Raw genomic sequence first — 56,666 nt, forward strand, 5'->3', positions numbered from 1 at the left:
GGCGCAGCTCGTCGAGCAGGCTCCCGGGGCTCTGGCCGGGCTACGTGCGGTGCAGACCCGTCTGAACGCGCCGGCGATCCGCATCCATGCCGGCGATGCTCTCGCCTACCTGCAAGGCCTGCCGGCCCCCGCATTCGATCTGGTGATGCTCGACCCGCCGTTTGGCAGCGACTGGCTGGCCCGGGTGCGTCCCCTGATCGGCCGTGCGCTGGTTCCGGGCGGGTTGTTGTATCTGGAATCCGACACGGCCTGCCACGAATGGCCAGCCGACTGGCTGCCCCTGCGCCAGGGTCGGGCCGGGCAGGTGCATTACGCGCTGATACAGTTTGCTGCAACGCAAAAAAATCGTAATAATGCCCGATCCGAGTCGGGCACCGACTCGTTCACGCTAACGGAGAGCGCATGATTACCGCCGTCTACCCGGGCACTTTCGATCCCCTGACTCGCGGACACGAAGATCTCGTGCGGCGCGCCGCCGGCCTGTTCGATCAGGTCGTGGTGGGCGTGGCAGTCAGCCAGAACAAGCGTCCGTTCTTCACCGTCCAGGAACGTCTCGAGATTGCCGAGGAGGTCCTGGGCCACTATCCCAACGTGCGGGTCCGCAGTTTCGGCGGCTTGCTGAAGGATTTCGTCCGCGAACAAGAAGCGCGCGTCATCGTGCGCGGCTTGCGCGCCGTGTCCGACTTCGAATATGAATTCCAGATGGCGGGTATGAACCGCCATCTGCTGCCCGAAGTCGAGACCCTGTTCATGACGCCCTCGGACCAGTACCAGTTCATTTCCGGCACCATCGTGCGGGAAATCGCAATCCTGGGCGGCGACGTCAGCAAATTCGTGTTTCCGTCCGTCGAGCGCTGGCTGCACGCCAAGGCCAAGACGCTGCGCGAACAGCACGGGACGCAGCCCGACTGACCTGCATCGCCGGCCCAGGGGCCGGGCCGGCATCAGCCGGCCATCACAGCGGCCACGCAATGTCCGCCATATCAGGGTGGACCTTCATCAGGCGGCAGGGCACACCCAGCCATTCCGCGAACCAGGCTGCCGCCAGGTCACCCTCGTCCACGGCGCGCACCGCCTGCCCGCCCACCCGCACCGTGCGTTCCACGCTGTCATCATCCTCGATGACATCCAGCGGGATGTCCAGGCGCAGCATGCCGGGGGCCCGGACGACCAGATAGCCGAAACGCAGACTGAGATCCAGCTCGCCCAGCCGGGGGGCCTGGTCGCGATTGAGCCAGTGACTCTGGCCGTCCACGACCAGCCAGCGGCGATCGTATGCCTGGGCATCGGCGTCCGGCAGGCCCTTGCTACCCGCGATCGGCTGCGCATCGTATGGTATCATGAAGTGCTCCTGTGACAGGGTGATCATTGGCCCAGCAGCCCTTTCAGGGCATTGCCGATCCGCCCGACCGCGTCGGACGGCGACTTGGGTTCGGGCGCCGGCGTATGAGTTTCCGGTTCGGGAGTGGGCAGAACCTGATCGAGCAGGTCGCGCCCCTTCATCAGGTCCATCAAGCCCGATTTCACGGCCTGCTGGATCGTCTGATTGCGGATCGCATCCCACTGCACGGCATAATCGGGATGCGACCACGTCCCCGTGATCCGCACGGGAATGGTTACACCCAGCAGGGGCCCCAACGCCGCCGCCAGTTCCTTGGGCGGGTGGGCGGCCACCTGGGCCAGCAGTTGCAGGTCCAGGCGCTGCCCCGGCACGTCGATGAGCACCGGCTTGCCGGCCGTCACACGGACCAGGCTGGACACCATCAGCAGCTTCGAAACCGTGCCCTGGCCGTCCTTCAGGTCGATGCGACCATCGAGCGTGCTGAACGGCGTGCTGCGCTGCTTGTCGAACGGTGACGCCACCGCGCCCAGCCGCCCTTTGAGAACATTGCCCAGGGATGTGGCCGCATCGGACAGCGTCCGCGAGGCATCCACCCCATGCACGGCGCCATCCCGCACCTGCCATGCCACATTGCCGGACAGTGCGCGCAGCAACGCATCCGGGGTATCACCGTGGGTCTTGACGTCGATCTGCGCGGCGCCGCGCCCGGACAGCAGATTGCGGCCCATCGTGGCCTGCACCAGCGGTGCCACCAGGACCTTGTCCAGATTCAGCTTCAGGCCGACCGTCTGGTCAGCCGCCACGCGAAAATTGCCATCCACCGTGCCTTCATAGAGGCCGGCCGTCAGTTTCGGCAAGGTCAGGATCCCCCCCTGGAGCCGGACTGGCGTTGCCACCCGGGTCAGCTGCAGATTTCGCACCCGCAGATCGGCGATCTTGACCTCGCCCTCGACGTCCCGCCCCTTGAGGATGGACAGATCGATCGGCGTCGCGCCTGCCGGGGGCTGGGGTTCTGCCACAGGCGGCTTCGCCGCGGCGGTTCCGGAGGTGGAGTCCTTGGTGGGAGCATCCTTGGGGGGCGCGGGTTTCGCGGACACCGGCACGGGCAGCCAGCGATTCAGATCCAGTTTTTCCGCACTGAGGGAAAACTGGACTTTGGGATCGGCCAGGCGTGTGAGGCGGGTCTTGAGAGAGGCCTGCCCCCCATCGACAACCGCGTTCAGATCCGCGTCCAGCGTATCCTTCACCAGATCCAGATGCACGCTGCCGATCATCGGAAATTCGTCGGTCGCCTGCGACTGGGACGGATCGCGCACACTGACGTCGCCCTTGAGGGCGGTGAGCGCGCCATTGCGAAGCGTCGTGTTCCAGCTGAGCGGCGAGGCCAGTTTCAGGCCCAGCAGACGCTGGCCCTGAGTCAGGGCGCCATCCAGCTTGACGGAACGGAACTGCCATTCGTTGGCATTGCCGCTTAGGCCCTCCAGCCCCAGGGAAACAGCCAGGGTGTCGCCCCCGGTCGATTTCAGGGTAGCCGCCACCGGATCAGCCTGAGCCGCCGTGGGTGACACCGAGATGGCCGGCGCATCCAGGGCGAGTTCCAGCTGCCGCCCATCGTCCTGACCCGAGGCGCGCAAGGCCAGCTTCGCGATCTTGAGTTCCATGTTGCGCTGATCGAGCCGCAGCTGGCCAGCCGTGAGGCTGGTCTTCAGCCCCTGGATCGGATGAGCGCCAACGATATTGCCATTGATGGCCAGTTCCAGATTGCTGGCGGAGAACTGGTGTTCGTTACCCTTGTAAGCCAGGCTGCCCTTCAGGACAGCCGTCGTCTGATCGAGATTGCCCAGGCGGCCCACCACCTGCACATTGATTTTCTGCGCCGAATAACTGCGGGTTCCCGGATCCAGGCGCAAGAGCGCCTGCGCCTGAAGCTGAGCGTCCTGCACGGGGTCGCTGCCCGTGACCCGCGATTTCAGGGACACGTCGAAGGGCTGATCGTAGGTGACCCGCCCTGTGCTGGCGTCGATGCCCGACAGGGTGGTCGACAGGCCGTCATACTGATCCACGTAATGGATCTGCCCGCCTTTCATGTCCAGGCCCGCGATGTCGATGTTGAGGTCGGAGCGCGCTTCCATCACCGGCCCCGATTCGGGAGGCGCCACTCCTGCAGCGGCAGCCATCGCAGCCACGGTCGGATGCTCACGCAAGGCGTCCGACTGGCCGGATTCCAGCAGATCGCTGAAATTGAAACGCCCCTGCTTGTCGCGTACCACCCAGGCCTTCAGGCCGGAAATCGCCACATGATCGACGACCAGCTGGTTTGACAGCAGCGGCCAGATCGCCACCGCGAACCGGGCGCTGTCCACCGAGATGAAGGTTTCCTTGGATTTGCGGTTGGACAGGGACACGTCGCTAACCGACAGGCCGATCCGGGGAAACAGGGACAGCTCGATATCGCCGTCGATAGTCAGCGTACGCGCATACCGGTCGAACACGAATTGTTCGAGCCGGGACTTATAGGCATTCGGATTGAAGGTCAGCAGGAAAATAGCCAGACCGACGATGGCCGCCAGCAAGGCCACGACCAGGCCGAACAGCCCCCGCTTCAACCAGACATTCATGATCGATCCCGCATGTAAACGATGCGAACCGCGACGCGCGCGGATGTGTAAACCGAAATGCTAACCCATGCCCGCATCCGAGATAACCCTAACCAGTCCGCGCGGTGGACGTTTTTGCCTCAAAGTCCGGCACACTGTCATATATGAAACTTTATATAACTTTTTAGTCTATTGAAATAGGAAGTGGGCGGCTGCGTTTCCGCACCGATCACCAGTACCATGTCCGATGATCGCCGACACCCCACATCCCACGCAGGAGACACCATGAGCCGCAGATTCGAAACCCTGGCCGTCCACGCGGGCTATGCGCCCGACCCCACCACAAAGGCGGTCGCCGTGCCCATCTATCAGACGACATCCTATGCTTTCGACGACACCCAGCACGGCGCCGACCTGTTCGATCTGAAGGTCCCCGGCAACATCTACACCCGCATCATGAACCCGACCACGGCGGTCCTGGAAGAACGCGTGGCGGCCCTGGAAGGTGGTGTGGCCGCCCTGGCTGTGGCGTCCGGCATGACGGCCATCACCTACGCGATCCAGACGCTGGCCCAGGCGGGCGACAACATCGTCTCGACCGCCAAGCTCTACGGCGGCACCTACAATCTGTTCGCTCATACTTTCCCGCGCCAAGGGCTGGAAGTCCGTTTCGCCCCCCACGACGACATCGATGCGCTGGAAGCGCTCATCGACGATCGTACGCGGGCGGTCTTCTGCGAGTCCATCGGCAACCCGGCGGGCAACATCATCGACATTCAGGCCATGGCCGAGGCGGCGCACCGCCATGGCGTGCCACTGATCGTGGATAACACGGTCGCCTCGCCGGCGCTCTGCCGCCCGATCGAATGGGGGGCCGACATCGTCGTGCATGCCCTGACCAAGTACATGGGGGGCCACGGCACCAGCATCGCGGGCGCCGTGGTGGATGCCGGTTCCTTTCCCTGGGCCAAGCACAAGGACCGCTTCCCGATGCTCAACGAGCCGGATCCGTCCTACCACGGCGTGGTCTACACCGATGCCTTCGGGCCCGCTGCCTTCATCGGCCGCTGCCGGGTCGTCCCGCTGCGCAATACCGGCGGTGCGATTTCACCCTTCAATTCCTTCCTGATCCTGCAAGGCATCGAAACCCTGCCTCTGCGCATGGAACGCCACACGGCCAACGCCATGGCGGTGGCGCGGTTCCTGCAGTCCCACCCGCAGGTGGCCTGGGTCAAATACGCCGGGTTGCCCGATCACCCCGAACATGCCCTGGCAAAGAAATACATGGGCGGCCTGCCCGCCAGCATCCTGTCCTTCGGCATCAAGGGCGGGCTCGCGGCCGGGGCACGCTTCATCGACGCGCTGCAGCTGATCCTGCGTCTGGTCAACATCGGCGACGCGAAATCGCTGGCCTGCCACCCGGCTTCGACCACACACCGGCAGCTGAGCCCTGAAGAACTCGCGCGCGCCGGAGTCGGCGAGGACATGATCCGGCTGTCCATCGGGATCGAACACATCGACGATATCCTGGACGATCTGCGCCAGGCGCTGGACGCTAGCCACTAACCGACCGGTCACAAAAAAATCTTACAGGAGCAGACATGACCTCGTTGCACCCCGACTGCGGGAGGCCGCCATGCAGATAGGCATCCCCCGTGAAACTCTGCCCGGTGAAACCCGGGTGGCCGCCACGCCGGAAACGGTCAGGAAGCTGGTCCAGGCCGGACACCAGGTCCGGGTCGAGCGCTCGGCCGGCACCGCGGCCCGGTATCGCGACAGCGACTACGAACAGGCGGGCGCCACCCTGGTCGACGCGGCGAATGCCCTGGGCAGCGAACTGGTGCTGAAAGTCCGCCGTCCAGACGCCGACGAACTCGCCCAGATGAAATCCGGCACCGTATTGGCAGGCATGCTGGATCCATTCGATGCCGAAGGTCTGAAAAGTCTGGCCGATGCCGGGTTGACGGCTTTCGCCCTGGAAGCCGCGCCCCGCACCACGCGTGCCCAGAGCCTGGACGTGCTTTCGTCCCAGGCCAATCTGGCCGGCTACAAGTCGGTGCTGCTGGCCTCGCACTACTATGGCCGGATTTTTCCCATGATGATGACGGCGGCCGGCACCCTGAAGGCCGCCCGTGTGGTCGTGCTGGGCGCCGGTGTGGCGGGCCTGCAGGCCATCGCCACGGCGCGCCGTCTGGGCGCCGTGGTCGAAGCCTCGGACGTGCGCCCGGCCGCGCGCGAACAGGTCGAATCGCTGGGCGGGAAGTTCATCGACGTCCCCTACGAAACCGATGAGGAACGCGAGATCGCGGAAGGCACGGGCGGATACGCCCGACCGATGCCCGCATCCTGGATGACGCGTCAGGCGGCCCTGGTCGCCGAACGCTGCAAACAGGCCGACATCGTCATCACCACGGCCCTGATCCCGGGCCGCCCGGCGCCGGTGCTGATCCAGCCGGACACAGTGGCGGCCATGAAATCGGGGGCGGTCATCGTGGACCTGGCGGTCGAACGCGGCGGCAACTGCCCGCTGTCGGTGCCGGGCCAGGTCGTGGACCATGACGGCGTGACGCTGGTGGGGCTGACCAACCTGCCCGCCCTGCTGGCCACCGACGCTTCCGCACTGTATGCCCGCAATCTGCTGGATTTCCTGAAGCTCGTCATCGACGCCGAAGGCCGCTTCGCGCTGCCGGCCGACGACGACATCATCAAGGCCTGCCTGGTTTGCCAGGACGGCAAAGTTCTGAGGAGCGCCTGATGGAAGCCGTCAACCCGACCCTGATCAACATCATCATCTTCGTGCTGGCGGTCTACGTGGGATTTCACGTGGTCTGGAACGTCACGCCAGCGCTGCATACGCCGCTGATGGCGGTCACCAACGCCATTTCCGCCATCGTCATCGTGGGGGCCATGCTGGCCACGGGCCTGACCGACGGCGGGCTCGCGCAAATCATGGGCGTGGTGGCCGTGGCACTGGCCGCCGTCAACGTCTTCGGCGGCTTTCTGGTCACCCAGCGCATGCTGGAAATGTTCAAGAAAAAGGAACGCAAAGGGGGCAAGGCATGATTTCGGCCAATCTCGTCACCCTGCTCTACCTGATCGCCTCTGTCTGCTTCATCCAGGCGCTCAAGGGCCTGTCACACCCCACCACGTCGCGGCGCGGCAATGCCTTCGGCATGGCCGGCATGGTGATCGCCATCCTGACCACGGCGGCTCTCATCATCGGGCTGGCCCGCGATGGCGCAACCGCCCTGGGACTGGGCCGGATCATTCTGGGCCTGCTCATCGGCGGCAGCATCGGCACCCTGCTCGCCCGCAAGGTCGAGATGACCAAGATGCCGGAACTGATCGCCTTCATGCACAGCATGATCGGTCTGGCCGCCGTCGCCATCGCAACCGCCGTCGTCTCGGAACCGCATGCCTTCGGCATCGCGGCGCCGGGCGCCCCCATCCCGACGGGCAACCGTCTGGAACTCTTCATCGGCACCTTCGTCGGCGCAATCACCTTCTCCGGTTCGGTCATCGCCTTCGGCAAGCTCTCGGGCAAATACAAGTTCCGCCTCTTCCAGGGCGCGCCGGTGGTTTTCCCAAGCCAGCACCTGCTGAACCTGGCGCTGGCCATCGTGATGCTTGTCTGCGGGTTCTGGTTCATGGGCACGCAGTCATGGCTGCCCTTCGTGCTGATGACCCTCATCGCCTTCGTCCTGGGCGTGCTCATCATCATCCCGATCGGCGGGGCGGACATGCCCGTGGTGATCTCGATGCTGAACAGCTACTCGGGCTGGGCAGCGGCGGGCATCGGTTTCTCCTTGAACAACCCGATGCTGATCATCGCCGGTTCGCTCGTGGGATCCTCGGGCGCGATCCTGTCCTACATCATGTGCAAGGCCATGAACCGCTCGTTCTTCAACGTCATTCTGGGCGGCTTTGGCGCCGAGGCGTCCTCGGGCAGCGGGGCTGCGACCGGACAGCGCAGCGTCAAATCCGGCAGCCCAGACGATGCGGCCTTCCTCATGAGCAATGCCGAAACGGTCACCATCGTCCCGGGCTACGGGCTGGCGGTGGCGCGCGCTCAGCACGCCCTGAAGGAACTGGCCAGCAAACTGTCGGACATGGGCGTGACGGTCAAATACGCCATCCATCCGGTGGCCGGGCGCATGCCGGGACACATGAACGTGCTGCTGGCCGAGGCCGAAGTCCCCTACGACCAGGTCTTCGAAATGGAGGACATCAACGGCGAATTCGGCCAGACTGACGTGGTGCTGGTGCTGGGCGCCAACGACGTGGTCAACCCGGCGGCTAAAAACGACCCCAAGTCGCCCATCGCCGGCATGCCCATCCTCGAGGCCTACAAGGCCCGCAACGTGATCGTCAACAAGCGATCCATGGCGGCCGGCTATGCCGGCCTGGACAACGAACTGTTCTACATGGACAAGACCATGATGGTCTTTGGCGACGCCAAAAAGGTCCTGGAGGACATGCTCAAGGCGCTCGACTGAGGCACAAACCCAGGTTCTCCCCCACGATTCCGGCCCGTTTCGACGGGCCGGAATCGTTTAGAATCGCAGCTTGGCGCAACTTGAACCTTGACCTGATCGACTATGGCCTTCGAGGAAGACGATCCCTTCACGGTGTCGCAAAGGCTCGACATCCAGAACATCCTGCAGGGTCTGCTGACCAAGCGCGCACTGGTGCGCCTGGATGTCCCGGGCCATGCCGTGTCCATCATCTCCACCCTGCTCGACGTGGACGTGAAACAAGGCACCCTCACGATCGACAATGCATCCGAGGACACCCTCAACACCCAGTTGTTGCGTGCGCCCGCCGTGCGTCTGCAGGGCATGCTCGACCGGGTCATGATCGAATTCAACGGCCCTTTGCAGCCTGTCATGCATGACGGCCGGCCGGCATTTTCCATGGCCTGGCCCGCCCAGCTGCGCCGCGTGCAGCGGCGGGAATTCTTCCGCATGGACATCCCGGCCAGCAATCCCGCCACCTGCCTGATCAAGGACGCGACCCTGCCGTCGGGGCAGGCGACGTTCAAGCTGGCCAACATCAGTGCCGGCGGCCTGCAGCTGATCGACCGGACAAACCTGCTGGCGGACCACGGCATCGGCGCCTTCTTCGACACCTGCACACTGACTCTGCCTGGCGCCGGCACGCTGGACGTCACCTTGCGCCTGCTGCGCCACACCCAACTCGCCCAGGAGGGCGACAAACCCTTGGCGATGGTGGCTTGCCGCTTCTTCAAACTGCCAGCCAACCGCGAAATCACCATCCAGCAGTACGTAGGCACCCTCGAGCGCGCCGTCTTGGCCCGTCGTTGGGGCACAGACTAAGGCGCCAACGGCCACCGCCGTATCCACGCATCAGAGCCGGCCGCCGCCTGCATTTCCCAGACGCCTGACCAGTAAATATATCAATTGCATATTTAATCAAGCTGTGCCACCATGATGTCAGCGCACGAGGCTCGCTGCCGGATTTTCAGCCCGCGCGATGCGCATTCATCTGAAAATTCGCAAGCGTCCGCCCTGAACGCAGGGGTGTGCCACGCATCAAGGATCTCATGCAAGCGTCTTCTTGCGACATCGCCATCGTCGGTGGCGGCATCATCGGCGTCAATTGCGCCCTGGCTCTCAGCGACCTTGGTCGAGACGTGGTCCTGATCGAACCTCAAGACTTGGCCGGCGGCGCCAGCAAAGGCAATGCCGGTGCGCTGGCCTTTGCCGAAATCCTGCCGCTGGCATCGCCGAAGATCATCCGCAAAGCGGTCCGCTGGCTGTTCGACCCCCTGGGGCCGCTCAGTCTGCCGCCTGCCTATCTGCCGCGCATCGCGCCCTGGCTGCTGCATCTGTGGCGATCCAGCTGGCCTGACCGTTATCAGGCGAATATCCAGGCCCAGGTCGCCCTGATGGGGCTGGCGCGCACCGAAATGCAGGCCATGCTGGATCGCAGCGGGCTGACCGGCCACCTGCACTCCCGGGGCGTCCTGGAACTCTACGAGGGGGAAGCCCGCTATCGGGCCTCGCAGGAAACTGCCCGCTGGCGGGCGCGTTATGGCATCGAAAGCCAGCTACTGCAGGGGGCGGAACTGGCCGCCCTGCAGCCCGGCCTGGCGCCCCGCTTTACTCATGGCGTCTTCGTGTCCGACTGGCGAAACGTCGCGGATCCTTACGCGCTGGGTCAGGCAATCGGCCAGCAGGCCGTCGCCCGAGGCGTACGGCTGTTGCGCGGCTCGGTCCGATCGCTGACACCTAACGCGCCGGGGATACGGCTGACGCTGGACGACGGCAGCCACCTGCAAGCGGGCCAGGTGGTGCTGGCCGCGGGCGCCCGATCCCATCTCCTGGCTCGCGATCTGGGGGACCGGATCCCGCTGGAAACCGAACGCGGCTACAACACGACGCTGCCACCGGACGCCTTCGATCTGCGTCAACAGATCACCTTCGGCGATCACGGCTTTGTGGTGTCCCCGCTGACCTGCGGCATCCGCGTGGGCGGCTCCGTCGAACTCGCCGGCCTGGACCGCGCCCCGAACTATCGCCGCGCCCAGGTCATGCTGGACAAGGCCAAAACCTTTCTGCCGGATCTGCGCACTTCCGGGGGCACTCAATGGATGGGATTCCGGCCCAGCCTGCCAGATTCCCTGCCGATCATCGGCCGCGCGACGCACCAGCCGGCCGTCCTGTATGCCTTCGGCCACGGCCATCTGGGCCTGACCCAGAGCGCCGCCACGGGCCGGCTGATCCGTGATCTGGTGACCGGGCAGCAGCCGGCCATCGATTTGCATCCGTATCGCGCCCAACGTTTTTCCTTTTTCGGTTCCCGCTCATGAAACGCATCTCGATTCTGGATTCCCATACCGGGGGCGAACCCACGCGCCTGGTGCTGGACGGCTTCCCCGACCCGGGGCCGGACGACATGGCTCAGCGCCGCGCCTACCTCGCGGAACACCATGACGACTGGCGCAAAGCCGTCATCCTCGAACCGCGCGGCCATGATGTGATCGTGGGGGCGCTGCTGTGCCCGCCGCAGGATCCGAAGGCCAGCGCGGGGGTGATCTTCTTCAACAACGCGGGCTACCTGGGGATGTGCGGCCACGGCACCATCGGCCTGATCGTCTCGCTGGCCTACCTGGGACGCATCCAGCCGGGTGTGCACCGCATCGAAACCCCCGTCGGCCCGGTCGATGCCACGCTTCACCCCGATGGCAGCGTCAGCGTGCGCAACGTGCCCTCCTACCGTCTGGAAAAAGCCGTCACGGTCCAGGTTCCAGGGATCGGTCCGGTAACGGGCGATATTGCCTGGGGTGGCAACTGGTTCTTCCTGGTGAACTCACCGGATCGGGTCCATCCAGGCGCCAGCACCGCCGCACTGACAGACCATGCCGCCGCCATCGGCCAGGCCCTGGACGACCAGGGGATTCGCGGGCGCGATGGCGCCCTGATCGACCACGTCGAACTGTTCGGCGCGGATCCCGAGGCCGACAGCCGCAGCTTCGTGCTGTGCCCGGGCAAAGCCTACGACCGTTCACCCTGTGGAACAGGGACCAGCGCCAAGGTCGCCTGCCTGGCCGCCGACGGCAAGCTGCAGCCCGGCCAGATCTGGCGCCAGGCCAGCATCATTGGCAGCCGCTTCGAAGCCAGCTACGAGACCGGCCCCGACGGCACAGTCATCCCCACGATCCGAGGGAACGCCCACATCAGCGGTGAAACCACGCTGATCCTGCAAGACGACGATCCCTTTGCCTGGGGAATCCCAGCCTGATCATGACCATCGCAACCACCCCCACCAAGACCCGGGCGACCGAGGCCGCCTACGATGCGATCGAACAGATGATCGCCACGCTGCGGCTCGAGCCCAATCAGCCAATCGTGGAAAGTGACCTGATCCAGATGACCGGATTGGGGCGCACTCCCATCCGCGAGGCGCTTATGCGGCTGGTCGCCAGCGGCCTGATCGAGCAGCAACCCCGCCGGGGCCTGCGGGTCAGCGAGATCCGCATCGCCGAGCATCTGATCCTGATCGACACGCGCCGGGTGCTGGAGCGCCTGATCGCCACGTCATCGGCGCGCCGGGCGACGCCCGACCAGCGGGCGAAACTGCTGCAATACGCGCAGGATATGCTGGCGGCGGCCAAGCGTCGCGATCTGGCAGGATACATGCAGGCCGATCAGGCACTGGACCGCATCAACCACGAGGCCTGCCGCAACCCTTATGCGGTCCAGGCGATCATCCCGATGATCATCCAGTGCCGGCGCTTCTGGTATGCCTACCAGCACGAAGGCGATCTGGAACGTGGCGCCCGATCCCACCTGATGGAGGCCGAGGGCATCCACGCCAACAACCCGGAACAGGCGGTCGCGGGGGCGGATGCGCTGATGGACTATCTGACGGAATTCACGCGGACCGTGATCGAAGCCTAAGAAGTGGGTGCCCCCACGCTGCGCAGGCTAGCGCCTGCTTGCTGCCCCCCAAGGGGGCCCTTCCGCCTTGGGACGGCCCGGCGGCGGAAGGACATTCTTAAATTAAACAGCGATTCAGTTCACATACCAGATGGTCTTGATCTGCTGGTACTGATCCAGGGCTTCCAGGCCGTTGTCGCGGCCGCCGAAGCCGGACTGCTTGTAGCCACCGAACGGCGTGGTGATGTCGCCCTCCGAAAAACCGTTGATCGACACCGTGCCGGCCTGGATCGCGCGCGCTACGCGCTGCGCACGGCCGACGTCGCGAGTGTACAGGGACGCAGCCAGGCCATACGCGCTGTCGTTGGCCAGTTCGATGGCTTCGGCTTCCGTCTCGAAGGGCGTCACCGCCAGGATGGGGCCGAAAACCTCTTCCCGGAATAACCGCGAGCCCGCCGACACCTGATCGAAGATCGTCGGTTCGACGTACCAGCCACTCCCCAGATCGGCATGGATCCGGCCGCCATGCACCAGCCGGGCCCCATCGGCCGCCGCACCGTCCAGGAAGCCGCGTACCCTCTCGAAGTGGGCGCGCTCGACCATGGGGCCGATCTTCACCGATTCATCCGTCGGCAAGCCGACAGTCCAGGTCGCCAGGCGCTCGCGCAAGCGTTCCAGCAGCGCGTCCTTGATGCCCGCCTGCACGATCAGGCGCGAGCCACAACTGCAGTTCTCGCCCATGTTCCAGAAGGCCGCGGCCAGCACGTGATCGACCAAACGGTCCAGATCGGCATCGTCGAAAATGACCTGCGGGCTCTTGCCACCGCATTCCAGCACGATCTCCTTCAGATTGCTTTCGGCGGAATACTTCAGGAAATAACGCCCGACCTCGGTCGAGCCGGTGAACGACACGACGTCCACGTCCATATGACGGCCCAGGGCCTGGCCCGTTTCCTCGCCCAGACCGGTGACCAGCTGCAGGGCGCCCGCCGGCACGCCGGCTTCGTACGCCAGCTGCGTCATGCGATAGGCGCTCAGCGAGGTCAGCTCGGCGGGCTTCACGATGACGGAATTTCCCGCGACCAGGGCCGGCGCCACTTTCCAGGCATACATTTGCGCCGGGAAGTTCCAGGGCAGCACGGCCCCGACGACTCCGATCGGTTCCCTCACGATCAGGCCCAGCGCATCCGGCCCGGTGGGGGCGATGCGGCCGAAGCACTTGTCGATCGCCTCGGCATACCAGCGGAAGGTATCCAGCGTCGCCGGCATGTCGGTGTTCAGACATTCCGTGATCGGCTTGCCGGCATCGATGCAGTCCAGCGCCGCCAGTTCTTCGGCATGCGCGGTCATCAGGTCTGTCCAGCGCAACATGACACGCTTGCGCTCGGCGGGTGACAACGCCGACCACTCGCCGGACTTGAAGGTGGCCCGTGCCGCCTTCACCGCACGGTCCACATCCGCAGCCGTGCCGGCTTCGATGGCACCGATCACGCTGTTGTCGATCGGCGTGGTGTTGTCCATCCGGGCCCCGGGCTTCGCCTGCCCGGCAATCAGGTTGCCGGCCCACAGGCTACCTGCCCGGGCCTGTTCGAAAATCTGTTCTTTAGTGTGCGGCATGGGAGTCTCCTTAAGCCTGATAGGCGTCGAGCATCGCGAGGAATTCCTGCGCGGCCTCGTCGGACAGCGGAGCCAGCGGCAAGCGCACCGTGCCGGCTTCGACACCATGACGGCGGCAGCCCAGCTTCGCCTTCTGGTTGTAATCGCCGGATTCCATCGCCTGGATGACCGGATACATGCCGTTCATCAGCGAGCGCACTTCGTCCCAACGGCCATCGGCCGCTGCCTTGACCATGCGGGCCTGCTCGCCCGGGAACACGTTGGCGCCCCCGCTGATCCAGCAGCGCACGCCCCAGAACAGAAAGTCGGCGGCCATGTCGTCCGAACCACTGATGATCTGGAAATCCGGGATGCGGGCCTGGATCAGGTGCAGCGCCCGATTGAAATTGCCGCTGCTTTCCTTGATACCCACGATGTTGGGGATCTTGGCCAGTTCGACGACCGTTTCCACAGCAATCTGCACGCCCACACGCTGCGGGAAGTCGTACAGGATGATGGGCAGCGGCGTGGCGGCTGCCACCGTGCGGAAGTGCGCCAGAATGCCGGCCTGCTCAGGCAGACTGTACGGCGGCGTGGCCAGCATCAGCCCGTCGTAGCCCAGTGCCTGGGCGCGCCGGGCGTGCTGGATCGACTCCGGCGTGGACAGCGCGTTGATACCGGCGATCGCGGTCACCCGGCCCTTGGTCGTCTCCACCACGGTGCGCAGCACCAGTTCGCGCTCTTCATCATCGAGCGCATAGTATTCCCCCGTGGTCCCGCAGGCGACGATGCCGGCCACGCCCGCCTCGACGAAACGCTCCACCAGCTGGCGCAGCGCGTCGGCATTCACGCGATCGTCCGCCGTGAAAGGAGTGACGATGGGAACCAGAACGCCTTGAATATTCATATGCTTTCCTAACGACAAAAGGATGCCCGCAAGACGGGGCGATAGCGGGCACATCAGCCACACCAGGATTCAGCGACCAGTCTAATATCCTTTAAATATATTTACAACATATCAAGGACTAACCACCTCTTTCAGAAGGAGACGGGATGATGGGAACAGGGAGCACGGCTTATCCACAACGGCTGCTCCACGCAGGTCTTCGGGCGCGTGTGCTAGGCTCCTGATCTTTCCACGATCACCAGGAGCCACGTCATGCCCACCCTGCACATCGAACTGCTCGAAGGCCGCCCTGCCGAGAAGAAACGCGAACTGGTTCAGGCCCTGACCGAACGCACCTGCGAAGTCCTGGGTTGCCAGCCTGGCGCGGTCGACATCATCTTGACCGAGATCCGCAAGGATCACTGGGCTACCGGTGGAGTGCTCTGGTCTGAAAAAACCTGAGAAAACCCGGGCGGCCTTGCACCGCCCGGAATCGCCTACTGCGCCACCATGCGCTCGACTTTCTTGCGCAGTTCCGGGTTCTTGCGCACCGCATGGCTGATTCCGTTGTATTCGGCTACGCTCATCCCGCCCGCCTCGACCCGATCCACCATTTGCTGATCGGCCTCGACACGCACGGCCTGCTTGGCCTGGTCCCCCTGCGCGGCCTCCAGACGCGGCTGATATTCGGCCGCCACGTTGCTGACCTGACGCACGGCAGTCGCGTACCGCTGCAGCTGTTCCTCGGTCGGCGCATCGATGGTTTCGGAGGCTGCCTGAGCCCTGGCTACGCGCGTGGGGTTGATCGGCCCCGCCAGCCCCAGGGCGATGACAGAAGCGGCCATGAACGCTTTCATCGATTGATTCATCTCTGACTCCTGGCTTTCATGAATGAAGTTTCATGATGGCGGCCGGTCCGGGGTGTTTCAAGTTTCCCAATGCTGAGTCCTGTAACGGCATACCACGCCACCCACCCGACCCGCTACACTGAAACTCCAAGATTCTCGGATGGAGTGAAACCAATGGACACGGATTTCTGGCTGCAGCGGTGGGTACAAGGACAGACCGGCTTTCATCAGAGCCGGGTGATGCCCCTGCTGCAAAAGCACTGGCCCGGACTGGACCTTCCCGCGCGGGCCCGTGTGCTGGTGCCTCTGGCGGGCAAATCCCTGGACGTGGCCTGGCTGGCCGGCCAGGGCCATGCCGTGCTGGCGGTCGAGATCTCCTCGCTGGCGGTCGAGCAGTTCTTCGCCGAACACGACCTGACCCCCACCGTCCGGGACACGCCGCACGGACGGCTGTACCACGCTGGGCGCATCGATTATCTGTGCGGCGACATCTTCGGACTGGATGCGGCCACGCTGTCGGACTGCCAAGCCTGCTATGACCGCGCCGCCCTGATCGCCCTGACACCCGAGCTGCGGGCGCGCTACGTGGACCATGTCTATGGACAATTGCCCGCCGGCTGTCGGGCCTTGCTGCTGACGCTGGACTATCCCCAAGCCGAAATGGATGGCCCGCCGTTTTCAGTGCCCGACACGGAAGTGCAGGCGCGTTACGGATCGCGCTGGCAAATCGAATGCCTGGAAACCCGCGACGTACTGGCTACCGAGCCGAAATTCGCGGAACGCGGCATCACGCGCATGAATACCAACGTATATCGACTGACTGCCCGCTGACATCCGACCCGCACTGAACACGGGCGAACCCACCGCAATCCGGCAGGCGTCGAGGGTGGGTGGGCCCGGTGACTTGCCACACCGGCGGGTCAGGCGAATAATGGACCGGAAAAGACCACTGGCTCGTGGGGAATCCAATCTTGGGAGTTCCTCATGAAAACCTCTCGCCGTACGTTCCTGATCTCCAGCGCCGGTCTGGTATCCGGCCTGACCCTGTCGCGCCACGCGACGGCTGCCGAACGCGTCGATGAAAACAGCCCACTGGCCAAACAACTGGGATACAAGCACGACGCCACCCTGGTCGACAAGGCTACCCAGCCCAAATTCAAACCGGGTGAACACTGCGCCAACTGCCAGCTGTATCAGGGAAAACCGGGCGATGCCTGGGGGCCCTGTCCGATCTTCAGCGGCCAGGATGTCTCCGACAAAGGCTGGTGCAGCGCGTATACACCGAAGGGCTGAATACACGCCCTGCACGGCACGTCCCTTCCCCCGACGGATCCACCGGATGCCTCGCCAGCTGTTAGCATGACGGTTTTTGAACGGACCGGCGTTTCATCATGGCCTTATTGATCACGGGCGGGGCGGGCTACATCGGCTCGCATACGGTGCTGGAACTGCTGGCGGCCGGCCAGGACGTGCTGGTGCTGGACAACCTGAGCAACAGTTCCCGCGAGTCGCTGTCCCGGGTCGCCGCGCTGACAGGGCGGGAGCCGGGACTCATCGAAGGAGACGTCCGCGACCGAGCCTTGCTCGACCGGCTGTTTGCCGATCATGACATCACGGGCGTCGTCCATTTCGCCGGCCTGAAGGCAGTGGGCGAAAGCGTCCGTGAGCCGCTACGCTACTACGACAACAACGTCGCCGGCGCGATCGCCCTGTGCGAAGCCATGAGGGCCGCCGGCGTCCACCGCCTGGTCTTCAGTTCCTCCGCCACGGTTTACGGCAACCCGGATCGCATGCCGATCGGCGAGGATTGCCCTACGGGACAACCGACCAACCCTTACGGCCGATCCAAGCTCATGGTCGAGGAGATCCTGCGGGACCTGGCAGCCACCGATCCGCGCTGGTCCATCGCGCTGCTGCGCTACTTCAATCCGGTTGGCGCCCACGCCAGCGGCCGCATCGGCGAGGACCCGCACGGCATCCCCAACAATCTACTCCCCTACATCAGCCAGGTCGCCGTGGGCCGGCTCGAACGCGTCTCGGTCTTCGGCAACGACTACCCCACACCGGACGGCACGGGCGTGCGGGACTACATCCACGTGGTGGACCTGGCCCTGGGGCATCTGGCCGCCCTGGACTATCTGCGGCAACATGCCGGCATCCACACCTGGAACCTGGGGACCGGCACCGGCTATTCGGTCCTGGATATGATCCGGGCCTTCGAGATCGCTTGCGGCCACCCGGTTCCCTACACAATCGCACCGCGGCGGCCGGGCGACATCGCCGCCTGCTGGTCCGATCCAGGCAAGGCGGCAAGCGAACTGGGCTGGCGCGCACAGCGCGGATTGGCGCAGATGATGGCCGATACCTGGCGCTGGCAATCGGCCAACCCGGACGGCTACCGCTCCTGATCGCGGAAAAGTAGGCTGGGTTTCGGCGCTTGCTGAGCAGATCAGAACGGGCGGGTTTTCCCTAACATACGGAAAACCTGAAAACTCGTTCAGGCACCCTGCACGCCACATCACATGAAAAATCTCAAGATCAGCACACGGCTTGCCGCAGCTTTTGCATTTCTATTGCTTCTCGCCCTGATTCTGGCCTCGATCGGCATCTGGAATGCCCGCAGCACCCAGTCCATCGCAAAAGAAATCGGCCTACGCGGCGAAGCCAATCAACTGATAACCGAATGGAGCCATTCCGTCGAAGTGCGTGCGAACCAAGTCATGGCCTATGCACTGATCTCCGACCCGGAGATGATCGGCTACTTCAAGCAAGAGATCGACAAAGCCACGCAGACGATCGAAAGCGACACCCAGAAGGGTCAGGCTCTGTTCACCGCACCGGAATCCAAGCGTCTGTTTACCGAGATCCTGAATCAGCGCACGCAGTACCTGCAGATCATGAACCGAGTCTTCAAGGCGCTGGACAGCTATCAATCCGTGCTGGCAAACGAGCTCGTCCGCGACCAGCTTCCGGCCGCCAACAAGAGTTACATCGCCAGCCTGGATGCGCTACGCCAGTATCAGCAGAACATGGTCAACCAGGCGCAAGATCATTCCGCCAGCCAGGCTCGGACCAGCGAGAACCTGCTGATCCTGGCCACCGTCCTGGCGTTCATCCTGGGGCCCCTGTTTGCATGGCGTGTCATGCGGGCCATCACACGACCGCTGGCCGATGCGGTATCCCTCGCCGAGGGTATCGCCCATAACGACCTCAGCCACCGGGTCCAGACCGAATCCACCAATGAAATCGGCCAGCTGCTGCACGCCCTGGGGCGCATGACGCAGAACCTGCGCGGCACCGTGGGCGAAGTCCGCAGCGGTGCCGATTCCATCGCCTCGGCCGCCAACCAGATCTCCGCCGGCAACCTGGATCTGTCCTCGCGCACCGAACAGCAGGCCAGCTCCCTGGCCGAAACCGCCGCCACAATGGAACAGATCACCGCCACTGTGCGCCAGAACGCCGACAATGCCCACCAGGCCAACACCCTGGCGGCAACCGCTGCCCAGACCGCATCCGATGGCGGAGCGCTGGTCGCCGAACTGGTGGGCACAATGGGTGAGATCGACAGCAAATCCCAACAGGTGTCCGACATCATCGGCGTGATTGATTCCATCGCCTTCCAGACCAACATCCTGGCCCTGAACGCCGCCGTCGAGGCCGCCCGCGCCGGCGAACAAGGCCGCGGTTTCGCCGTGGTCGCCGCCGAAGTCCGCGCTCTGGCGCAGCGATCCGCGGGGGCTGCGAAGGAAATCAAGGCGTTGATCGACACGTCCGTCGCAGCCACCACCAAGGGCAACGAGCAGGCCGCCCATGCCGGCGCCACCATGCAGCAGATCGTGGACAGCATCAACCGCGTCACCGACATCATGGGCGAGATCAGCGCCGCCAGCCGGGAACAAACCACGGGCATCGAGGAAATCAATTCCGCAATCACCCAGATGGACGACGTCACCCGCCAGAACGCCAGCCTGGTGGAAGAATCCGCAGCTGCTGCCACCAGTCTGCAGGAACAGGCCGGCACCCTGGCGCAACTGGTCGCCATCTTCAACCTGGGCGCCGACGCGGCTTCCGCCTCCCCGGCAGGCAGCCGAACCGCCTCGCAGCCGCCCCGTCTGCCGGCCGCGCCGGAAAAGGTCGTCAGCCCGGCTCCGCAACGTCCGCGCCCTGCGGCCGCGGCAGCCCGCCCCAGTGCCAAACCGGCCTTGCGGGCCCCCAATCGGCCGGCCCCCGTCACCGCCGACACGGAGGAATGGGCCGAGTTCTAAGCCCGGCCGGCCCGCCTCTCGCGGACCGTTTTCAGGATGAAAAGGGGCCCGAGACGGCCCCTGTTGTGCCATTTGGATCTGGATACACTTCGTACAATCCAGAGAAACGATAGTCCGGTCCGCACCGGGATGGCTGCCCGCGCGGTTCCGACACTTTTCTCCCACTGTCCGAGGAATCCATGCGTAACCTGAAAATCGGCACCCGGCTGGCGCTGGGTTTTGGTCTCATCATCATCCTGCTGCTGATCATGTCGGGCATCGGCGCCTGGCGCATGCAGGCCACGGAACAGGGCAGCGCCGATCTGGTCCATCGCCAGTCGAGCAACTCTCTCATCCTGCGCTGGGCCCGCCAAGTCGAGGTCAACGCCAACCAGGCTCTGGCGGCAGCCAACCTGACCAATCCCGACGTACTGAACGTCTTCAAGAAAGGCATGGAAGCCTCGGATCAGCGGTCCGACGAACTCCGCGTCCAGATCGAAAAGCAGCTGCAGCAGGCGAATGCCATCGCCCAATTCAAGCAGGCCCTGCAGGTGCGCGACACCTATCGCACTGGCCGCGCCCAGGCATTCAAGGACCTGGACAACGGCGACTACGCCAAGGCCGATACCTTCTTCAACCAGGAAATGCCGAAGATCACGGCGCAATACATCACGGAAATCGACAAGCTCTCCAAGATGCAAAGCGACTCGGTCGAGCAGACCGTCCAGGAAGGCGCGCGCTCGAACCAGTTGGGCATGACCCTGCTGGGCATCGCGACCCTGTTGGCGCTGATCCTGGGCCCCCTGTTCGCCTGGCGCGTGACGCGCTCGGTCACCCACCCGCTGCGCGCCGCTGTGGGCCTGGCCGAAGCCGTCGCCCGCCGTGACCTCAGTCACGACATCCAGTCGCACACCAAAGACGAAATCGGCCTGCTGCTGCGCGCTCTGGGCGCCATGGCCGGCAACCTGCGCGGCGCGATCGGCGAAGTGCGCAGCGGCGCCGATTCCATCGCCTCGGCCGCCAGCCAGATCTCCGCCGGCAACCTGGACCTGTCCTCGCGCACCGAACAACAGGCCAGTTCGCTCGCGCAGACCGCCGCCACGATGGAACAGATCACCGCCACCGTGCGCCAAAACGCCGACAACACCCAGCAGGCCAATACCCTGGCCGCCGCCGCCGCGAAAACCGCCACCGACGGCGGTACCCTGGTGGGACAGCTGGTGGGCACCATGAGCGAGATCAACGGCAAGTCCCAACAGGTGGCCGACATCATCGGCGTGATCGATTCCATCGCCTTCCAGACCAACATCCTGGCCCTGAACGCCGCCGTCGAGGCCGCCCGCGCCGGCGAACAAGGCCGCGGTTTCGCCGTGGTCGCCTCCGAGGTGCGCGCCCTGGCGCAACGATCCGCTGGGGCCGCGAAGGAAATCAAGGCGCTCATCGACGCCTCGGTCCAGTCCACCGCCAAGGGCAACGAACAGGCCGCCCATGCCGGCGCCACCATGCAGCAGATCGTGGACAGCATCAACCGCGTCACCGACATCATGGGCGAGATCAACGCGGCCAACCGCGAACAGACCACCGGCATCGAGGAAATCAATTCCGCGATCACCCAGATGGACGATGTCACGCGCCAGAACGCCAGCCTGGTGGAAGAATCCTCCGCCGCCGCCACCAGCCTGCAGAACCAGGCCGACACACTCGCCCAGCTGGTCACCACCTTCAACCTGGGCACCGATGCGTCAGCCGCCGGTTCGTCCGCCAACGCAGACGCCCGCCGCGCATCCATGGCTGGCGAGCCCGCATCCGCCAACGGTCGTACTGCCCAGCAGGCGCCACGCCTGCCCGCAGCCCCCGAAAAGGTCGTCAGCCCGGTGCCACAGCGGCCGCGTCGCGAACCGAAGCCGGCGGAACCGGCCGCGGCGGCCACCCGTCCCGCATTGCGGGCCCCCGGGAAGCCGGCACCCGCGACCGCCGACACCGAGGAATGGGCTGAATTCTAAGTCCCCATCCCCAAAGCCCCGTTCCCCGGAACGGGGCTTTTTCAATACAATTCCCCAGTCACACGCCATCCCGGACAATCGCGGGCACGCTGTTCGCCAACCCGCGCCACGCCCCACGATCCGCAACGCGGCCGAGATTGGCTGAACACCGAATCCAACACACCAGGAGACCCACCGTGCACACACGAGCCCTGGCAGCCACACTGGTTGCCCTGCTGACCCTTCCCCTGACCAGCCTGGCTCAGGTCAGGATCGGCGTGGTGGCGTCGGCAACCGGCCCGACCGCCCTGGTCGGCATCCCCCAGAAGAACACCGTGCCGCTATTGCCCAAGCAGGCCGGGGATCTGAAGATCGAATACATCAGTCTGGACGACGCCAGCGACCCCACCCAGACGGTCACGGCCTTCAAGAAACTGATTTCCGAAGATCACGTCGATGCCATCATCGGACCGACCGGGTCGCCCAATTCCATGAGCGTGCTGCAGTTCGCCGCCGAGTCCGGCACGCCCATGCTCGCGCCGGTGGGCGCGGCCTCGGTCGTGCTGCCGATGACGGAACAGAAACAATGGGCTTTCAAGACCACCCAGAACACGGACATCATCGCCCAGGCCCTGGTACGCGACATGGTCAAACGCGGCATCCACACGGTCGGCTTCATCGGCTTCGCCGATGCCTACGGGGATGACTGGTACCAGGTCTTCAGCAAACTCGCCCAGGCAAACGGCCTGAAAATGACAGTGGCCGAACGCTATCAGCGCACCGACAGCTCTGTCACCGGCCAGGCCTTGAAACTGCTGGCCGCCAAGCCTGACGCCGTCCTGGTGGCCGGCACCGGAGGCGCCGCCGCCCTGCCCCAGATCACGCTGGTACAGCAGGGCTACCGGGGGCAGTTCTATCAGACCCATGGGGCCGCCCTGCCCGCCTTCCTGAAACTGGGCGGCAAAGCGGTGGATGGCACCATCCTGGCGGCCAGCCTGATGCTTGTGCTGCCCGAGGTCCCCGACAGCAATCCATCCAAGCCCATCGCGCAGGACTATATCCAGCGCTATCAGGCCATGTACGGCGAGCGCCCGGCCACCTTCGGCGCCAACGTCTACGATGCCGGCCTGCTGCTGCGGCACGCCATCCCCATCGCGGCAAAAACCGCGCAACCGGGCACGCCGGCCTTCCGCAAAGCGCTGCGCGACGCCCTGGAACAGACCCATGAACTGGTCGCCACCCAAGGCGTCTACAACATGAGTCCGGCCGACCACAGCGGTTTCGATCAGCGCGGCCGCGAACTCATCACCGTCAAGAACGGCGCCTGGACGCTGCTGAAATAAATCACCCCGGCTGGGCGGCCAGTTTCTTCTTCAGGGCGTCCAGCGGCAGGGCGCCGTTCACCCGGGTGCCGTCGGCGAAGAACAGCGCCGGCGTACCCTGCACATTCAGCTTGCGCCCCAGTGCCAGGTTATCCTGGATCGGGGTCTGGCAGTCGGCGGTGGGCGGCAGCTCACCCTTCAGCATCCAGGCCTGCCAGGCCTTGGCGGGATCTGCCGCACACCAGATGTCGCGCGACTTGGTCGTCGAATCCGGCGCCAGAATCGGAAACAGGAAGGTATAGACCGTCACGTTGTCCACATCTTCCAGCGTGCGATCCAGCTGCTTGCAGTAGCCGCAATTGGGGTCCTCGAACACCGCCACCTTGCGCGCGCCCGTGCCCTTGACCTGGCGGATCGCATGATCCAGCGGCAGGCTGTCGAACGCCACTTGCTGCAGGACCTCCAGCCGCTCGGCCGTCAGGTCGCGGCGGGCCTTGGCATCGATCAGAGAACCTTGCAGGACATAATCCACCTGGGCATCGGTATACAGCAGGTCCATCCCCACCTGGACCTCGTAGATCCCTGTCATGGGTGTGATCCGGATGGCATCCACATGGATGCCCGGAAAGCGTTGCTGGAACGCCTTTGTGATGGCCTGCGCCTGTTCCGGCGCCGCCGTGGACAGCACGGTACCCGCCGAACCGGTCACCGCTGCGGGCGTTTTGGCGGGGGTCAGGGTGGAAGTGGATGGCACCGCGGCCGATGCGGCCGGACTGGCCGGCTGGGTGCTCAGTACCCGGTCTTGCGCCGGCTGGGCTAACGCGGACAAGCTGCTGCTCAGCAACACGGCAGCCAGCCCCAGGGAATATTTCATGTGAACCTCAGAAAAAACCGAGGCAACCCGGGATTTATCCCCGGATTGCCATATAACAAGAGGCAATTTTGTCCGACATCGAGGGATCCGGTCAAGAAAACCTGACTGACGGTATCGATCGGTACCGACGTGTCAATGCGGCATCAGTTGTCGCCCGCCGCCGCCCGGATCAGCTGACGCTTCAGGAACGGCAGGCGATCCGCCACCTGCATGCCCTGATTGCGCGCCCAGGCCAGCGGCGCGCACTGCGCGCCAAACAGCCGGTGCAGCCCGTGGGTCACCAGCCCCATGGCCAGGACGGGCTCGGCGCGCCGGCGCCGATAGCGCGCCAGCACCCGCGCATCACCCGGTCCGTGGTGGGGTTCGCGCGCCCCCAGGATCTGTATCAGATCCTGGACATCGCCCAGTCCCAGGTTCAGCCCCTGCCCCGCCAGCGGATGCACCCGATGGGCCGCATCGCCCACCAGCGCCACACCCGGCGCAACCATCGCGCTGCGTTCCAGCGTCAGCGGGAACCCCTGCGGACGGGTCCGCAAGCGCAGCCGCCCCAGACGCGCCCCGGTGATGGACAGGGCGTGCGATGCCAGATACGCCTGCTGGGCGTCGGCGTCCATGGCCAGCCATTCGCGCGCGCGATCCTCGGGCATGGACCACACCAGCGACGCCTGCGGGCCATCCGCCGTATCCGGCATGGGCAGCAGGGCAAAAACGCTATCGCCGGTAAACCACTGACAGGCGCGATTCTGATGCGGCCATTCGATGTCCAGATGCGCCACGACCCCCATGTCGCCGTAAGGCGTGTAATCGTGGCGGATGCCGGCAGCCACCCGCACCGGCGAGCGGGCGCCATCGGCCCCCACCAGCAGCGCGGGATGGAACCGCTGACCCTGGGCGGTCGTGACCCGGACACCGTGGGCGGAAGATTCCAGCGACACGAACTGATCCTCGTGCCAGGCAATGCCCATGACCTGCACCGCCTGCTGCAAAGCGCGTTCGATCTCACCGGATTCGACGATCCAGGCCAGGGTTTCACGCGCGTCCTGCCAGGCGGAAAGGTCCAGGAGGCCATCGGCATCGCCGTGGATTTCCATGGCCTCGACCGGCGTGATGCGGCGCGCATCCATCAGGCGCCAGGCGCCCAGGCGGTCCAGCAGTGAATGGCTGGCCCCGGAAATCGCGTACACGCGGGGATGATAATCATCCGCCACACGCACCGGCGGTATCCGGCGCGGCCCCAGCAGCGCGACCGACAGCCCCGCTCGGGACAGCCCCAGGGCGCAAGCCAGACCGGCGATGCCGGTGCCGCAAACGAGTACGGATTCCTGTTTCATGATTCGATCATCCTACACCGTCCGCCCCGCCGCGCACTTGCGATGAGGCAAGCCCTGCCGATTTCCCGGGCGCGCTCAACGCGCGCTGGGGGCGCCTGCCTGGGCCGGCCAGAGCAGCCACATGCGCCCCGTCTGTTTCATGCGCCCCGCAGCGGCGCCGGCCTGATCGCCCGTGCCCCAGTAAAAGTCGGCCCGCGCCGCGCCGCGGATCGCGGTTCCCGTATCCTGGGCGAACACCAGCCGCTGCAAGGGGCCTGCGCCCCCGGGCTGCTGGGTATCCAGCCAGAGCGGCGTGCCCAGGGGCACGAACCCCGGGTCCACGGCCACCGACCGTTGCGCCATCAGCGCGACGCCATAGCCGCCGCGCGGCCCCAGTTCGGGATCGACGATGGCCTCCTCGCGGAAGAACACCATCGCGGGATTGACGTTGAGCAGCTGCGGGACCCGATCCGGATGCGCACGCGCCCATTGTTTGATGTTCTGCATCGACGCCTGGGCGAGCGGCATCTCGCCCTGGCGCGCCAGCCACTGGCCGACTGACACGTAGGGCTGTCCATTATGATCGGCATACGCCAGGCGCACCATAGAGCCGTCGGGCAGCACAGCCCGACCCGACCCCTGAATCTGCAGGAAGAAGACTTCGACCGGATCATCCGCCCAGACAATGACGGGCGGCTGACGGGCCGGATCCGTCGCGATCTGGGCGCGCGTATCGTAAGGGACGACCCGGCGCCCCTCGAGCTTGCCGCGAATCCGCTTGCCGGCGAGTTCGGGATAGACCGCCCCCAGATCGATGGTCAGCAGGTCGGATGGCGTGGCATACAACGGCCACTGATAGGCGCCCTGGCGTGTGCGCGAGGCGCGGATCAGGGGTTCGTAGTAGCCGGTGATGGTTCCGGTCGCGGCCCGCCCGCCCTGATCCAGCTGCCAGGGCCGCAGATGGGTCTGCAGGAACGCGCGCACCGGCTCGCCCGATGCCTGGGGACCCAGGCCCGACTGAACAGCCGCCTGACAGACAGGCTGCCAGGCGCGTGGCGCGGCCCGCGCCGGGGTCGCCAGCGACCCGGACACTGGCCGCATCAGCCCCCGACAATCATTGAGCAGACCTTTCCAGACGTGCGCCAGATCATCGCCCTGCCAGCCGGGCAACTGATGCCAGGCGACCGGAGAATAATGCCCCTGCAAGGGGCGCACCGGCGATTCCGGCAGGGACGACAGGGGCGGGACGACCAGCGGGTGCTCGGCCTGGGCCGCCTCGGATGGACCCTGCCCGGGTTCTTCCAACGGAACCGTCGAACAGGCGCTCAGGACGGCCAGCAGGGCCGCGGACCACAGAAGCTTTTTCATGCAGAAACCGGGTGCACTAAAATGGGCGAAACGATCAAACCGCCATCATGACATATCCGGACCCTGTTTCGCCATGACCGAACTGCCCGCCGCCCGCATCGCCCCCAGCCTGTTGTCCGCCGACTTCGCCCGACTGGGCGAGGAGGTCGCCGCCGTCGTGGCGGCCGGTGCCGACTGGATCCATTTCGACGTCATGGACAATCATTACGTGCCGAATCTGACCATGGGTCCGATGGTCTGCGCGGCGCTACGCCCCCACACAAAGGCGCCCATCGACGTGCATCTGATGGTCGAACCGGTCGATGCGCTGGTCCCGGCTTTCGCCAAGGCCGGCGCCGACATCATCAGTTTTCACCCCGAAGCCTCGCGCCACGTGGACCGCACGCTGGCCCTGATCCGCGACCACGGCTGCCGCGCCGGCCTGGTCTTCAATCCAGCCACGCCGCTGCAATGGATGGACCACGTCATGGACCGTCTGGATCTGGTGTTGCTGATGTCGGTCAACCCGGGCTTCGGGGGTCAGTCGTTCATCCCCCATACGCTGGACAAACTGCGCCAGGCCCGCGCCGCAATCGACCGCTGGCAGGCACAGGGCGGTCAGCCGATCGCCCTGGAAGTCGACGGCGGGGTGAAATCCGACAATATCGCCGACATCCGGGCTGCGGGCGCGGACGCCTTTGTCGCGGGATCGGCCATCTTTGGCCAGCCCGACTACATGCAGGTCATCGCGGATCTGCGCCATGGCATTGCCCAGGGCGACGCACGCCGGCGGGCATGACCCACGCTCATGAAATAGTTGTTTCACGGAGGCCTTCAGACGGTCCAATCGATGCTGAAAATGGTACGATGCCCAGGGCCAAGCTGGCATCGACGGCACCGCCTCCAGTGTTCATCCAGTTGATCCGCATGCTCAGGTTCAGCATCTGACCAAACAGTGCACTGATCACCATTTGATTCACTTTTGGCCGGCTTTTCGCACCCAGCCATCCTGTCTGCCTGCAACACCATGCATTTCTCCGGAATTCTGTTCGACCTGGATGGCACCCTGGTGCACACCATCCCGGACCTGGCAAGCGCCACCAACGCCATGCGTTCGGACATGGGCCTGCCCCCCCTCCCCGAAGACCTGATTGCCACTTTTGTCGGCAAAGGCACTGAACAACTGGTCATGCGGGCACTGAGCCACGTCGATCAGGCACCCAGCATCGAACTGGTCATGCGCGGTATCGCCCGTTTCCAGGATCACTACCGGTCGCTGAGTGGCCGACACAGCCAGGTGTATCCGGGCGTGATCGCCGGGCTGCAGGCCTTCCGCAGCCAGGGTGTCAAACTGGCGGTCGTCACCAACAAAGGAACGGAGTTCACGGGCCCGCTGCTGCGCCAGATGGGCCTGGACAAGTATTTCGACGCCGTGGTGTGCGGGGACACCTGCGAACGCAAGAAGCCCGACCCGCTGCCGCTGTTCCACGCCTGCGACCTGCTTGGCGTCCTGCCCAGCCGGGCCCTGTTCATCGGCGATTCGATCAACGACGCGCTGGCGGCGCGGGCTGCCGGGATCCAGGTGCTGGCCCTGCCCTACGGCTACAACGAAGGCCAGCCCGTGCAGAGCCTGCCGGTGGATGCTATAGTGGGATCCCTCATTGAAGCAGCCCAATGGGCTGCCGACCAGACACCACAACCCGCATGAACCAGTTCCGCTATTACCCCATCACCACTGGCGCCGTCTGGCGCTGGTGGTGCTTGCGTTCCGGGTAATGGCCACCTGGCGTGCGCGAACAACATCGCAACGCCCCGTCTGACAGCCCGGACCTTCCACTGGCCGGGCTTTTTTCTGTCCCGGTCCCACCTTACCGCCATTCCTCGACCGCCATGACAGAAATCGAATTCAATGCACTGGCCGCCCAAGGCTACAACCGCATCCCGCTGATCGCGGAAACCTATGCCGACCTGGATACGCCGCTGGCGATCTACCTGAAGCTCGCCCACGCCGGCCCCGAGGCTGGACGCAACAGCTGCCTGATGGAATCGGTCGTCGGCGGCGAACGCTTCGGCCGCTATTCCTTCATCGGGCTGCCCGCCAAAACCCTGATCCGCGCCACCGGCACGATCACGGAAGTCGTGCGGCAAGGCCAGGTCGTGGAAACCCATGAAGGCGATCCGCTCGCCTTCATCGAGGCCTTCCAGAAACGTTTCCGGGTCGCCCTACGGCCTGGCATGCCGCGCTTCGCGGGCGGTCTGGCGGGCTACTTTGGCTACGACACCGTGCGCCACATCGAGCCGCGCCTGGGCCCTTGCGTCAAACCCCGGCCCGCCGGCCAGCAACCCGGCACCCCCGACATCATGCTGATGCAGGTCGACGAACTGGTCATCGTGGACAATCTGGCCGGGCGCACCTACCTGATCGTCTACGCCGATCCGCAACAGCCCGAGGCCTATGCCCTGGCCCGCCGGCGTCTGAAGGCCTTGCGTGAAAAACTGCGCACCCCCGTCGTCATCCCCTACGCTTATGCCAGCATGCAGACGCCGACCGAGCGCGATTTCAAGAAGGAAGACTACATCGCGGCCGTGCTGAAGGCGAAGGAATACATCGCCGCCGGCGACCTGATGCAGGTGCAGGTGGGCCAGGTGATCGCCAAACCCTTCCGCGACTCACCCCTGTCGCTGTACCGGGCGCTGCGATCCCTGAACCCCTCGCCCTATATGTTCTACTGGAATTTCGACACCTTCCATGTGGTGGGAGCCTCGCCGGAAATCCTGGTACGCCAGGACCGCGAGGTCGAAGCCGGGCAAAGCCGCGAGATGGTCACCATCCGCCCGCTGGCCGGCACGCGCAAGCGCGGCGCCACCCAGGAAGAGGATCTGCGTCTGGAACAGGAACTGCTGGCCGACCCGAAGGAACGCGCGGAACACGTGATGCTCATCGACCTGGCGCGCAACGACATCGGTCGTGTGGCGAAGACCGGTACGATCGAAGTCACCGACACCATGACGATCGAGCGCTATTCCCACGTCATGCACCTGGTGTCCAACGTGCGCGGCGAACTGAACGACGGCATGAGCAACATCGACGTGCTGCGCGCCACTTTCCCGGCCGGCACCCTGACCGGCGCACCGAAGGTACGCGCCATGGAGATCATCGACGAGCTGGAACCGGTGCGCCGCGGCATCTACGGCGGCGCGGCCGGCTACCTGAGCTACGGCGGGGAAATGGACCTGGCGATCGCGATCCGCACCGGCATCATCCGCGACGGCATGCTGTACGTACAGGCCGCCGCCGGAATTGTCGCGGATTCGGATCCGGAAAAGGAATGGCAGGAAACCGAAGCCAAGGCCCGGGCCCTGCTGCGCGCCGCCGAACAGGTCCAGTTCGGGCTGGACGAGCCGATCTGATCGCGGTTTCGGCCTGCCGGCGTCCCACCGGATTGCGCGGGACGCCGGCGGGCCGCCATCAGTCGCGCACCAGCGAATCGCGCGTGATGTCGGCAATCGTGCGGGCACCGGTCAGCGTCATGGCTACCCGCATTTCTTTCTCGATCAGGCTCAGCAGATTGGCGACCCCCGCCTGGCCGCCAACAGCCAGGGCATACAGCCAGGCACGGCCCAGCAGCACGGTGTCCGCGCCCAGTGCCAGCATCCGCACCACATCCAGCCCGGTGCGGATGCCGGAATCGGCCAGCACCGTGATCTGCCCCTTTACCGCGTCGGCGATCGCCGGCAGGGCACGCGCCGTGGACAGCACGCCATCGAGCTGTCGCCCGCCGTGGTTGGACACCACGATGCCGTCCGCACCGAAGCGCACCGCCTCACGCGCATCTTCAGGGTCCAGGATACCCTTGATGACCATGGGCCCCTTCCAGAAGTCGCGGATCCACTGCAGATCCTTCCAGGAAATCGAAGGATCGAAGTTGGCCCCCAGCCAGCCGATGTAGTCTTCCAGTCCGGTCGGCTTGCCCAGGTATTTGGACACATTGCCCAGGTCGTGCGGCCGGCCCCAGAGCCCCACATCCCACGCCCAGAACGGATGCAACACCGCCTGCAGGTAACGGCGCCAGGCGGCGCAGGGACCGCTCATGCCCGCATGGGCATCGCGATAGCGGGCGCCCGGCACCGGCATGTCCACCGTGAAGACCAGGGTCGACACGCCCGCCGCCTGGGCACGTTCCAGGACGCTCTTCATGAAGCCCCGATCCTTCAGCACGTACAGCTGGAACCACATCGGACGACTGATGGCCGGAGCGACTTCCTCGATCGGGCAGACCGACACAGTGGACATCGTGAAGGGGATGCCGTGGGTGTCGGCCGCCCGGGCCGCCTGGATCTCGCCCCGGCGGGCGTACATGCCGGTCAGACCGACCGGCGCCAGTGCCACTGGCATGGACAAGGTTTCACCAAACAACCGGGTCGTCAGGTCGAGCTGCGACATGTCGTTCAGGACACGCTGCCGCAGGGCCACGCCGGACAGATCGCTGACGTTGTGCTGCAGGGTGTATTCGGCATAGGCCCCGCCGTCCGCATAGTGGAACAGGAACGGGGGCAGGCGGCGCTGGGCAGCGGCACGGTAATCGGTGGAGGCGGAAATGATCATGATTATTTTTGATAAAGAGGTCAGGAAACATGCGGGAGACGGGACGAACGGGCCAGACGTGCCTCGTCCTCGTCGAGTGCGCGCACGGTGGCGTGCACGAATTCGAGGTGCTGCCAGACGGCCGCCCGGGCGGCCTCGGCATCGCCTCGCAAGATGGCTTCCATCAGGGCCTGATGCTGCCGGGCCAGCTGTTCGTGTGTGTGCTGCACGGTGTACATGCGCTGGCGGTTCTCCGTCACGGTTGCCCGCAACAGTTCGAACAACCCACGCATCATCTGCAGCAGCACGGCATTGTGAGACGCTTCGGCGATCGCCAGATGGAAACGGGCATCGGCCTGGGACGATAGACCGGGATCGTCGCCCCCCTGGAAACGTTCCAGGTCTTCGAAGCGGGCGCGGATGCGCGCCCTGTCATCGGGTGTCGCGCGCAGCGCGGCGTGCCAGGCGGTGGCGCCTTCCAGGGCGTGCCGAGCCTCCAGCACGTCGTAGCGATATTCCGGGTCGTCGGACACCAGGTCATTGAGCGTACGCACCAGCTGCTGACGCGGCCAGGACGCGCCATCGGCGACCGGGGCTTGCAGATAGGTGCCGCCGCCCTGGCGGCTGCGCAGCAACCCCTGGCTGGCCAACTGGTGGATGGCCTCGCGCACCGAGGGGCGCGAAGCCCCCAGGTCCAGTGCCAGCTGCCGTTCCGCCGGCAGCCGGTCGCCTGGCTGCAGGCCCCGGTCGGTGATCAGGGTCAGCAGCTGTTCGGCAAGTCGGTCCGAAAGGCGCATGGCGGTGGGGGTCTCCGGCGGATCAGATGGCGGGGATCATCCAGGGCAGGACATAGGCCTGCAAGGTGGTCATGATCCCGACGATGGTGGCAAACAGCAGGCTGTACTTCACCGTGAACCGCAGCAAATCGGATTCACGGCCAACCAGCCCCACCGCTGCGCAGGCGATGGCGATCGATTGCGGCGAGATCATCTTGCCCGTCACCCCACCAGTGGAATTGGCCGCCACCAGCAGGACCTCCGGCACACCGATCTGATGCGCCGTCGTCGCCTGCAGCGCGGCAAACAGGGCGTTGGACGAAGTATCCGACCCGGTCAGGAATACACCCAGCCAACCCAGGAACGGCGAGAAGAACGTGAACGCCCGCCCCGAGTAGGATAGCGCCAGCGCCAATGTGACCGAAAGCCCGGAATAATTGGCGATGAAAGCGAAGGCCAGCACCATGCCGATCGTATAGATCGGGATCGCCAATTCCTTCAGGGTCTCGCCGAACACGCAGACCGCCGTCGACAGCTTCAGGCGAGTCGCCAGCACCGTGATCAGCGCGGCGATCACGATGGCCGTCCCCGTCGCCGAGAACCAGTCGAATTTGTAGACTGCGCCGTAGGTGGTCGCCTGCGCCACGATGGGCGGCATCTTCTGCACCAGACCGTCCAGCCACGGTACGGACACGCTGGCGATCCAGCCGTGCAACGGCCCGTCCGCCGCAAACAGATGCTTGAAGGGCGGGATCGACCAGATCGTGACCATCACGGTCAGCACAATGAAGGGCGACCAGGCGCGCAGCACTTCACCCGTGGTGAACTTGCGGCCCGTGGGATGCGCCTCGGGCGCGTCCGGCAACAGGTGCTCTGTCCCCTTGCCCGTGGCCGAAAACCGGAAGATCGACGCCGGCTGCCACACCTTCAGGAAGGCGGACAGCACCACCAAGGCGACCAGGGCCGAGGTGATGTCGGGCAGTTCCGGCCCAATGAAGTTCGAGGTCAGGTACTGCGTCAGGGCAAAACTGCCGCCCGCCACGACCACCGCCGGCCAGGTTTCCCTGACACCGCGCCAGCCGTCCATGATGGCCATGATGACAAACAGCACGATGATGGTCAGGAACGGCAGTTGGCGGCCCGCCATTTCGCCAATCGCGAAGGCCGGGATGTTGGTCACCTGCCCCGCGACGATAATGGGGATCCCCAGAGCGCCAAAGGCCACCGGCGCCGTATTGGCAACCAGACACAGGCCGGCTGCGTACAGGGGCTGAAACCCCAGCCCGACCAGCAGGGCCGCCGTGATCGCCACCGGCGCGCCAAAACCCGCCGCGCCCTCCAGGAACGACCCGAAGGCGAAACCCACCAGCAGCATCTGCAGACGCTGGTCGGCGGTCAGGGTCAGCACGGATTCCCGGATGGTATCGAACTGCCCGGTCTTCACCGCGATCTTGTACAGGAACACGGCACCCACGATGATCCAGGCGATGGGCCACAGGCCGTAGAAGAAACCATAGACGGCCGCCGCCAACGCATGGCTGGCCGGCATACCGTAGAAGAACAGCGCGACAGCCAGGGCGCATAGCACTGTCAGGGTGCCCGCAAGCCAGCCTTTCAGGCGCAGGACAGTCAGGGACAGAAAGAACAGCAGGATGGGAAGGCAGGCGACCAGGGCCGACAGCCAGATGTGACCCGCCGGGTCGTAGGATTGTTGCCAGATTGAGGACATCTTTGTGGTTTTCTCGGGTAGGAATTCTGGTCGAAATGTCCACCCGCGGCAGGATGACGCGACACTATATTGGACTGACCATTTCTAAATCTCTGAACAGCAGCTGTCATTATAGGAAGGCGCGGTTTCGGTGGTCAATGAATGACCACTCGCTGATCAGGCATATCTAAACCACTGAATATAGGATAATTACCATTAATAATCAATGATATAGAGATAGCAAGAGATATAGCCCCATATCTATAAGGTTAGGGAAAACACTAACTGACCACTTATTATGGTATTACCATTTTTGGCCTTATCGTTATTCCCCAGAGTCCCTGGCTCCCGTTCCCCGGAAACCCGCGGGCGAAACCCCAGCGGGGTTGCCTGCTCGACAAGGTCGGGGACGCACAGTAGAATGCCGACATGGCCATTCACGCGACCTTTCACACATCGACTTGGTGGCGCCTCTCTTAGGGGCGGCATCCTCATGCGTGATTTATCGCACTTTGCCGCCGTTCTGGCAGGCAAAGCTTCGTTCCCCCTCTGTCTCCAGTACGGCGGTTTCTGACCAAGGAAATACTTGATCATGAAGCTTCTGATGCTCGACAACTACGATTCCTTCACCTATAACCTGGTCCAGTATTTCGGCGAACTGGGCGCCCAGGTTCAGGTTGTGCGCAACGACCAGATCGATCTGGCCGGGGTCGAGGCCCTCGACCCGGACCGTATCTGCGTGTCGCCCGGCCCTTGCACACCGGCCGAGGCCGGTATTTCCATCGAACTGATCCGCCACTTCGCGGGCCGCAAACCGATCCTCGGGGTCTGTCTGGGCCACCAGTCGATCGGCGTGGCATTCGGCGGCCGCATCATCCGGGCACAGACCCTCATGCACGGCAAGATCTCGTCCATCACCCACAGCGGCACGGACGTCTTCAACGAGCTGCCGTCCCCCTTTCAGGTCACCCGCTACCATTCGCTGGCCATCGAGCGCGCCACCCTGCCGGACTGCCTGTCCATCACCGCTGAAACCGATGATGGCGAGATCATGGGCGTCGCCCATAAGACTCTACCGGTCTACGGCGTGCAGTTCCATCCGGAATCCGTGCTCAGCGAACACGGCCATGCCCTGCTGCGCAATTTCCTGAACCTCTAATCCATCCGGCCGCTACCCAAGGAACCCCTCTCATGCCTCCCATTACCCCGAACGAAGCCCTGGTCCGCTGCATCGAACACCGCGAAATCTTCCACGACGAAATGCTGGAACTGATGCGCATGCTGATGCGCGGGGAAGTATCCCCCCTGATGTCCAGCGCTCTGCTGATGGGCCTGCGCGTCAAGAAGGAGACCGTGGGCGAGATCACCGCCGCAGCTCAGGTGATGCGTGAATTCGCGCTGGGCGTCAAGACCCCCTATCCCGATGACCTGCTGGACATGTGCGGCACGGGCGGCGACGGTTCGCATACCTTCAATATCTCCACGGCAGCCATGTTCGCCGCCGCCGCCGGCGGGGTGAAAGTCGCCAAGCACGGTAACCGCAGCGCGTCCTCCTCATCGGGCAGCGCCGACGTGCTGGAGGCGCTGGGCGTGCGCATCACCGCGACGCCGGAACAGGTCACCGAATCCATCGACGCCACCAATATCGGTTTCATGTTCGCGCCGGCGCACCACGGCGCCATGAAAAACGTCGCGGCCGTACGCCGGGAACTGGGCGTGCGCACCATCTTCAACATCCTGGGGCCGCTGACCAATCCGGCCGATGCCGGGAATCAATTGATGGGTGTGTTCCACCCGGATCTGGTCGGCATCCTGGTGCGTGTCCTGCAGCGTCTGGGGTCGCGCCATGTCCTGATCGTGCACGGCAAAGACGGAATGGACGAGGCATCGCTGGGGGCCGCCACCCTGGTCGGCGAACTGAAGAACGATGAAGTGCTCGAATACGAGATCCACCCCGAGGACTTCGGTATCGCGATGGTCTCGAATCGCAGCATCAAGGTCGCCAACTGCGAAGAATCCGCTCAGCTGGTTCGTGCCGCCCTGGACAACACGGCAGGCGCGGCGCGCGATATCGTCATCCTGAACGCAGGCCTGGCCCTGTATGCCGGCAACCAGGTGGACTCGATCCAGGACGGCATCCATCGCGCCGCGGAACTGGTCGCCTCTGGCGCGGCACGCGACAAACTGGAACAATTCCGTCAGTACACGCAAAGGTTCGCATCATGAGCGATATTCTCAAACAGATTCTGGATTCCAAGCGCATCGAGGTCGCGACCGCGCGGCAAATGCGCAGCGAGGCCGAACTCCTGCGCGAAGCCCGCAGCCGCAAGGATATCCGCGGCTTCTCCCGCGCCATCGAGGACAAGATCGCCCAGGGCAAGCCCGCCGTGATCGCCGAAATCAAAAAGGCCTCGCCCTCCAGGGGCGTGATCCGTGCCGATTTTCATCCCGCCGACATCGCCACCAGCTATGCCTGCCACGGCGCGGCTTGCCTGTCGGTCCTGACAGACGTCCAGTACTTCCAGGGTGGCTACGACCACCTGCGCCAGGCGCGGGCCGCCTGCACGCTGCCGGTCCTGCGAAAAGACTTTCTGATCGACCCATACCAGGTCATCCATGCACGCGCCTTAGGGGCCGACTGTGTGCTGCTGATCGCCGCCGCACTAGAGCCAGCCCGGTTGCGCGAGCTGGAAGCCGTGGCGATCGACCTGGGCATGGACGTGCTGGTCGAGATTCATGACCGCAGCGAACTGGACGCCGCGCTGACGCTGCAAACGCCACTGCTGGGCATCAACAACCGGAACCTGCGCACCTTCCAGACCCGCCTGGAAACAACCCTGGAACTGCTGAGCGACGTGCCGGCGGGCAAGCGGGTGGTCACGGAAAGCGGTATCCTGCAGCCCAGCGACGTGGACCGGATGCGCGAGCACGGTGTGCAGGCCTTCCTGGTCGGTGAAGCCTTCATGCGCACCGAAGACCCGGGTACGGCGCTGCATCAGCTGTTCTTCGAGCGCCCATGAATGCATCGGGCGACAGGCCGTCACGCACCACGCTTCCGCTTTCTCCGCGCCCCATGAGTCCTGCCGAACATTCATCCGACCCCGCCTGCCCGCTGTGCGGTCCAGCCCCGGCCGGATTGCTCTGGGAAGACACTAGACTGCGCGTGATCTCCGTGGATGACACCGCATTTCCCGGCTACATCCGCGTCATCTGGCGCGATCATGTGCCCGAAATGACGGACCTGTCCGCGTCTGACCGTGATCACCTGATGCGGACGGTCTACCGGATCGAAACCCTGCAACGCCAGATCCTGCAACCTGACAAGATCAATCTGGCCAGTCTGGGCAATCAGGTCCCGCACCTGCACTGGCATCTGATCCCGCGCTGGCGCGCGGACCCTTGTTTCCCGGATGCCATCTGGGCGCCGGCCCATCCTGATCCCGGCCGGCAGGATGCCTGGCGGCGGCAGGCACATGACCTCTCGGCCCGTATCCCTGTCCTGCACGGTTCGATCCCAGGGGCGCTGAACACTCCCCTGGCGTGATCACTGACTTTCCTTCCCACACCGCACCATGCATGCACACCCCACGGAACGCCCCGCCGTTTCCGGCCCAACCACTCTGGCCCGCACCCTGAAGAACCGCCACATCCAGATGATCGCGCTGGGCGGCGCGATCGGCACTGGATTGTTCTATGGTTCGGCGGCATCCATCCAGCTGGTGGGGCCCGGCATCATCCTGTCGTACCTGATCGGCGGGCTGGTGATCTACCTGATCATGCGCATGCTGGGCGAGATGTCCACGCAGGAACCGGTATCCGGCGCCTTCAGCCATTTCGCCTATCGCTACTGGGGCGGCTTCGCCGGCTTTCTGTCCGGCTGGAACTACTGGCTACTGTATGTGCTGGTCAGCATGGCCGAACTATCGGTCGTGGGCATTTACGTGAACTACTGGCTGCCGGATTTTCCCGCTTGGGCCAGCGCCCTGGTCGTGCTGCTCGGGGTCACGGCGCTGAATCTGCTGAACGTGCGCCTGTACGGCGAAAGCGAATTCTGGCTGGCCTTCATCAAGATCGCCGCCATCATCGGCATGATCGTCCTGGGGTTGCTGCTGATCGTCCTGGGTTCCGACGATAAGGCCAGCGGCTTGAGCAATCTGTGGATCCACGGCGGCTTTCTACCCAACGGCATCCGCGGCCTGCTGCTATCGCTGGTCGTGGTGATGTTTTCCTTTGGCGGCACGGAACTGATCGGCATCACCGCCGGCGAAGCCGACAACCCCCGGCGCAGCATCCCCAAGGCCATCAATCAGGTGCTGTGGCGCATCCTGCTGTTCTACGTCGGCGCCCTGGCCGTGCTGGTCATCCTGTACCCCTGGAATCAGATCGGTACCCAGGGCAGCCCGTTCGTCCTGATCTTTTCGAATCTGGGCATCCCCGCCGCGCCCGATATCCTGAATCTGGTGGTGCTGACCGCAGCCGTTTCGGTCTACAACAGCGGCATCTACAGCAACGGACGCATGCTCTACAGCCTGGCGCAGCAGGGCAATGCGCCGCGCATTTTTCTGCGCTTGAGCCCCCGCCAGGTGCCCTGGATGGGCATCCTGTTCTCGTCGGCCTGCACGCTGGTGATCGTGGTGATCAATTTCCTGGTGCCGGAAGGCGCGTTCATGCGGATCATGGCGGTGGCCACCGCTGCCGCAGCGACGACCTGGATGATGATCGTGTTGGTGCACCTGCGCTTCCGGCGGGCGCACGACGCCTCCCAACTGCATTTCCTGTCCCCCGGGTTTCCCTGGGTGAACTATCTGTGCGCGGCATTCCTGGCGGGTCTGGTGGGGCTGATGACACAGCTGGATGACACCCGGCCGGCGGTCTACGTGCTGCCAGTGTGGTTGCTGGTGTTGTATATGGGATATCGTCTCCGTCAAAGTTCGAGGCTGACACGCCCACAGTAGGCCATCTCACCCGGAAAATCCGGAGAATCACCCCATCAACCCGAGAGGCTCCAGTGGTGCGGGAAGAGCTGCCAGCGCGCCCGGTCGGACGGCGCCGGATGCTTCTGAAGGGAAGCCGGGGGAAGTCGGCGGGTGTGTTTGAGGCCGAAGGCCGAGTTCGCCCGCCGCCCGGCTGGACGAAGAAGATCCGGGAAGTCCGGCCAAAGGCCGGACCGCCGTCTGGGGCGCGCTGGCAGCCCTTCCCGCGCCACTGCGCACGAAGCAACATAAACGGCACGCGCCACGGACCACAGTCACGCCACAACGAACGCCATAAGCAAAAAGGGGCGCTCACAAGAGCACCCCTTCTCATCGCACCCGATCAAAAACCAGCCGATCAGTGCGACGTCCGCTTCTGGCTGAATTTCCGGGCTGCCGCCGCCTGAGCAGCCAGCATCGCCAGTTCGGCTTCCACCACCGCGATGTCCGCCTTGTCCTTCGTGTTGCGCAAGGCTTCCTCGGCGCGCTCGCGTGCCTTGACCGCCTTGGCCTCGTCCAGATCGGCGGCGCGGATGGCCGTATCCGACAGCACCGTCACCGCGTGCGGCTGAACTTCCAGAATGCCGCCCGCCACGAAGATGTTCTCTTCCGTGCCGTCGTCACGCTTGATCTTCAGCGTACCCGGACGAATACGTGAAATCAGGGGAGTATGCCCCGGCAGAATGCCCAGGTCGCCGGATTCTCCGGGCAGGGCGACGAACGTCGCCTCGCCTGAAAAAATCGAGGCCTCCGCACTGACCACTTCGATGTGAAGAGTCGCCATGTGCAATCCTTATTGGAGAGTTTTGGCCTTCTCGAAGGCCTCGTCGATACTGCCCACCATATAGAAGGCCTGTTCCGGCAGCGCATCGCACTCGCCTTCGACGATCATCTTGAAACCACGCAGGGTTTCGGCCAGCGGCACGTACTTCCCGGGCGAACCCGTGAACACTTCGGCCACGTGGAACGGCTGCGACAGGAAGCGCTGGATCTTCCGGGCGCGGGCCACGGCCTGCTTGTCTTCCGGCGACAGTTCGTCCATGCCCAGAATGGCGATGATGTCGCGCAGTTCCTTGTAGCGCTGCAGCGTCTGCTGCACAGCACGGGCAACGCCGTAGTGCTCTTCGCCAACGATCTGCGGGTCCAGCTGACGGCTGGTCGAATCCAGCGGATCCACGGCCGGGTAGATACCCAGCGCGGCGATGTCACGCGACAGCACGACGGTCGAGTCCAGGTGCAGGAAGGTCGTGGCAGGCGACGGGTCGGTCAAGTCGTCGGCCGGCACGTACACGGCCTGGATGGACGTGATGGAACCGGTCTTGGTCGAGGTGATCCGTTCCTGCAGCTTGCCCATTTCCTCGGCCAGCGTCGGCTGATAACCCACGGCGGACGGCATCCGGCCCAGCAGGGCGGACACTTCGGTCCCGGCCAGGGTGTAACGGTAGATATTGTCCACGAAGAACAGCACGTCACGGCCTTCGTCGCGGAAGGATTCCGCCATCGTCAGACCCGACAGGGCTACGCGCAGACGGTTCCCGGGGGGCTCGTTCATCTGGCCGAACACCATGGCGACCTTGGATTCGGCCAGGTTGTCGAGCTTGATGACGCCCGCGTCGGACATTTCGTGGTAGAAGTCGTTGCCTTCGCGGGTGCGCTCACCCACACCGGCGAACACCGACAAGCCGCTGTGGGCCTTCGCGATGTTGTTGATCAGTTCCAGCATGTTCACAGTCTTGCCCACGCCGGCGCCGCCGAACAGGCCGACCTTGCCGCCCTTGGCGAACGGGCAGACCAGGTCGATCACCTTGATGCCGGTTTCCAGCAGTTCCACAGAAGGCGACAGTTCGTCGAACTTCGGGGCGTGCTGGTGGATGGCGCGCTTTTCGTTGGACTGGATGTCACCGCGCTCGTCGATGGGACGACCCAGGACGTCCATGATGCGGCCCAGGGTGCCCTGACCGACCGGCACCGAGATCGGCGCGCCGGTGTTGGCCACGGCCATGCCGCGGCGCAGGCCGTCGGACGAACCCATGGCAATGGTGCGCACCACGCCGTCGCCCAGCTGCTGCTGGACTTCGAACGTCAGACCCTTTTCCGCATAGGCGGAGGACTCGTCGGTCAAGGTGAGCGCGTCGTAAATGTTGGGGATGCTGTCGCGGGGAAACTGAATGTCCACCACTGCGCCGATGCACTGAACGATGGTACCGTTGCTCATGTTTAGTCCTATAAATATCTCTGGTATGCCGGAGCTTGCGTCGATCAGACCGCGGCAGCGCCGCTCACGATTTCGGAAATTTCCTTGGTGATGGCCGCCTGACGGGTCTTGTTGTAGACCAGCTGGAGGTCGCCGATGACTTTCTTGGCGTTGTCGGAGGCCGCCTTCATGGCTACCATCCGCGCCGACTGCTCGCTGGCCATGTTTTCCGCCACGGCCTGATACACCAGGCCCTCGACGTAGCGCATCAGCAGTTCGTCGATGACTGTCTGGGAATCCGGCTCGTACAAATAATCCCAACCATACTTGGATTCCACCGCGTCGTCTTCCTGGGCGCCGGCCTGGAAGGGATCTTCCAGCCCCGAGGGCAGCGGCAGCAGGCGGATGAAGCTGGGATCCTGCTTCATGGTGTTCACGAAGCGGCTGGTCGCCAGATACACCGCATCGACCTTGCCGTTGATGAAGTCGTCGATCTGCGCCTTGATGGCACCGATCAGGCGTTCCAGGTTGGGCGCGTCGCCCAGCTGGACTTCCGAGGAAACCACATTGACGCCGATACGGCTCAACAACCCCAGGCCCTTGGAGCCCAGCGCGGTCGCCTGCACACGGATGCCCTGCTGCTCGAATTCCTTGATCCGCGCCAAGGCAAGGCGCGAGATGTTGGTATTCAGGCCACCGCAGAGACCCTTGTCGGTGGTGACCAGCACGATCCCCACAGCCGACAGCTTCTGGCGTTCCACCATGTAGGGGTGGGTGTAGTCCGGGTTCGCCTGCATCAGGTGCGCAGCAATCGCACGGACCTTGGTGGCGTAGGGACGGCCGGCCCGCATGCGATCCTGCGCCTTGCGCATTTTCGATGCGGCGACCATCTCCATCGCCTTGGTGATCTTGCGCGTGTTTTGCACGCTCTTGATCTTGGTTCGAATTTCCTTGATTCCGGCCATTCCACTATTCCCTTGAGCTGACCAGGGCGCCCGTCAGGCACCCCGACTGCAACTTAAAACGTGCCGTGCTTCTTGAATTCCTGGATGGCGGCGCCCAGCGCGGCGTCGTCTTCCTTGGACAGTTCCTTCACGTCTTCGATGCGTTGGATCAGGGCTTCGTGCTTGGACTTCAGATAGTCTTTCAGGGCTTTTTCGAACGCCAGCACCTGAGCGACTTCCAGGTCGTCCAGATAGCCGTTGTTGACCGCGTACAGCGCCACGGCCAGTTCCCAGACCTGCTGAGGCTGGTACTGCGGCTGTTTCAGCAGTTCCACCACACGTTTGCCGCGTTCCAGCTGGCGACGAGTCGCATCATCCAGGTCGGAGGCAAACTGCGCGAAGGCAGCCAGTTCGCGATACTGCGCCAGGTCGGTACGGATACCGCCGGCGAGCTTCTTCACGACCTTGGTCTGCGCCGAGCCACCCACGCGGGACACCGAGATACCGGCGTTGATGGCGGGACGGATACCGGCGTTGAACAGGTCGGTTTCCAGGAAGATCTGACCGTCGGTGATGGAGATCACGTTGGTCGGCACGAAGGCGGACACGTCGCCGGCCTGGGTTTCGATGATCGGCAGCGCCGTCAGGGAACCGGTCTTGCCCTTCACGGCACCCTTGGTGAACTGCTCGACATAGTGGGCATTCACGCGGGCGGCGCGTTCGAGCAGACGGGAGTGCAGGTAGAACACGTCGCCGGGATAGGCTTCGCGCCCAGGCGGGCGGCGCAACAGCAGAGACACCTGACGGTAGGCCCAGGCCTGCTTGGTCAGATCGTCGTATACGATCAGGGCGTCCTCGCCGCGATCGCGGAAGTATTCGCCCATGGTGCAGCCCGAGTAAGCCGCCAGGTACTGCATGGCGGCGGATTCGGACGCGGCGGCGGCCACGACAATGGTGTATTCCATCGCGCCGTGTTCCGTCAGCTTGCGCACCACGTTGTTGATCGTGGAAGCCTTCTGGCCGATGGCGACGTACACGCAGGTAACGCCCTTGCCTTTCTGGTTGATGATGGTGTCGATCGCCACAGCGGTCTTGCCGGTCTGGCGGTCGCCGATGATCAGTTCGCGCTGACCGCGGCCGACGGGCACCATGGAGTCGATGGCCTTCTGGCCGGTTTGCAGCGGCTGCGACACGGACTGACGCGCGATCACGCCCGGCGCAACCTTTTCGATGACGTCGGTTTCCTTGGCGTTGATCGGGCCCTTGCCGTCGATCGGGGTACCCAGCGCATCGACCACGCGGCCTTTCAGTTCGGGGCCGACCGGCACGGCCAGAATGCGGCCGGTGGTCTTCACGGCGTCGCCTTCGGACAGACCGACGTAGTCGCCCAGCACCACGGCGCCCACGGAGTCACGCTCCAGATTCAGCGCCAGACCGAAACGATTATTGGGGAATTCGAGCATTTCGCCCTGCATCACGTCGGACAGGCCGTGGATGCGGGTGATACCGTCGGTCACGGACACGATCGTGCCTTGTGTGCGGACGTCGGTGGACGCACCCAGGCCTTCGATGCGGCTTTTCAGCAGTTCGCTGATCTCGGACGGGTTAAGTTGCATGGTAAGACTCCTGGAATCCTGTTATGTGGCCCGCCATCATGCGGCCAGCGTATCGCGCAGACTGGCCAGCCGGGCCTGCACGGAGGTGTCGAGCACGTGGTCGCCGACGGCGACGCGCACACCGCCGATCAGTTCCGGGTCAACGGTGACTTGCGACTTCAGTTTGAGGCCGAACTTGCGCTCCAGACCCTGTACCAGGCCGGCCACCTGGGCGTCATCCAGCGGAAAGGCGCTGGTGATGCGCGCCAGCGCCGTGCCTTCGAGCTGATTGCGCAGCTGCTCGAATTGTTCGGCGATCTGAGGCAGAACCTGGACGCGGTGGTTTTCCACCACCAGAGCCACGAGGTTGGCGGCCGGTTCGGGCAGCGCCTGCGGGATCAGCCCGGTGAGCAGCTGGATGCGTTGCGCGTCGCTCAGACGCGGATCGCCCATGGCTTCGAGCACGTCGGGCAGGCTCGATACCTGGGCCAGCAACGACAGGATGTCGGACCAGGACTCGAGGCCGCGCGCGTCGTTGCGCACGGCTTCGAACAAGGCCTCGGCGTAGGGTCGCGCGATAGTAGACAGTTCAGCCATGACTCGCCCTGATCAGAGTTGCGCCTTGAGCTGGTCCAGCAGCTCGGCGTGTGCCTTCGCGTCGACTTCGCGACGCAGGATCTGCTCGGCACCCTTGACGGCCAGCACGGCGACTTCGGCGCGTAGCGTTTCACGGGCGCGTTGCGCTTCCTGAGCGGCATCTTGACGGGCCTGAGCAACGATCCGGGCCTTTTCGGCCTCGGCTTCGCGGCGGGCTTCGTCGATCAGCGAGGCTGCCTGTTTTTCGGCTTCGCCCAGACGGGCATGGTTTTCGGTCTTGGAGGCCGCTTCCATCAGGCTGACACGGGCCTGAGCCTGCGCCAGATCGGCCTTGCCCTTTTCGGCGGCAGCCAGACCGTCGGCGATTTTCTGGCGCCGATCATCGATTGCCTTCGTCAGGGGTGGCCAGATGAATTTCATCGTAAACCAACCCAGAACGAAAAACACGATCATCTGGAAAAAGAGAGTCGCGTTTAAATTCACGGTCGTTTCCCTAATTTACCCACTCGTGCCCTGCGGCAAGCCCGCAAGGCACCAAACCTGGCCGTCCGCCGCGCTGAAGCCGCCGGACGAGCCCCTGGCCCACACGCACAGCGCGGGCCTGCGCTGCAATCAGCCCACGAAGGGGTTGGCGAACGCGAACAGCATGGCCAGACCCACGCCGATCAGGAAGGCGGCGTCGATCAGACCGACCAACAGGAACATCTTGGTTTGCAGGGTGTTCATCAACTCGGGTTGACGAGCGGAGGCTTCAAGATATTTGCCACCCATCATGCCGATACCGATACAAGCACCGATGGCGCCCAGACCGATGATCAGACCGCAAGCGAGAGCAACGAATGCAACGTTGGTCATAACAACTCCTTGGTAATTAAACGTTGTTTAGTCGAAAAATCAAAAACCAGAGTCGGGACGAGCCCGTGGACCTGCTCGGGAATTCCCGAGCAGACCGTTTTAGTGGCCTTCGTGCGCCAACCCGATATACACCAGGGTCAGCATCATGAAGATGTATGCCTGCAGCAGCACGATCAGGATATGGAAGATCGCCCACGCCGAGCCGGCCAGCACGTGCCCGAAAGCGAGGCTGACGCTAGTCGCGTTCATCCCGGTCCAGGCACCCCCCAGCAAGGCGATCAGCATGAACAGCAGTTCGCCTGCATACATATTGCCGAACAGCCGCATGCCCAGAGACACGGTCTTGGCGACATATTCGATGAGATTCAACAGCAGATTGAATGGAGCCAGGAGAATGGCCCCCACACCATGGGCGTGGAACGGAGCGGTGAAGAGTTCCTTCACGAAGCCGCCGGGGTGCTTGATCTTGATGCCGTAGTACAGCGTCAGCAGCAGCACGCCCAGGGACATGCCCATCGGAACGTTCAGGTCGGCGGTCGGCAGGATACGGTGGTAGTACAGCGGATCGGCATGATCGGTGCCCAGACCGGTCAGGCGGAAGAGCGAGCCCATCAGGTCAACCGGGATCAGGTCCAGCGCGTTCATCAGCGTGATCCACAGAAACACGGTCAGCGCCAGCGGCGCTGCGAACAGGCGGGACTTTTCGTTGGGGACGATGTTCTTCGCTTCTTCGTGGACCATGCCCACCAGCATTTCCACGGAGGTCTGGAAGCGCCCCGGGACGTCTGTCGTGGCGTGGCGCGCTGCGCGCCACAGAAAGTAGACGACGATGGCCCCCATCAGGATGGACCAGAACAGGGAGTCGTAGTTCACGACGCCGAAGTTGGCAATGATGTCCTGCTTGTGACCGAGATTGTTCAAATGCACCAAGTGGTGCTGAATGTATTCGGACTGAGGCGTCGTTACAGCATCGGTCATCGGTAACCCTTCAAACGTAATCAAATCATGGCATGCGGCGCAAGGCCAGCAACACCACGTACCCCTTCATGACGCCCAGCAGCCCCAGCAAAAAAGCCGGCCAGACCAGCCAACCGGCCCAGTGCCACGCCACCAGGACCACCACCCCGCCAGCTACCGTCAGCTTGAGGGCCTCACCCCAGAAAAAGGCGAGCGATCCCGGGCGTTTGGGCCCGAAGTACCCCAGCAGCAGCCGTAAGGCAAACAGCGAATTGGGTACAAAATAGGCCGCCGCCCCGATCAAGGCGGAAGCCCCAGCGTCTTTCCCAGCAATCCCCCAGGCCCCCAGCACGACCAGCATTCCAGTGAATGCCTGCGCCGCGAGCGCCTGAAACAGGCCGACCCTGGAACGTCTGGCAATGGCGGCACGATCCTGATCGCTGAGCACCAGCGCTTCGGTCGAAGCCGACGATCCGTCACCCAACCCACCGCGCGGATCCGATGCGGTTCGATCAACCATAAAAACAGCCGTTCACAGTACGGCCACCCAACCAGGTGGCCAATAGTCAAACCCTTGAATTATAGCGTCTTTCCAGTCAGGATCCAGCCCCCGGACTCGAAAGGCGCACCATTTTAACTCAGTTCCGCCCGCCACGCTCGGCACTCGGCCAAATGAGCCGATTGACTAGTGCATTCGGTTGAGGCGTAGGTCTTTTCCGGACAAACGGCCTAGCTTGTCCATCCTATGGGTGTGGATTTTGCCGACTCGTAACATCGTCCCTACACATCACGGTCCGAAACGCTCAGCAAATGTTTCGTTCTGACACAGGAGGTTCGCCGTGCGGTTCTCTGGTCTTCGGTGCAGTGCCTTTGTCCTGGCTCTTCTGAGCACGGTGGCGGCTGCGCAGGAACCGGAACCGCCGAAGAATGTGCTGGATCAGGGGCAGATCAATAACGATCCACTCAGAGGGATCGTGATCAACCGAACCATGACCGTGCTGGGATGGGATTTTTACCGAAACTTTACGCAGGTCTGGCAGGCGTTGTATCCGGACTCTCAGAACACGCTGACCATCACGGAGCGGCCCACCGCTCAGTTCGGCAGCGAGATCTGGATCAGTTACCAGAACCAGAATTTGTATCACACGTTTCTATCGCCCGCCCGTTCCCGAGCAAAGGACGAGAGCCGGAATGCAGTGGAAGTCGTGCACAACAACATCGAGATCATCGACGCACAGCGGAAGTTTGTTCAGGACGCCGACCTGGGTCCCGAGGAGATGTAAATGAGCTTACATAAAGTCAGGACTCACTTGCGGAAGGCCCCCATCCGGACTGCGCTGGCGGTTGTTGCATCCTGCGCGCTGCTGTCCGGCCCCGCGATCGCCGGGCAGCTGCAATACACGCCGGTCAACCCGTCATTCGGCGGGAATCCGCTCAACGGTCCCAACCTGCTGCAAAGCGCCCAGGCGCAGAAGCGATACCCGTACCCGATGGACGACCTTGGGCTCGACAACATTGGGCAAATCCTGCAGACCAACAACGGATTCCTGATCCAGCGAGGTAACACCTTGTATTGGGTGGATCTCAACGGAAATGCGCATCCCATCAACCTGAACGGATCCAGCACGACGACCGCCACCCCCAGCACATCCAGCATCACCGGCACGACAAACATACCGATCAACTGACCCGGAAAACCAACCTCGAGGATCTATCATGGGCACCCTTCAGATCTCGATCTTCCCAGCCGTATTCCGGGCTCGTCGCCTGGCCATCAGCGCCCTGGCATTGCTGACCCTGTCGGCTTGCGCCTTGCAAAAGCCGATGAACGTGTCGAATGAAGCGCAACTGACTCCGGCCACGCCTTCCACGATCGATCTGCTGAAGCTGCCCCCCCCTCAGCGCAAAATCGTGGCGGCCGTGTATGGGTTCCGGGACGAGACGGGTCAATACAAACCGTCGCCCAGCAGCGCGTTTTCCACGGCCGTGACCCAGGGTGCCGCGTCGATGCTGATGAAAGCCCTGAAGGATTCCGGCTGGTACATCCCGGTGGAACGCGAAGGCCTGCAATCCCTGCTGACCGAACGCCGGGTCCTGCGCGCGGTGGACGATCAACCGCAAAACGGAGGGCAACCGCGCGCCGGTGTCCCGAACCTGCTGCCCGCGTCGATCATCCTGGAAGGCGGCATCGTCGCCTATGACACCAATACGCGCACCGGAGGCCTGGGCGCCAAATTCCTGGGAATCGGCCTGACGACCCAGTACAGCGTGGACCAGGTCACGATCAATCTGCGGGCCGTGGACGTCAACACCGGCGAGATCCTGAACAGTGTGTCCACCAGCAAGACCATTTGGTCGTACGAAATCCACCCGAGCTATTTCCGTTTCGTCAACTACTACGACCTGCTTGAGATCGAAGGAGGCTACACCAACAACGAACCCGCCCAGCTGGCGGTCAAGGAAGCCATCGACGCCGCCGTCATGCATCTGACCGTCGGGGGAATCAAGGACAACCTCTGGCGCCTGAAGAACCCGTCCGACTGGAACAATCCCTTGCTTCAGCGCTATCTGAACGCCGAGAGGAAGGAATACACCGTGACAGTGACCCCACGCCAGCCAACCAAGCCGGAAACAGTGGTCACAACAGACGATGGCAAGGCATCCGCGCATTGAGCGCCCTGCCGCCCTCCGCCTGATCTGGAGCCCATCATGATCGATTTCAAACCACCCACCACAGGTCAGTCCGCCCGGCAGGGGCTGATCCTGGGCATCTTCGCGCTGCTGACGGCAGCCCCCCTGACGGGCTACTGCGGCAATCCGGATCTTTCGTCCCTGTCGGAACTGCCTCCCACGGAGCTGGGCACACCATCCTTGCGGGCCACGGCCTTTCAGCAAGGAACCCTGAACACCAGCCACATCACCCAGAAAGGCGCCAATGCCATGGCATCGGTCTCTCAGGAAGGCGTCAACAACCACGCCACGACCTCTCAGACCGGCATGAACAATGTCGCTGTCGTCGCCCAGTATGGGATGGGCAATGACGCTTCGATCACGCAAACCGGTGGCAACAACTCCGGCGAGATCAACCAAAGAGGAATAGGAAATAAAGCCAGGCTGGAGCAGTACGCCAGCAATGCCTCCGCAACCCTCAACCAGTTCGGAAACGCCAACCAGTTGATGGTGACCCAGTTAGCCCCGGGAGCGCTGGCTCCGGTCACGCAGATCGGCAACGGCCTGGTGCTCAAAGTATTTCTTTTCAAGTAAGCCGATATCCGTTTTCGTTAGTGCAAAGCTCGGTACCAAGACCGCCGGGTGGCGTATTTCTCAAACAGGTCTTGTTGACTCTAGAGGAGCATCACCATGAAAACCCAACTTTGCGCACTGGCATCCGGTCTCGCCCTGGCATTTGCAGGGACCGCGGCATTCGCAGGCAGCACTGGGAACACCTACCAGAATGGCTTCAACAATGACGCGGCCATCACGCAGGCGTACAACGCCAGCGCCTCGGCCTCCATCAATCAGATGGGCAACAGCCACGTGGCCAAGGCGACCCAGAAGGACAACTGGTTCGGGCCATCCTCGATCGACATCACGCAGCGCGGCTATAACCAGTATGCCAATGCCACGCAAACCCATACTGCTTTCTCCAGTTCCAAGATCGTCCAGAAGGGCGACAGGAACGTGGCCAATACGACGCAGGAATACGCACTGGGCGTGAAGTCCGATGTGTATCAGGACGGCTACAAAAACACGGCCAACGTGAAGCAGACGTCGTCGGTCGATGCCGATGCGAAGATCGTCCAGCTCGGCGCCCAAAACGTCGCCAATGTCACGGAGAAGAATGGCTGGCACCAGAGGGCCGACCTGTATCAGAACGGCTATATGAATACCGCCACTGTCATGCAGACGGGTTCAAACCTGAGCGCAACGGCCGTCCAGATCGGCGCCTTCAACACGGCAACGTTCAATCAGACAGGCTGGTAAGCCTTCGGGCCCCGTTCAGGGGTGGTACTACCGGGCGGGCCTTCGGGCCTCGCCCGGCCGCTGGAACAGCATCGTGCAATTCACGCATCGGAGATGATCATGATGGCCGCGGATACAAACCTGCAAGCATGGCTGGACACCGTACCCGGCACTCAGCCCAGCGTGGTCATCCCTTATGTGCAAAGTCGTGAAAACGGCATCGTCCGATATCAGCTGAACGCCACCAAGCAGGGCCTCGGCGGCATATCCACCATCAATCAGAGCGGCGACGTGCAACTGAAGGCCAATACCCCTACTGCACTCACGCGTTTCTCCCTATCTGTCGGAGAACGGGACCAGTGTAAGATCGAGCTGGTTTTGTTTGCCAACGGTAACCCGGCGGGCAGCTATCAGTTTGAATGCCCGCGAGCCCAGTAAACCACGACTGACCGCGAGGCCCGCCTTGTCGAACCGTCTGCTACCCGTTGCGCTTACAATTTGTACGGCCTTGGCATCGCCTGGCATAGCTTTGTGTGCGCCGACACAAAGCTATGACACGTTGATACGACAGGCGCGCGCCGGCGACTATCCGCCGGCGCTGGCCATGTTAAGGCAGCGCCTGCAACAAACCCCCAACGACCGCCGTGCTTTGGCGGATTACATCGTGATCTCGGGGTGGGCTGGCGACAGCAGGGCAGTCATTCAGGCCTACGAACAGGCCGGGTCCCCCGGCAACCTATCATCCCCGGCCCTGAACACGGTGGCGCGCGCCTATCGCGACACCCAGCGCTGGGACCCCGCGATCACCCTATATCAGCAGGGTGAACGGCGGTTCCGTGATCAGCCGGCATTCACCTACGGCCACATCATGACGCTGGCCGACGCCGGCCGCACCGATGACGCGATCCGACGCGGCCGGCAGCTCGTCACCCAGCGGCCTGGGAATGCCGACAGCCATCTGGCGCTGGACTACGCCTATAGCCAGGCGGGACAGCCCTACGCCGCCCTGGAACAGGCCTCTCAGGCCTACGATCTGGCACCGGCCAAGCCTTACGTGGTGCGCGCCTACGCCCTGGCACAGCAGCGTGCACAACTGCCCCAGACGGCGCTGCGCATGGCGCAGACGCACCCCGGCATGATGGACCCCGCCCAGATCCGCTCGCTGCAGGCCGATGTCGCCGCCCAGCTGACCCGGGCGGCATCCGTGGATTCCCGGGGCGAGGCCAGCCGTTTCGCCCTGGCCGATCAGGCGCTGGCCATGTACGACCGGTTGATTACCGAATGGCGGGATCTCGGGCCGACGGCGCGGGCCGACATCCAGCGCGCCGAGGCGGACCGCCTGCTAGCCCTGCATGCCCGCCGGCGCATGCGGGACGTCGTGACCAGCTACGAAGCAATGCAGGCCGACGGCACCCCGGTGCCCAGTTATGCGCTGGGGGATGTGGCGTCCGCCTATCTTTATCTCCGACAGCCGCAAAAAGCCGCCCCCCTGTTCCAGCAGTCGCTGGCAACCACACCCGAAAACTATGCCTCGGCCATCCGGCTGGCCGATCAGAGCGGCCTGTTCTATGCACTGACCGAATCCAATCAGGATGGCGCAGCCAATGCCGGGATGGACCGCGCCATCCAGGAACAACCGATCTGGAACTACTACAAGGGCACCCCGGTGCGTGCGCCCAATCCCTTGCGCGTGGACGCCGAACTGACCCGCGCCCAGGGCTATCTCTATGAAGGCGATTCAGTGCAGGCGCAGCGGTCACTCGACCAGATGGTGGAGACAGCCCCGGACAACACCAACATCCGGACGGTACGCGCCGGGGTCTACCAGGCGCGGGCTTTGCCGCGCCAGGCGGAACGCGATCTGAAAATCGCGGAATCCCAGATGCCACGATCCATCAGGGTCGAGGTGGGCCAGGCCGAAACCGCCATGGCATTGCAGGAATGGCGCCAAGCGAAACTGCTGCGCGACGACGTGGTGGCGCGCGCCCCCGAAGACGCCACGGTCCGGCGGCTGGCGCGGGAATGGGACGTCCACAACATGGCCGAGTGGCGGATGACCGCCAGCCGCGGCGTGACGACCAACAGCCCCGTGCTGGGCAGCCACGACTGGAACCTCGACACCGTGCTGTATTCGCCGCCCATCGACGAAAACTGGCGGGTGTTCGCCGGCACGGGCTATTCCCAGGGTGAATTCGACCAAGGCAATGGCTATTACGGTTGGGCGCGCGCCGGGGCCGAATGGCGCAGCCGGGATGTCACGGCCCAGGCGGAAGTCTCCGGCAACCGCTACGGTTACGGCACGAAGACCGGCGCGGCCGCGTCGGTCTTCGTGGACCTGAACGACCATTGGCAGGTGGGCGCCGGCGCGGCCCTGCTGTCCAGGGACACGCCGCTGCGTGCCCTGAAGAACAACATTACCGCCAACAGCCTGAATGCGTCCCTGCGCTGGCGGGGTGACGATCGGCGCGAATGGACCCTGACGGTCACGCCCTCGTTCTTTTCCGACGGCAACAACCGCCTGGAAGCCAGTCTGTCCGGCCGTCAGCGCCTGTACACCGCACCGACGGTAAAAGTGGACGCGCTGTTGAATCTGTCCACCTCGCACAATACGGCAAACGACGCGCCCTACTTCAACCCGAAATCCGACCTGACGGTTCTGCCCGCCCTGCAGCTTACGCACACGCTGTACCAGCGCTACGAGAACCGCTGGGAACAGCAATTCCTGCTGGGCGGGGGCATCTACTCGCAACAGGGCTTCGGAACAGGGGGCATCGTCACGGTCGGCTATGGCCAGCGCTACCGCTACAACGATGTTCTGGACATCGGTTTCATGATCACCGGGACGTCGCGTCCCTACGATGGTCAGCGGGAACGCGACTACAACTTCCTCGTCAACATGACGTACCGATTCTGAGACAGGAGTACGCCATGCAATCCTTCGCCTTCCGCCTGCGCCTGCTTCTGCTGTCGTTCTGCATGATCCTGCTGGCCGGCTGCGCGCGCGACATCCCGACCTTTGCCCCGCCCGCCGAACGGCCAGTGGCGCGCATCGACCAACCCTGGCCCCACAATGCCCTGCTGGCGCTGGCCTACCACGACATCGAAGACAAGGACCCCGATCAACGCTTCGTGGCGGTGCGCACGGACCTGTTCATCGCGCAGATGGGATGGCTGCGCGACAACGGCTACCAGCCGGTCTCCGTCGACCAGATCCTGACGGCCCACGCCGGCGGCAAACCACTCCCGCCCAAGGCCGTCGTGCTCACCTTCGACGACGGCTTCCGCAGTTTCTACACCCGTGTCTTCCCCATCCTGAAATCCATGAACTGGCCCGCCATCTGGGCGCCGGTGGGCGAGTGGGTCGGCACCCCGTCCAACCAAGCCGTGCAATTCGGCGACGATCGGATCCCCAGGGAACGCTTTGCCACCTGGGACGAGGTCAGACAGGTGGCCCAGTCGGGCCTGGTCGATATTGCCTCGCATACCGAGAACTTGCACTATGGCATCCCCGCCAACCCTCAAGGGAGCCTGCAGCCCGCAGCGGCCACCCACCGGTACGACCCGAAAACGCAGACCTATGAAACAGATGCCGCCTATCGTCAGCGCATCCGCCAGGACGTCGAACAAATCACCCGGAAGATCCGCGAGGTGACCGGGAAGGCGCCACGCGTCTGGATCTGGCCGTACGGCGCCGCCAGCGGAGAGGCCCTGGACATCATCCGCCAGCATGGCTACCAGATGGCGCTGACCCTCGACGATGGGCTCGGCAGCGCGGACCAGTTGATGTCCATGCCCCGGATGCTGGTGACGGATTCACCCAACGTCGCCAGATTTGCCCAATCCATCCTGCGCGTGGAATCGCGCCCCCGGATACGCATGGCACAGGTCGACCTGGACTATGTCTACGATCCGGATCCGGCCCAGATGGACAAAAACCTGGGCGCCCTGGTGCAACGGATCGCCGATCTGCAGGTCAGCACGGTCTTCCTGCAGGCATTCGCCGATCCCACCGGCGACGGCCTGACGCGTTCGGTCTACTTCCCGAACCGCTGGCTGCCCATGCGCGCCGACCTGTTCAACCGCGCCGTCTGGCAACTGCGGACGCGCGCACACGTCGATGTCTACGCCTGGATGCCCGTCCTGAGTTTCGACCTGTCACCCACGATCGCCCGCGTCAGCCGCTGGGATCCTGACCATCCGGATGCTGCCCCGCAACCCGACCCCGACCAGTACCGGCGCCTGTCGGTCTTCGACCCCAAGGCGCGCGCCGACATCATCGGTCTATACGAGGACATGGCCCGCAATGCGCCAATCGACGGCATCCTGTTCCATGACGATGCGCTGCTGAGCGACTTCGAGGATGCCAGCGCGCCGGCCCTGGCGGCCTACCGGCAGGCAGGTCTGCCCGATTCCATCCGGGCGCTGCGGGCCGACCCGGCAACCCTGCAGCGCTGGACCCGTCTCAAGAGCCAGGCATTGATCGACTTCACCAAGACACTGGCCGAGCACGTCAGGGCGGCCCGGGGGCCCCAAGTCCAGACGGCCCGCAACCTGTACGCCCAGCCGATCCTGAACCCCGCGAGCGAGACCTGGTTCGCCCAGAACCTGGACGACTTCCTGCAGACCTACGACTGGACCGTGCCCATGACCATGCCATTGATGGAACAGGTTCCCGCGTCGCAGTCCGTGGCATGGATCGATCGCCTGGTCGCCACGGTCAGCCAGCACCCGGGCGCCCTGGATCACACGGTCTTCGAGCTCCAGGCCCGCAACTGGAACCTGCCGGGCCAACCGCCCGTGCCCAGCCGCACGCTGGCGAGCTGGATGCAGCACCTGCAGCGACTGGGCATCCAGAATTTCGGCTACTACCCCGACAACTTCGTCGAAAACCAGCCGGACCTGAAAATCATCCGGCCCGCTATCTCGAACGCCTGGTATCCCCACCGCTAAGGAGGACCCGTGATGACAGATCGACTGCTTGCCTTTCTGATCCTGTGCCTGGTGCTCGGTGCGCCTTTCGGGGCGGCCATGCTGTGGACAGGCGACATCATCCTGGATTTCGTGTTCTTTTACCCGCTGTTCATGTCGGGGTTGTGGATGTTCGGCGGCCTGTATTACTGGTTGCACTGGGAACGGCATTGGCCCTGGGGGCCCGACGTCGCTCCGCCCGAACTCAAGGGAGGCCCGCTGGTCTCGATCCTGATCCCCTGTTACAACGAAGCCGAGCATGGCGCCGAAACGATCCTGGCGGCGTTGGACCAGCGCTATCTGCGGGTGGAAGTCATCGCCATCAACGACGGCTCCACCGACAACACCGGGGCCATGCTGGATGAACTGGCCGTCGTGCACGACCGGCTGCGCGTCGTCCACCTGGCGCAGAACCAGGGCAAAGCCATGGCCCTGCGCATGGGCGCGCTGGCAGCCCGCAGCGACTACCTGATCTGCATCGACGGCGACGCCATCCTGGATCGCGACGCGGTGAACTATCTGGTCGCGCCGTTGCTCGAGCACCCGCGCGTCGGCGCCGTCACGGGCAATCCTCGGGTGCGCACGCGTTCGACGTTGATCGGCCGCGTCCAGGTCGGCGAGTTTTCCTCGATCGTGGGCCTGATCAAGCGCACTCAGCGGGTCTACGGCCAGGTCTTCACGGTTTCGGGCGTTGTCGCGGCCTTCCGGCGCAGTGCGCTGGACCGGGTCGGCTACTGGAGCCTGGACATGGTGACGGAAGACATCGACATCAGCTGGAAACTGCAACGCGACCACTGGTCCATCTTCTTCGAACCACGGGCACTGTGCTGGATCCTGATGCCCGAAACGCTGCATGGCTTGTGGAAGCAGCGCCTGCGCTGGGCCCAGGGGGGTGCCGAGGTCTTCCTGAAGAACGTGCCGAACATCTGGTCCTGGCACAACCGCCGTCTGTGGCCGATGGTGCTGGAATACTGCATTTCCGCAATCTGGGCCTTTGCCCTGATCCTGTCCATCATCCTATGGGCGATCGGCCTATTCGTGACATTACCCCACCACATCCACGTCGAGACGCTGCTCCCACCGGCCTTCACCGGCATGGTCCTGGCCATGGCCTGCCTGCTGCAGTTCTGCCTCAGCGTCTTCATCGACCATCGCTATGAACGCAATCTGAGCCATTCCCTGTATTGGGTCATCTGGTACCCACTGGCCTACTGGATGGTCAATCTGCTGACCACCCTCTGGAGCTTTCCCAAGGTCATGCTCAAGCATCACCGCCGCTGCCGGGCCCGCTGGGAAAGCCCCGACCGCGGCATCAAGGCGCCCACATCATGATGATCATCAAAACCCCCCGCTCCAGGGCCATCGCCCTGATCGACTTCCTGCTGACTGCTCTGGCCTGGTTCGCGTTCTGCTATCTGTTCGCGGCAGGCATCCGGTCCATCCTGGATGGCAGGATGCATGGCCTCGGCATACCCATCGTCTCACTGCTGCTGCCTCATGCGCACACCCTGCTGGTCTATACCTTGGTGGCGGCCGGCATCGCGCTGATGCTGCTCTTTTGGGCCAGCTACAACGCCATGCGGTTTGGCGGACTGGACCGGCGCAAACCCCCGACCGCCATGACCGACGCGGCGCTGGCGGCCAGCTTCAGCATCGACCCCGCGCAATTGAAGGTGCTGCGTAGCAGCCAGATCACCTGTATTCACCATACAGACGAAGGCCAGATCAGCCTGATCGATTTCACACATGAGCGGCACCCCCCCGACAATGTGGTGCAGATGCCCCGAACCGCCGCGGACAA

55 protein-coding genes (2 of these 55 running past the window's edge) are annotated in these 56,666 nt (G+C 64.0%); 35 read left to right on the forward strand and 20 right to left on the reverse strand.

Annotation, left to right across the window (positions count from 1 at the left end):
• Positions 1-406, forward strand: the 3' portion of a protein-coding gene (locus ABCV34_RS10145) for an RsmD family RNA methyltransferase (RefSeq protein ID WP_345796104.1). The gene continues 224 nt to the left of window position 1, outside the view; the window shows 406 of its 630 coding nt (coding positions 225-630); the start codon falls outside the window, past its left edge; it ends in the stop codon at positions 404-406.
• Positions 403-912 (forward strand): pantetheine-phosphate adenylyltransferase, encoded by a 510-nt coding sequence (gene coaD / locus ABCV34_RS10150; protein ID WP_345796105.1) that lies wholly within the window; start codon positions 403-405, stop codon positions 910-912. Before ABCV34_RS10145 ends, coaD begins: the two co-directional genes overlap by 4 nt.
• Before the next feature lie 43 nt (positions 913-955).
• Here the strand turns inward: coaD and ABCV34_RS10155 are convergent, their stop codons facing one another.
• Both ABCV34_RS10155 and ABCV34_RS10160 read right to left on the reverse strand, forming a co-directional pair.
• Positions 956-1,342, reverse strand: coding sequence for an MOSC N-terminal beta barrel domain-containing protein (locus ABCV34_RS10155; protein WP_345796106.1), 387 nt, complete (start codon positions 1,340-1,342; stop codon positions 956-958).
• Positions 1,343-1,365: 23 nt separating this feature from the next.
• On the reverse strand, positions 1,366-3,960 hold the full coding sequence (locus tag ABCV34_RS10160) for an AsmA family protein (protein WP_345796107.1): 2,595 nt from the start codon (positions 3,958-3,960) through the stop codon (positions 1,366-1,368).
• A 264-nt stretch (positions 3,961-4,224) separates the two neighbouring features.
• On the opposite strand from ABCV34_RS10160, the gene ABCV34_RS10165 reads away from it, so the two are divergent.
• The 8 genes from ABCV34_RS10165 (at position 4,225) to ABCV34_RS10200 (ending at position 12,362) form a co-directional block, all read left to right on the forward strand.
• Entirely contained in the window at positions 4,225-5,505 is a 1,281-nt protein-coding gene (locus ABCV34_RS10165) for a bifunctional O-acetylhomoserine aminocarboxypropyltransferase/cysteine synthase (RefSeq protein WP_345796108.1), read from the forward strand.
• Positions 5,506-5,575: 70 nt separating this feature from the next.
• A complete protein-coding gene (locus ABCV34_RS10170) occupies positions 5,576-6,694 on the forward strand; it encodes a Re/Si-specific NAD(P)(+) transhydrogenase subunit alpha (protein ID WP_345796109.1) in 1,119 nt (372 codons plus the stop codon).
• The gene (locus ABCV34_RS10175; RefSeq protein ID WP_345796110.1) at positions 6,694-7,002 is read left to right on the forward strand and encodes an NAD(P) transhydrogenase subunit alpha; all 309 of its coding nucleotides are present in this window, start codon (positions 6,694-6,696) and stop codon (positions 7,000-7,002) included. Before ABCV34_RS10170 ends, ABCV34_RS10175 begins: the two co-directional genes overlap by 1 nt.
• A complete protein-coding gene (locus ABCV34_RS10180) occupies positions 6,999-8,435 on the forward strand; it encodes an NAD(P)(+) transhydrogenase (Re/Si-specific) subunit beta (RefSeq protein ID WP_345796111.1) in 1,437 nt (478 codons plus the stop codon). The genes ABCV34_RS10175 and ABCV34_RS10180 overlap by 4 nt, the downstream gene beginning before the upstream one ends.
• A gap of 102 nt (positions 8,436-8,537) precedes the next feature.
• Positions 8,538-9,275 (forward strand): flagellar brake protein, encoded by a 738-nt coding sequence (locus ABCV34_RS10185; RefSeq protein WP_345796112.1) that lies wholly within the window; start codon positions 8,538-8,540, stop codon positions 9,273-9,275.
• A 227-nt stretch (positions 9,276-9,502) separates the two neighbouring features.
• Positions 9,503-10,771 (forward strand): FAD-dependent oxidoreductase, encoded by a 1,269-nt coding sequence (locus ABCV34_RS10190; protein ID WP_345796113.1) that lies wholly within the window; start codon positions 9,503-9,505, stop codon positions 10,769-10,771.
• A complete protein-coding gene (locus tag ABCV34_RS10195) occupies positions 10,768-11,703 on the forward strand; it encodes a 4-hydroxyproline epimerase (protein WP_345796114.1) in 936 nt (311 codons plus the stop codon). Before ABCV34_RS10190 ends, ABCV34_RS10195 begins: the two co-directional genes overlap by 4 nt.
• A 2-nt stretch (positions 11,704-11,705) precedes the next feature.
• Complete coding sequence (locus tag ABCV34_RS10200; protein WP_345796115.1) at positions 11,706-12,362, forward strand: GntR family transcriptional regulator; 657 nt, start codon at positions 11,706-11,708, stop codon at positions 12,360-12,362.
• Between the two features lie 114 nt (positions 12,363-12,476).
• On the opposite strand, the gene ABCV34_RS10205 is transcribed toward ABCV34_RS10200, so the two are convergent.
• Positions 12,477-13,958, reverse strand: coding sequence for an aldehyde dehydrogenase (locus ABCV34_RS10205; protein WP_345796116.1), 1,482 nt, complete (start codon positions 13,956-13,958; stop codon positions 12,477-12,479).
• A gap of 10 nt (positions 13,959-13,968) precedes the next feature.
• Positions 13,969-14,844: a 4-hydroxy-tetrahydrodipicolinate synthase gene (dapA, locus tag ABCV34_RS10210; protein WP_345796117.1), complete on the reverse strand. Its 876-nt coding sequence runs from the start codon at positions 14,842-14,844 to the stop codon at positions 13,969-13,971.
• A 252-nt stretch (positions 14,845-15,096) separates the two neighbouring features.
• Between dapA and ABCV34_RS10215 the strand changes: the two genes are divergently transcribed.
• Complete coding sequence (locus ABCV34_RS10215; RefSeq protein WP_345796118.1) at positions 15,097-15,285, forward strand: 4-oxalocrotonate tautomerase; 189 nt, start codon at positions 15,097-15,099, stop codon at positions 15,283-15,285.
• Between the two features lie 35 nt (positions 15,286-15,320).
• On the opposite strand, the gene ABCV34_RS10220 is transcribed toward ABCV34_RS10215, so the two are convergent.
• Positions 15,321-15,668 carry a DUF4168 domain-containing protein gene (locus ABCV34_RS10220; RefSeq protein ID WP_345796119.1) on the reverse strand — a complete coding sequence of 116 codons (348 nt, stop codon included), beginning with the start codon at positions 15,666-15,668 and terminating at the stop codon, positions 15,321-15,323.
• Positions 15,669-15,845: 177 nt separating this feature from the next.
• Between ABCV34_RS10220 and ABCV34_RS10225 the strand changes: the two genes are divergently transcribed.
• The 6 genes from ABCV34_RS10225 (at position 15,846) to ABCV34_RS10250 (ending at position 23,240) form a co-directional block, all read left to right on the forward strand.
• Positions 15,846-16,502: a thiopurine S-methyltransferase gene (locus ABCV34_RS10225; RefSeq protein ID WP_345796120.1), complete on the forward strand. Its 657-nt coding sequence runs from the start codon at positions 15,846-15,848 to the stop codon at positions 16,500-16,502.
• Between the two features lie 153 nt (positions 16,503-16,655).
• Positions 16,656-16,964: a high-potential iron-sulfur protein gene (locus ABCV34_RS10230; RefSeq protein WP_345796121.1), complete on the forward strand. Its 309-nt coding sequence runs from the start codon at positions 16,656-16,658 to the stop codon at positions 16,962-16,964.
• Between the two features lie 98 nt (positions 16,965-17,062).
• Entirely contained in the window at positions 17,063-18,079 is a 1,017-nt protein-coding gene (gene galE / locus ABCV34_RS10235; RefSeq protein ID WP_345796122.1) for a UDP-glucose 4-epimerase GalE, read from the forward strand.
• A 114-nt stretch (positions 18,080-18,193) separates the two neighbouring features.
• Positions 18,194-19,936, forward strand: a complete 1,743-nt coding sequence (locus ABCV34_RS10240) for a methyl-accepting chemotaxis protein (protein ID WP_345796123.1) — start codon at positions 18,194-18,196, stop codon at positions 19,934-19,936.
• A 179-nt stretch (positions 19,937-20,115) separates the two neighbouring features.
• Positions 20,116-21,918, forward strand: a complete 1,803-nt coding sequence (locus ABCV34_RS10245; protein WP_345796124.1) for a methyl-accepting chemotaxis protein — start codon at positions 20,116-20,118, stop codon at positions 21,916-21,918.
• Between the two features lie 176 nt (positions 21,919-22,094).
• Positions 22,095-23,240, forward strand: coding sequence for an ABC transporter substrate-binding protein (locus ABCV34_RS10250; RefSeq protein WP_345796125.1), 1,146 nt, complete (start codon positions 22,095-22,097; stop codon positions 23,238-23,240).
• Position 23,241: 1 nt separating this feature from the next.
• Here ABCV34_RS10250 and ABCV34_RS10255 read toward each other — a convergent pair whose 3' ends face one another.
• The 3 genes from ABCV34_RS10255 to ABCV34_RS10265 form a co-directional block, all read right to left on the reverse strand.
• Positions 23,242-24,093, reverse strand: a complete 852-nt coding sequence (locus ABCV34_RS10255) for a DsbC family protein (RefSeq protein ID WP_345796126.1) — start codon at positions 24,091-24,093, stop codon at positions 23,242-23,244.
• 143 nt (positions 24,094-24,236) lie between these two features.
• Positions 24,237-25,424, reverse strand: a complete 1,188-nt coding sequence (locus ABCV34_RS10260; protein WP_345796127.1) for an FAD-dependent monooxygenase — start codon at positions 25,422-25,424, stop codon at positions 24,237-24,239.
• Positions 25,425-25,499: 75 nt separating this feature from the next.
• A complete protein-coding gene (locus tag ABCV34_RS10265) occupies positions 25,500-26,771 on the reverse strand; it encodes a murein transglycosylase A (RefSeq protein WP_345796128.1) in 1,272 nt (423 codons plus the stop codon).
• A 73-nt stretch (positions 26,772-26,844) separates the two neighbouring features.
• On the opposite strand from ABCV34_RS10265, the gene rpe reads away from it, so the two are divergent.
• From rpe to trpE, 3 genes are all read left to right on the forward strand, one after another.
• Positions 26,845-27,549 carry a ribulose-phosphate 3-epimerase gene (gene rpe / locus ABCV34_RS10270; RefSeq protein WP_345796129.1) on the forward strand — a complete coding sequence of 235 codons (705 nt, stop codon included), beginning with the start codon at positions 26,845-26,847 and terminating at the stop codon, positions 27,547-27,549.
• 228 nt (positions 27,550-27,777) lie between these two features.
• Entirely contained in the window at positions 27,778-28,458 is a 681-nt protein-coding gene (locus ABCV34_RS10275; protein ID WP_345796130.1) for a phosphoglycolate phosphatase, read from the forward strand.
• 182 nt (positions 28,459-28,640) lie between these two features.
• Positions 28,641-30,161 (forward strand): anthranilate synthase component I, encoded by a 1,521-nt coding sequence (gene trpE, locus ABCV34_RS10280; protein WP_345796131.1) that lies wholly within the window; start codon positions 28,641-28,643, stop codon positions 30,159-30,161.
• A gap of 58 nt (positions 30,162-30,219) precedes the next feature.
• Here the strand turns inward: trpE and lldD are convergent, their stop codons facing one another.
• The 3 genes from lldD to lldP are packed head-to-tail and all read right to left on the reverse strand — an operon-like array spanning position 30,220 to position 33,840.
• Complete coding sequence (gene lldD, locus ABCV34_RS10285) at positions 30,220-31,356, reverse strand: FMN-dependent L-lactate dehydrogenase LldD (RefSeq protein WP_345796132.1); 1,137 nt, start codon at positions 31,354-31,356, stop codon at positions 30,220-30,222.
• Positions 31,357-31,376: 20 nt separating this feature from the next.
• On the reverse strand, positions 31,377-32,132 hold the full coding sequence (gene lldR, locus ABCV34_RS10290; RefSeq protein ID WP_345796133.1) for a transcriptional regulator LldR: 756 nt from the start codon (positions 32,130-32,132) through the stop codon (positions 31,377-31,379).
• 22 nt (positions 32,133-32,154) lie between these two features.
• Positions 32,155-33,840 carry an L-lactate permease gene (lldP, locus tag ABCV34_RS10295; protein WP_345796134.1) on the reverse strand — a complete coding sequence of 562 codons (1,686 nt, stop codon included), beginning with the start codon at positions 33,838-33,840 and terminating at the stop codon, positions 32,155-32,157.
• Positions 33,841-34,411: 571 nt separating this feature from the next.
• Here lldP and ABCV34_RS10300 point away from each other — a divergent pair.
• Genes ABCV34_RS10300 through ABCV34_RS10320 form a run of 5 tightly spaced genes read left to right on the forward strand, consistent with a single transcriptional unit; the run spans position 34,412 to position 38,774 of the window.
• The gene (locus tag ABCV34_RS10300) at positions 34,412-34,978 is read left to right on the forward strand and encodes an aminodeoxychorismate/anthranilate synthase component II (protein ID WP_345796135.1); all 567 of its coding nucleotides are present in this window, start codon (positions 34,412-34,414) and stop codon (positions 34,976-34,978) included.
• Positions 34,979-35,010: 32 nt separating this feature from the next.
• Complete coding sequence (trpD, locus tag ABCV34_RS10305; RefSeq protein WP_345796136.1) at positions 35,011-36,045, forward strand: anthranilate phosphoribosyltransferase; 1,035 nt, start codon at positions 35,011-35,013, stop codon at positions 36,043-36,045.
• Positions 36,042-36,839, forward strand: a complete 798-nt coding sequence (gene trpC / locus ABCV34_RS10310) for an indole-3-glycerol phosphate synthase TrpC (RefSeq protein ID WP_345796137.1) — start codon at positions 36,042-36,044, stop codon at positions 36,837-36,839. The genes trpD and trpC overlap by 4 nt, the downstream gene beginning before the upstream one ends.
• Positions 36,840-36,892: 53 nt before the next feature.
• Entirely contained in the window at positions 36,893-37,363 is a 471-nt protein-coding gene (locus tag ABCV34_RS10315) for an HIT family protein (protein ID WP_345796138.1), read from the forward strand.
• Positions 37,364-37,391: 28 nt separating this feature from the next.
• Positions 37,392-38,774, forward strand: coding sequence for an amino acid permease (locus ABCV34_RS10320; protein ID WP_345796139.1), 1,383 nt, complete (start codon positions 37,392-37,394; stop codon positions 38,772-38,774).
• Positions 38,775-39,150: 376 nt separating this feature from the next.
• Here the strand turns inward: ABCV34_RS10320 and ABCV34_RS10325 are convergent, their stop codons facing one another.
• The 9 genes from ABCV34_RS10325 to ABCV34_RS10365 form a co-directional block, all read right to left on the reverse strand.
• Positions 39,151-39,576 carry a F0F1 ATP synthase subunit epsilon gene (locus tag ABCV34_RS10325; protein WP_345796140.1) on the reverse strand — a complete coding sequence of 142 codons (426 nt, stop codon included), beginning with the start codon at positions 39,574-39,576 and terminating at the stop codon, positions 39,151-39,153.
• A gap of 9 nt (positions 39,577-39,585) precedes the next feature.
• The gene (gene atpD, locus ABCV34_RS10330) at positions 39,586-41,007 is read right to left on the reverse strand and encodes a F0F1 ATP synthase subunit beta (protein WP_345796141.1); all 1,422 of its coding nucleotides are present in this window, start codon (positions 41,005-41,007) and stop codon (positions 39,586-39,588) included.
• A 44-nt stretch (positions 41,008-41,051) separates the two neighbouring features.
• Positions 41,052-41,951 carry a F0F1 ATP synthase subunit gamma gene (atpG, locus tag ABCV34_RS10335; RefSeq protein ID WP_345796142.1) on the reverse strand — a complete coding sequence of 300 codons (900 nt, stop codon included), beginning with the start codon at positions 41,949-41,951 and terminating at the stop codon, positions 41,052-41,054.
• Between the two features lie 53 nt (positions 41,952-42,004).
• Entirely contained in the window at positions 42,005-43,546 is a 1,542-nt protein-coding gene (gene atpA / locus ABCV34_RS10340) for a F0F1 ATP synthase subunit alpha (protein ID WP_345796143.1), read from the reverse strand.
• Positions 43,547-43,582: 36 nt separating this feature from the next.
• Positions 43,583-44,122, reverse strand: a complete 540-nt coding sequence (locus ABCV34_RS10345; protein ID WP_345796144.1) for a F0F1 ATP synthase subunit delta — start codon at positions 44,120-44,122, stop codon at positions 43,583-43,585.
• A 12-nt stretch (positions 44,123-44,134) separates the two neighbouring features.
• Positions 44,135-44,605, reverse strand: coding sequence for a F0F1 ATP synthase subunit B (locus ABCV34_RS10350; protein ID WP_345796145.1), 471 nt, complete (start codon positions 44,603-44,605; stop codon positions 44,135-44,137).
• 129 nt (positions 44,606-44,734) lie between these two features.
• Positions 44,735-44,977, reverse strand: coding sequence for a F0F1 ATP synthase subunit C (gene atpE, locus ABCV34_RS10355; RefSeq protein WP_043684944.1), 243 nt, complete (start codon positions 44,975-44,977; stop codon positions 44,735-44,737).
• A gap of 99 nt (positions 44,978-45,076) precedes the next feature.
• On the reverse strand, positions 45,077-45,955 hold the full coding sequence (atpB, locus tag ABCV34_RS10360) for a F0F1 ATP synthase subunit A (RefSeq protein WP_345796146.1): 879 nt from the start codon (positions 45,953-45,955) through the stop codon (positions 45,077-45,079).
• 25 nt (positions 45,956-45,980) lie between these two features.
• On the reverse strand, positions 45,981-46,454 hold the full coding sequence (locus ABCV34_RS10365) for an ATP synthase subunit I (RefSeq protein ID WP_345796147.1): 474 nt from the start codon (positions 46,452-46,454) through the stop codon (positions 45,981-45,983).
• Positions 46,455-46,773: 319 nt separating this feature from the next.
• On the opposite strand from ABCV34_RS10365, the gene ABCV34_RS10370 reads away from it, so the two are divergent.
• The 10 genes from ABCV34_RS10370 to pgaD all read left to right on the forward strand — a co-directional run.
• Positions 46,774-47,217, forward strand: coding sequence for a curli production assembly/transport protein CsgE (locus tag ABCV34_RS10370; protein WP_345796148.1), 444 nt, complete (start codon positions 46,774-46,776; stop codon positions 47,215-47,217).
• Complete coding sequence (locus ABCV34_RS10375) at positions 47,218-47,622, forward strand: curli assembly protein CsgF (RefSeq protein WP_345796149.1); 405 nt, start codon at positions 47,218-47,220, stop codon at positions 47,620-47,622. It begins immediately after the preceding gene.
• A 28-nt stretch (positions 47,623-47,650) separates the two neighbouring features.
• Positions 47,651-48,607 carry a CsgG/HfaB family protein gene (locus ABCV34_RS10380; RefSeq protein WP_345796150.1) on the forward strand — a complete coding sequence of 319 codons (957 nt, stop codon included), beginning with the start codon at positions 47,651-47,653 and terminating at the stop codon, positions 48,605-48,607.
• Positions 48,608-48,643: 36 nt separating this feature from the next.
• Positions 48,644-49,198 carry a hypothetical protein gene (locus ABCV34_RS10385; protein WP_345796151.1) on the forward strand — a complete coding sequence of 185 codons (555 nt, stop codon included), beginning with the start codon at positions 48,644-48,646 and terminating at the stop codon, positions 49,196-49,198.
• 96 nt (positions 49,199-49,294) lie between these two features.
• On the forward strand, positions 49,295-49,918 hold the full coding sequence (locus ABCV34_RS10390; RefSeq protein WP_345796152.1) for a hypothetical protein: 624 nt from the start codon (positions 49,295-49,297) through the stop codon (positions 49,916-49,918).
• A gap of 99 nt (positions 49,919-50,017) precedes the next feature.
• Positions 50,018-50,335, forward strand: coding sequence for a curli-like amyloid fiber formation chaperone CsgH (gene csgH / locus ABCV34_RS10395; protein WP_345796153.1), 318 nt, complete (start codon positions 50,018-50,020; stop codon positions 50,333-50,335).
• A 70-nt stretch (positions 50,336-50,405) separates the two neighbouring features.
• The gene (gene pgaA / locus ABCV34_RS10400; RefSeq protein WP_345796154.1) at positions 50,406-52,811 is read left to right on the forward strand and encodes a poly-beta-1,6 N-acetyl-D-glucosamine export porin PgaA; all 2,406 of its coding nucleotides are present in this window, start codon (positions 50,406-50,408) and stop codon (positions 52,809-52,811) included.
• Between the two features lie 14 nt (positions 52,812-52,825).
• Positions 52,826-54,847: a poly-beta-1,6-N-acetyl-D-glucosamine N-deacetylase PgaB gene (gene pgaB / locus ABCV34_RS10405; RefSeq protein ID WP_345796155.1), complete on the forward strand. Its 2,022-nt coding sequence runs from the start codon at positions 52,826-52,828 to the stop codon at positions 54,845-54,847.
• A gap of 12 nt (positions 54,848-54,859) precedes the next feature.
• Positions 54,860-56,197, forward strand: a complete 1,338-nt coding sequence (gene pgaC, locus ABCV34_RS10410; RefSeq protein ID WP_345796156.1) for a poly-beta-1,6-N-acetyl-D-glucosamine synthase — start codon at positions 54,860-54,862, stop codon at positions 56,195-56,197.
• Positions 56,194-56,666, forward strand: the 5' portion of a protein-coding gene (gene pgaD, locus ABCV34_RS10415; protein ID WP_345796157.1) for a poly-beta-1,6-N-acetyl-D-glucosamine biosynthesis protein PgaD. 13 nt of this gene lie beyond the right edge of the window; 473 of the gene's 486 nt are visible here — the first part of the coding sequence; it begins with the start codon at positions 56,194-56,196; its stop codon lies beyond the right edge, outside the window. Before pgaC ends, pgaD begins: the two co-directional genes overlap by 4 nt.

Source organism: Castellaniella sp. MT123 (genome assembly GCF_039614765.1).
In the GTDB taxonomy this organism is placed as follows: domain Bacteria; phylum Pseudomonadota; class Gammaproteobacteria; order Burkholderiales; family Burkholderiaceae_B; genus Castellaniella.

What these genes read in the sequence shown, in the direction of transcription:
- coaD (WP_345796105.1), top strand. Translation starts at nt 403, where the DNA reads ATGATTACCGCCGTCTACCCGGGCACTTTCGATCCCCTGACTCGCGGA.
- ABCV34_RS10155 (WP_345796106.1), bottom strand. Translation starts at nt 1,342, where the DNA reads ATGATACCATACGATGCGCAGCCGATCGCGGGTAGCAAGGGCCTGCCG.
- ABCV34_RS10160 (WP_345796107.1), bottom strand. Translation starts at nt 3,960, where the DNA reads ATGAATGTCTGGTTGAAGCGGGGGCTGTTCGGCCTGGTCGTGGCCTTG.
- ABCV34_RS10165 (WP_345796108.1), top strand. Translation starts at nt 4,225, where the DNA reads ATGAGCCGCAGATTCGAAACCCTGGCCGTCCACGCGGGCTATGCGCCC.
- ABCV34_RS10170 (WP_345796109.1), top strand. Translation starts at nt 5,576, where the DNA reads ATGCAGATAGGCATCCCCCGTGAAACTCTGCCCGGTGAAACCCGGGTG.
- ABCV34_RS10175 (WP_345796110.1), top strand. Translation starts at nt 6,694, where the DNA reads ATGGAAGCCGTCAACCCGACCCTGATCAACATCATCATCTTCGTGCTG.
- ABCV34_RS10180 (WP_345796111.1), top strand. Translation starts at nt 6,999, where the DNA reads ATGATTTCGGCCAATCTCGTCACCCTGCTCTACCTGATCGCCTCTGTC.
- ABCV34_RS10185 (WP_345796112.1), top strand. Translation starts at nt 8,538, where the DNA reads ATGGCCTTCGAGGAAGACGATCCCTTCACGGTGTCGCAAAGGCTCGAC.
- ABCV34_RS10190 (WP_345796113.1), top strand. Translation starts at nt 9,503, where the DNA reads ATGCAAGCGTCTTCTTGCGACATCGCCATCGTCGGTGGCGGCATCATC.
- ABCV34_RS10195 (WP_345796114.1), top strand. Translation starts at nt 10,768, where the DNA reads ATGAAACGCATCTCGATTCTGGATTCCCATACCGGGGGCGAACCCACG.
- ABCV34_RS10200 (WP_345796115.1), top strand. Translation starts at nt 11,706, where the DNA reads ATGACCATCGCAACCACCCCCACCAAGACCCGGGCGACCGAGGCCGCC.
- ABCV34_RS10205 (WP_345796116.1), bottom strand. Translation starts at nt 13,958, where the DNA reads ATGCCGCACACTAAAGAACAGATTTTCGAACAGGCCCGGGCAGGTAGC.
- dapA (WP_345796117.1), bottom strand. Translation starts at nt 14,844, where the DNA reads ATGAATATTCAAGGCGTTCTGGTTCCCATCGTCACTCCTTTCACGGCG.
- ABCV34_RS10215 (WP_345796118.1), top strand. Translation starts at nt 15,097, where the DNA reads ATGCCCACCCTGCACATCGAACTGCTCGAAGGCCGCCCTGCCGAGAAG.
- ABCV34_RS10220 (WP_345796119.1), bottom strand. Translation starts at nt 15,668, where the DNA reads ATGGCCGCTTCTGTCATCGCCCTGGGGCTGGCGGGGCCGATCAACCCC.
- ABCV34_RS10225 (WP_345796120.1), top strand. Translation starts at nt 15,846, where the DNA reads ATGGACACGGATTTCTGGCTGCAGCGGTGGGTACAAGGACAGACCGGC.
- ABCV34_RS10230 (WP_345796121.1), top strand. Translation starts at nt 16,656, where the DNA reads ATGAAAACCTCTCGCCGTACGTTCCTGATCTCCAGCGCCGGTCTGGTA.
- galE (WP_345796122.1), top strand. Translation starts at nt 17,063, where the DNA reads ATGGCCTTATTGATCACGGGCGGGGCGGGCTACATCGGCTCGCATACG.
- ABCV34_RS10240 (WP_345796123.1), top strand. Translation starts at nt 18,194, where the DNA reads ATGAAAAATCTCAAGATCAGCACACGGCTTGCCGCAGCTTTTGCATTT.
- ABCV34_RS10245 (WP_345796124.1), top strand. Translation starts at nt 20,116, where the DNA reads ATGCGTAACCTGAAAATCGGCACCCGGCTGGCGCTGGGTTTTGGTCTC.
- ABCV34_RS10255 (WP_345796126.1), bottom strand. Translation starts at nt 24,093, where the DNA reads ATGAAATATTCCCTGGGGCTGGCTGCCGTGTTGCTGAGCAGCAGCTTG.
- ABCV34_RS10260 (WP_345796127.1), bottom strand. Translation starts at nt 25,424, where the DNA reads ATGAAACAGGAATCCGTACTCGTTTGCGGCACCGGCATCGCCGGTCTG.
- ABCV34_RS10265 (WP_345796128.1), bottom strand. Translation starts at nt 26,771, where the DNA reads ATGAAAAAGCTTCTGTGGTCCGCGGCCCTGCTGGCCGTCCTGAGCGCC.
- rpe (WP_345796129.1), top strand. Translation starts at nt 26,845, where the DNA reads ATGACCGAACTGCCCGCCGCCCGCATCGCCCCCAGCCTGTTGTCCGCC.
- ABCV34_RS10275 (WP_345796130.1), top strand. Translation starts at nt 27,778, where the DNA reads ATGCATTTCTCCGGAATTCTGTTCGACCTGGATGGCACCCTGGTGCAC.
- trpE (WP_345796131.1), top strand. Translation starts at nt 28,641, where the DNA reads ATGACAGAAATCGAATTCAATGCACTGGCCGCCCAAGGCTACAACCGC.
- lldD (WP_345796132.1), bottom strand. Translation starts at nt 31,356, where the DNA reads ATGATCATTTCCGCCTCCACCGATTACCGTGCCGCTGCCCAGCGCCGC.
- lldR (WP_345796133.1), bottom strand. Translation starts at nt 32,132, where the DNA reads ATGCGCCTTTCGGACCGACTTGCCGAACAGCTGCTGACCCTGATCACC.
- lldP (WP_345796134.1), bottom strand. Translation starts at nt 33,840, where the DNA reads ATGTCCTCAATCTGGCAACAATCCTACGACCCGGCGGGTCACATCTGG.
- ABCV34_RS10300 (WP_345796135.1), top strand. Translation starts at nt 34,412, where the DNA reads ATGAAGCTTCTGATGCTCGACAACTACGATTCCTTCACCTATAACCTG.
- trpD (WP_345796136.1), top strand. Translation starts at nt 35,011, where the DNA reads ATGCCTCCCATTACCCCGAACGAAGCCCTGGTCCGCTGCATCGAACAC.
- trpC (WP_345796137.1), top strand. Translation starts at nt 36,042, where the DNA reads ATGAGCGATATTCTCAAACAGATTCTGGATTCCAAGCGCATCGAGGTC.
- ABCV34_RS10315 (WP_345796138.1), top strand. Translation starts at nt 36,893, where the DNA reads ATGAGTCCTGCCGAACATTCATCCGACCCCGCCTGCCCGCTGTGCGGT.
- ABCV34_RS10320 (WP_345796139.1), top strand. Translation starts at nt 37,392, where the DNA reads ATGCATGCACACCCCACGGAACGCCCCGCCGTTTCCGGCCCAACCACT.
- ABCV34_RS10325 (WP_345796140.1), bottom strand. Translation starts at nt 39,576, where the DNA reads ATGGCGACTCTTCACATCGAAGTGGTCAGTGCGGAGGCCTCGATTTTT.
- atpD (WP_345796141.1), bottom strand. Translation starts at nt 41,007, where the DNA reads ATGAGCAACGGTACCATCGTTCAGTGCATCGGCGCAGTGGTGGACATT.
- atpG (WP_345796142.1), bottom strand. Translation starts at nt 41,951, where the DNA reads ATGGCCGGAATCAAGGAAATTCGAACCAAGATCAAGAGCGTGCAAAAC.
- atpA (WP_345796143.1), bottom strand. Translation starts at nt 43,546, where the DNA reads ATGCAACTTAACCCGTCCGAGATCAGCGAACTGCTGAAAAGCCGCATC.
- ABCV34_RS10345 (WP_345796144.1), bottom strand. Translation starts at nt 44,122, where the DNA reads ATGGCTGAACTGTCTACTATCGCGCGACCCTACGCCGAGGCCTTGTTC.
- atpE (WP_043684944.1), bottom strand. Translation starts at nt 44,977, where the DNA reads ATGACCAACGTTGCATTCGTTGCTCTCGCTTGCGGTCTGATCATCGGT.
- atpB (WP_345796146.1), bottom strand. Translation starts at nt 45,955, where the DNA reads ATGACCGATGCTGTAACGACGCCTCAGTCCGAATACATTCAGCACCAC.
- ABCV34_RS10365 (WP_345796147.1), bottom strand. Translation starts at nt 46,454, where the DNA reads ATGGTTGATCGAACCGCATCGGATCCGCGCGGTGGGTTGGGTGACGGA.
- ABCV34_RS10375 (WP_345796149.1), top strand. Translation starts at nt 47,218, where the DNA reads ATGAGCTTACATAAAGTCAGGACTCACTTGCGGAAGGCCCCCATCCGG.
- ABCV34_RS10380 (WP_345796150.1), top strand. Translation starts at nt 47,651, where the DNA reads ATGGGCACCCTTCAGATCTCGATCTTCCCAGCCGTATTCCGGGCTCGT.
- ABCV34_RS10385 (WP_345796151.1), top strand. Translation starts at nt 48,644, where the DNA reads ATGATCGATTTCAAACCACCCACCACAGGTCAGTCCGCCCGGCAGGGG.
- ABCV34_RS10390 (WP_345796152.1), top strand. Translation starts at nt 49,295, where the DNA reads ATGAAAACCCAACTTTGCGCACTGGCATCCGGTCTCGCCCTGGCATTT.
- csgH (WP_345796153.1), top strand. Translation starts at nt 50,018, where the DNA reads ATGATGGCCGCGGATACAAACCTGCAAGCATGGCTGGACACCGTACCC.
- pgaB (WP_345796155.1), top strand. Translation starts at nt 52,826, where the DNA reads ATGCAATCCTTCGCCTTCCGCCTGCGCCTGCTTCTGCTGTCGTTCTGC.
- pgaC (WP_345796156.1), top strand. Translation starts at nt 54,860, where the DNA reads ATGACAGATCGACTGCTTGCCTTTCTGATCCTGTGCCTGGTGCTCGGT.